The sequence below is a fragment of the Pseudomonas sp. MT3 genome, assembly GCF_054720805.1.
This window is the reverse complement of record NZ_JBTVPY010000034.1, coordinates 1-57,513: the sequence shown is the minus strand read 5'-3', so window position 1 is coordinate 57,513 and position 57,513 is coordinate 1. Positions and strand designations below refer to the sequence as shown.

Here is a 57,513-nt window from a genome sequence, read left to right as displayed (position 1 = left end):
ATACGCGGGCGTTTGTTGTTTTAGGCAGCCGCTAGCACATCATTTGGCGTGATCACTAAAGTTGCTAACGCATACAACTCGGAAAGAATCCAGCGGCCGTCAACAAAGTCGCCAAGCCCAGTCGCTCATCTCAGTAGCCAACTTGGCGATCTACGGTATGGAGGAGCTCGCTGCCGTCCAGATCGCGCAGGATGTTCTTCGCCACCGCCGCCGCGCCCCCTTCCACCTGCATGGTGCTGGCGATGTGCGGGGTGACCCAGACCTGAGGGTGCGACCACAGCGGATGGCCCTCGGGCAGCGGCTCTTCGTGGAACACATCGAGGATCGCCGCGCCGACCTGCCCGGCGCCCAGCGCCGCCACCAGATCCGCTTCCACCACGTGCTCGCCGCGGCCGACGTTGATCAGCCCGGCGCCCCTGGGCAATTGCGCCAGCGTCTCGCGGTTGAGGATGCCACGGGTGCTATCGGTCAGCGGCAGCAGGTTGACCAGAATGTCGCACTGCGCCAGGAAGCTCGCCAGTTCCTCGGGGCCGGTGTAGGTCTGCACCCCGTCGATCTGCCGCGCGGAGCGGTTCCAGCCCAGCAGCTGGAACTTCAGGTGGCGCAGTTGCGCGAGGCACGCCTGGCCCAGCTGGCCGAGGCCCATCACGCCGACGCGGCTGGTCGCCGCCGGCAGGATGCTCAGCGGCTCCCAGACCTGACTGGACTGCTGCACGCGGTAGGCCGGCATCTCGCGGTGCAGGGCCAGCGCCGACATCACCACGAACTCGGCCATGATATCCGCCAGGGAGTCATCGACCATACGCACCAGCGCAACCGATTCGGGAATCTTCGTCAGGTCGAACTGGTCCACCCCGGCGCCCGCCGCGAAGAGTACGCGCAGGCTGGTGTAGCGCTCGATATCGGCGACCGCCTTCCAAGTCAGCAGGTAGGTGACACGTGCCGGGTCGACCGCCTCGAAACCCTCGACGAATTCCAGGTCTGGCACCTGGGCAGTCAGCAGCGCCTTCCACTGGGCCGCGTGTTCGGGTTCGGCGTTGTAAAGAAAGATCACGTCCTGTTCCTCGCTATTGCTTTCGATGTTCTGCTTGATGACCCGAGTCTGGGTTGCACTAATTCCCCCGGTTTGCCGCCGACCGCCTTCGCAGCGCCCGGCAGCGACACTCAGCCCGATCGCAATGCCTGGGTTTCCTCCAGCAACCAGTCGCGCAACTGCTGGATCTGCCGGCCGTTGCTCAGGTCCCGCCGGCAGACGAAATAGTGTTTGCGCTCATCCGCCTTCCAGCTTTGCGGAACCGGGCGCACCAGCGTGCCGGCGTCCAGTTGGTGCTGCACGAGATGCCGCCACGCCAACCCCACGCCCTCCTCCTGATGCACCGCATCGATCAGCGTGGAGAAGTGGCTGAAGCTCATGGCCTCCCGCGCGGGCTTGCCTTCCACGTCCACGCGCTTGAGCCAGAAGGCCCAGTCCACCGGCTCCCACAGCCGCGCCTTCCAGTGACTGGCACTGAGGTTGAGCAGCGGCAGGCCAAGCAGGCCTTCGAGGTTTGCCGCCTGCGGATGTTGTTCGAGAAAACCCGGTGTGCAGACGGGGAAGACTTCTTCGGAGAACAGCTCTTGCGCCTGGTACTGCGGGTGCTCCTCCAGGCCCAGGGTCACGGCGGCCTGGAAGCCTTCGCGGTAATCCGGATTGCCTTCGCCGCTGATCAGGTGCAGCTGCATGTCCGGGTGCGCCAGGCGCAGGCGTCGCAGACGCGGCATCAGCCACAACTGAGCGAAGGCGCTGGTGGTGTGCAGCGGCAGGAAGTCGTCCCCGCTGCTGCGCAGCAGCTCCCGCGAGGCGCTGGCGATGTGTTGCAGCGCCGAGGTGGCGGCCTGGTACAGCGCCTGGCCTTCGCCGGTCAGTTCGACCCGGCGGTTGCCACGCAGGAACAGCTTCAGCCCATAGAACTCCTCCAACACCTGGATCTGCCGGCTGACCGCCGCCTGGGTCACGCACAACTCCTCGGCCGCCTGCTTGAAGCTGCCATGACGGGCGGCGGCCTCGAAGGTGCGCAGGGCGTTCAGCGGTGGCAGATCACGCAGGCCGGTCATGGGGTGGGCTCCCGCTCGGGTGTCGTCGGGACAGTTAACCAGCCGGCCGGGGTAGCGAACACCGCCGCTGATGAACTGCGGGCCCGCAGACAGCTTTCGCTTGAGCGCAGGTTAAGCGAAGACGGCGGATTTCTCGTTTGTCAGCCGAACCGGCGGCTATCGATCATCGACCTCGCAAGTCCCCCTCCCATTTCCGTTCCGAGGTAATGCCCGATGAGATTCCAGAACAAGGTGGTGGTAGTCACCGGAGGTGCCGGCGGCGTCGGCCAGGCTCTGGTGCGGCTGTTCGCGAAAGAAGGCGCGCAGTTGATGATTTCCGACCTCGACGCACAGGGCTGCGAGAGCATGGCGGCCGAGGCGCGGCGCCTGGGCGCGGAGGCCGAATACCTGGCCGGCAACCTGCGCGAGAAGGAGTACTGCGAGGCGCTGATCGCACGCGCGGTGGAGCGTTTCGGCGGCCTCGACATCCTGCTCAACAACGCCGGCATCATCCCCCGCGGCACCATCGAGGAGACCACCGACGAGATGTGGTTCACCGCGCTGGACGTCAACCTGACAGCGGTGTTCTTCCTCTGCCGCGCGGCCATCCCGCACATGAAGCAGCGCGGCGGCGGCGCCATCGTCAACACTTCTTCGGTGTGGGGCGTGTACCCCGGCCCCGGCCATGTCGCCTACTGCACCAGCAAGGGCGCGGTCGCCGCGCTGACCAAGAACATGGGCCGCGACGCTGCGCCGTTCGGCATCCGCGTCAACGCCGTGTGCCCGCACGAGATCAACACGCCGATGATTCGCAGCGGCTTCGCACGGCGGGGGCTCGACCCGGACAAGGCCATCGAGGAACTGAACCGGACCGTGCCGCTGGGGCGCATTGCCGAGCCGGAAGACATCGCCGATGTGATCGCCTTCCTGGCCTCCCACGAGGCGCGCTACATCGCCGCCGAAACCCTCGAAGTGACCGGCGCCAAGCCGGTATCGGGCTGAGGTGCATGATGAACCTGAAGAACAAGGTTGCCGTAGTCACCGGCGGCGGGCGCGGCATCGGTCGGGGCATCACCGAGAAACTGCTGCTGGCCGGCGCCCAGGTGTTGATCGCCCAGCGCCAGGGGCTGGATGAAGAACTGGGCAAGCACCCGCGCGTGGCCTGGTGCGAGGCCGACCTGGCCACACGTGAGGCGCCCTACCTGATCGCCCGCGCGGTGCAGCAACGCTTCGGCGGCACCGACATCCTGGTGAACAACGCCGGCTTCATGTTCGAGCAGTCGCTGGACGAAATGAGCGAGGACGACTGGGACCGCATGTTGGCGGTCAACATGCGCGCCCCGGTGTTCCTCGCCAAGGCGCTGCTGGTGCAGATGCGCGAGCGCGGCGGCGGCAGCATCGTCAACATCGGCTCCATCGAGGGTATCGGCGCCAACCCCTGGCACGCTGCCTACTGCGGCTCGAAGGCCGGCGTGCACGGTTTCACCCGCGCCCTGGCGGTGGACCTGGGCCGCGACGGCATCCGCTGCAACGCCATCGCACCGGGATGGATCAATTCCGACCTGAGCGATGCCTACATCGATGGCCAGGCCGACCCGGCGCAAGCTCGGCGTGATCTGCTCAGGCTGCACCCGGTGGGCCGTACCGGCGAGCCGCAGGATGTCGGCAACCTGACCGTATTCCTGGCCAGCGAAGAGTCGGCGTTCATCACCGGCCAGGTGATCGTCATCGATGGCGGGCGCACGGCGAAGCTGCCGCTGCCGTTCTGAACCGATAAAGCCTCCGGAAATGCTCTGAGTAGGGTGGTGTGAAGCGCAGCGATACCCATCGATTTCAGCGCGGCTGACCCGCATGGGAATCGCTGCACTCCACCGATCCTGCGGGGATGAACCGATAATCCTCACGGGAATCCGGCCCCCTATGCCGCCCCCCGTAGACGCTCAGGTTGCGGGGGGCTGCTTTGTTGCGGCCGCCGCCGGGTTCGCGAGCAAGCTCGCTCCTACAGGGAACACCGGTCTTGCTCTTCGTAGGACCGAGGGGACGCCTGGATCTTGCTCGCGAAGCGGAAACTAGAGCGGCACCGCCAACCCGCCCCGCGCCCGGAACTGCCCGGGCGTGACATTGAACAGCTCGCGAAAACACCGATGGAAATGCGGCAGGTTGCAGAAGCCGCTGGCCAGCACGACTTCGATCAGCGGTCGCTGGGTGTGCTGCAACAACTGACGGGCGTGGGTCAGGCGCAATTCCAGGTAATACCGCTCCGGCGTGGTGCCGACATGGCGACGGAACAGGCGCTCCATATGCCGACGGGAGATGCGCGCATAGCGGGCGATCTCCTCATGATCCATCGGATCCTCTATGTTGCTGCTCATCAACTCCAGAGCCAGACGCAGGGTGCGCGGCAGGCTCGGATTGGCCTCGGCGGAAGACACCGGCGCAGACGACGCATCCTGCACCTTGTCGCAGTTGAGCACCTCCTCCACCGCGCTCAGCAGCTCCTGCCCGCCGGTCTCGCGCACCACGTCGAGCATCATGCCCAGCGCACTGTTGGGGCCGGCACAAGTCAGGCGGCCATGGTCGGCGACACGGGCGCGCGAGGTGACCTTGACATTGGGAAAGACCTCCGCCAGCACTGCGCGACCATCGGGGTGGAAGGCGCATTCGTGACCGTCAAGCAGGCCAGCTTCGGCGAGGAAGTAGGCACCATTCCACAATCCGCCCAGCACCGCGCCAGCTGACGCGGCTTGGCGCAGCCGATTGCGCAATTGCGGATCGGGCAGCAACTGCACGCGAAAGCCGCCGCAGACGACGAGGATGTCCTGCGGCGCGGCATGCAGTTCGGCAAGGGTGAGATCGCAGTTGACGGCCAGCCCAAGGTCACTGGTAACACTGCGTTCGCTGCCCGCCACCTGTACCTGGAACAACGACGTGGCCGTCATGATGTTGGCAGTGAGCAGCGCGTCCATGGCGGCGGTGAACGCCAGCATGGAAAAGTGCTCGCGCAGCACGAAGAGCACTCGCCGCGCAGGCTGTGGCGCGGCGAGGCCCCGCTTGAGCGGCTCGAGATGCGCCAGGTTGCGGCTGCGCAGCACGCTCTCGAAGGAGGTTCTCACGGCGTCGCTCAGGCACTCTGCGGCGAGCTGAGGATCAGCCCGAACAGGTGCTCGCAGCTCGCACTGACCGGCAGCTCGGCGATGGCCGCGTCGATCTGGTCGCGCAGCGCCGGGCTCAGCGAGATGCCGGCCAGCAGGTCGAACTTGGCGCGGAATTCCGCGCGGCTCATGGCCGTCTGCGGGTCGCCCTTGGCCTGTGTGATGGGGCTGACGAAGCGGCTGCTGTCCTTGAGCAGGACCGTCACGCGGGAGAGGATTTCCTCGGGGAAGCGCGCCGACAGCTCATCGCTCTCGACGATCTCCACCCGCTCGCTGACGGCCAGGATATCCGCCGCGTGCACCGCCTCACCGGTGACCTCCAGTGGCCCCACCTGCCCTCGCACGACCAGCGCCGCCAGCGGGAAGGCCAGCGCGTACTGCGCCTCGTCGGCATTGGCCGGGCGATGGCCTTGCAGGCGTACCGATTCGTGGAAGGTCTCCACGCGAATCTGTTCGATGTTCTCGCCACGGATCGCCGGGTGCTCCACCATCAGCGCAGTCAGCGCGGTGAGCGCCGGCTGTGCCCAACGGCACACCGGCCAGGGCTTGAAGTATTGCGCATCGATCTCCCAGCGCGCGCCAAGGTCGCACCAGTGTTCGGCGACTTCGAGGAACTCCACGGTCTCCGCCGGCGCGCCGGTGACCCCGGATTCGGCCAGCAGCAGCGCATTGAGCCCGGCATGGGCGCCGGCGCCGTGTGCATCGCGCAGCATGCTGGGGTGATCCACCAGGCGCATCATCGGGCAGCGCGGGCCGAAATACTCGGCGATGCCCAGGGCATGGCGGAACTGCTCTTCGCCCAAGCCCAGCAGGCGCGCACCGCCGCACACCACGCCGATTCCGGAGAAGGCGCCGGAGGCATGGTATTCGTGGGCGGTTGCCATCAGCGCGGCGCCCGCACGCAGGGCGGTTTCGTAGCCGATGGTCAGCGCGGTCATCAGCTCGGCGCCGCTGATAGTGCGGCCCTGCTGGCGGCAGGCGTCGGCCAGGGCGAGCAGCGCCGGCACCACGGTCGCGCCGGCATGGCCCTTGGAGGTGAAATGGCCTTCATGGGCGTCCAGGCTGTCGACGCAGAATCCGCCGGCCCAGGCCGCGCCCAGCGGATGCACCGCGCGGCCATCGAACAGCAGGCGGCTGGACAGCACGCCGGCCGGATAGTGATTCAGAGCGTAACGCCGGACTGCCTGGCTGGTGGCGTTGTCCCGCGCGCCGGCGGCGACGCCGAGGATGTCCAGCAGGCAGGTCTGCATCAGCTCGCGGGTGCGCGCCGGGGCCTGCTCGAAGTGAAACTCGCGGACGAACGAATACAGCGACATCTGGGCACTCCACAGGCGAAGAAGGTTTGTCTGGAAGGAAAAGCAAGGGTGCCCTGGACCGGGCACCCTCCTGTGCGTCACTGCTTGGCAGCGTCGCGCGAGGCCTGCAGCCAGGCGTCCCACTGCTGGCGGTGGGCGGCGATCCACTCATCGGCATGGCGACGGATGTCGGCGGGCTTGTTCTCACCCTTCTGCATGCGCAGGTTCTGCTGGCTCTCGTCGTCCGCCTTGATCTGCAGCTGCGAGAGGAACTTCAGGGCCACCGGGTTCTTCTGCGCGAAGTCCTTGTTCAGCAGCGCCTCCACCTTGTCGATGGCAAAACCCAGATTCTTGCCTTCGTAGGTGGTGTTGACGCTGTTGTTGCCGTCGGGCAAGTCGGTCTTCGGCACTTCCAGCCAGACCACGTCGCGGCCTTCCACCAGCACGCCGGCGATCCACTGCGGCACCCAGGTGAAGTAGAGGATCGGCTGGCCCTGCTTGTAGCGAGTGATGGTGTCGGCCATCAGGGCGAAGTAGGAGCCCTGGTTGACGTTGACCGAGCCGTCCAGGTCATAGGCCTTCATGTGGTGCGAGATCACCAGCTCGCAGCCCCAGCCGGGGTTGCAGCCGGTCAGGTTGGCCTTGCCGTCACCATCGGTGTCGAACAGCTTGGCGATCTCCGGTTTCTTCAGGTCGGTGATGTACTTGATGTGGTACTGGTCGGCGGTCTTCTTGTCGATCAGGTAGCCCTGCAGCACGCCGGGGATGACGTCGCCGGCCTTGACCAGGGTATTGGGGCCGTCGACCTTCTGGTAGAAGGCGTCGTGCAGCTTGTCCCAGAAGTGCACGGTGAAGTCCGCGTCGCCGTAGGACAGCGCCACCATCATCGCCGCGTACTCGGTCTCCTTGGGCTCCTGCACGTCGTAGCCCAGCTCGCGCAGGCCAGCCATGGCCAGCTCGCCACGGAAGCGCTCCTCGGCAATCGGCGGGAAGATCGGCGTGACCTTCACGCCCTCCCCCGGCTTGTCCGGCGAGGCGGCCAGCACGTACAGCGACAGCAGGCTCAGGGACAGCACCGAAGCGCAGTGCAGGAGCTTGTTCTTGATCGACTCGAATTGCATCGTTGCGTACCTCTTGTTCTTTTCTTTGTGGGGTCGGCAGGGTGAGGAAGAACAGCGGAATCAGACGCTTTTCTGGGCCACCGGCTGGCTGCTGAACAGACGCAGGATCAGGCCGGCGGGGCCGCTGTGGTACCAGCGGCGGCTGGGGTCGGAACGGGTGCGCTCGCCCATGGCCTGGGTCAGGCGGTCGAGGAAGATCGCCAGCAGCACCAGGCCGACGCCACCGACGGTGGCCAGGCCCATGTCCAGCCGGCCAATGCCGCGCAGGACCATCTGGCCGAGGCCGCCGACGGAGATCATCGAGGCGATCACCACCATCGACAGGGACAGCATCAGGGTCTGGTTGACGCCGGCCATGATGGTCGGGGTGGCCAGCGGCAGTTGCACGCGGGTCAGCATCTGCCGCGGGGTGCAGCCGAAGGCGCGGGCGGCCTCGATCTTGTCCTCGGGCACCTGGCGGATGCCCAGGTTGGTCAGGCGCACCAGCGGCGGCACGGCGAAGACGATGGTGACCAGTACGCCGGGCACGTTGCCGATGCCGAACAGCATCACCACCGGCACCAGGTAGACGAACGCCGGCAGGGTCTGCATGGCGTCCAGCAACGGGCGCACCACGCGCTCGACGCGGTCGCTGCGGGCACAGAGGATGCCCAGCGGGATGCCGATCAGCGCGCAGAAGAACACCGAGGTGAGCACCAGCGACAGGGTGGTCATGGATTCCGACCACACGCCGATCAGGCCCAGCAGGGTCAGGGTCACAGCGCACATCACGCCCATGCGAGGGCCGGCGAGCTGCCAGCCGAACAGCGCGGCGATGAGGATGGCGATGGTTGGCGGCACGCTCTGCAGGACGTGCTCGGAGCCGTTGAGCACCTGGTCGATGGGCCAGCGGATGGCGTGGAAGACATCGCGGAAGTTGCGCACCAGGTAGTTCAGGCTGGTTTCGACCCACTCGCCCAGCGGGATGACCGCGCTCTGGAAGGGATCAAGGAAACTGGACTCGGACATGCTTGCGTACCTTTTCAAGCTGGGGACGCCCGGTGGCAGGCGTCAGGGACGGCCAGGACGGCGTGCGCTCAGTGGCGGCTCAGGGTCTGCAACAGCTGGTTCTTCGAGATGGTGCCCTTGAGCGCGCCACTGCGATCGAGCACCGGCACCGGGTACGGCAGCTCGGCGACGATATCCAGCACGTCGTGCAGCGGCGTGTCGGTGTACACCGGGTGATCCTCGTGGCGGGTGCAGGGCCCGGACGCCAGTTCGGCGAAGGCGGCGTCGGCCGACATCACGCCCATGAACTGGTCGCGCTCGTTGATCAGGTAGCTGAAGGGCACGCCGACCTTGGGCTGAGGCCCGCGGCCATTGACCCGGCAGAGCACTTCGGTATCCAGCTTCGCCACATCGCCGGCCTTGAGCACGCGGGAACTGTCGAAGCCGCGGAAGAAGGTCTCGACATACTCGTTGGCGGGGTTGTTGAGCAGCTCTTGCGGGGTACCGATCTGCACCACCCGGCCGCCTTCCATGATCGCGATGCGGTGGCCGATGCGGATGGCTTCCTCGATGTCGTGGGAGATGAAGATGATGGTGCGCTGCTGTTCGGCCTGCAGGCGCATCAGCTCGCCCTGCATCTCGTGGCGGATCAGCGGGTCGAGGGCGGAGAAGGCTTCGTCCATCAGCAGGATGGTCGGGTCGTTGGCCAGGGCGCGGGCCAGGCCGACACGCTGCTGCATGCCGCCGGACAGCTGGTGCGGATAGCTGTGCTCGTGGCCGGCCAGGCCGACCTGGGCCAGCGCCTCGCCGGCACGGCAGTGGCGCTCCTTCTCGGCGACGCCGGCGATCTCCAGACCGAAGGCGACGTTCTCCAGCACGCTCATGTGCGGCATCAGGGCGAAGGACTGGAAGACCATGCCCATCTCCTTGCGGCGCACATCGAGCAGGGCCTTGTCGGACAACCCGGTAATCTCCCGGCCGTTGAGGTGGATGCTGCCGGAGGTGGGTTCGATCAGCCGGTTGAACAGGCGGACCATGGTGGACTTGCCGGAGCCGGACAGGCCCATGATGACGAAGATCTCGCCGCGACGAACCGAGAAACTGGCGTCGAACACGCCGACGACGTGGCCGGTCCTGCGGAAGATCTCGTTCTTGTCAGCGCCCTTGCGCAGCATCTCCATCACCTCGTCCGGGCGCGGCCCGAAGACCTTGAAGATGTTGCTCACCGAAAGGATATCGTCGGTCTGGCTCATACTTTCCTCACCTTGTGCTTATTCTTGTGTTCAAGGTCATGCTGCCGCTGGCCCCATGGCCTCGTAGCATTGCGTATGCCGGAAGAAGATCGGCCCGGCGCGTCTCAGCACACGCTGTGCCCTTCCGGTTTGCAGAAGCTCCTGCAAGGCTTTGCGGCGGCCCTCTTGAGCGGCTCGCCGTCAGTCAAAATTAGGGTTCAAGCGGGTGAGCGTCCAACGACATTTGCTCGCTCAAAACCATAACTGCATGTTATCGATCAAGGCCCACGCCTTCTGCCACGGGGCTCGGTGCGGGGATTTCAGCTGCTGGCCGCGCCAGGCACACCGCCGCCAGCAGCACCATCAGGCCGCCGCCGAGCATGCCCAGGGTGAGCTGCTCGCCCATCAGCCAGACCGCTATCGCCACTGCTACCAGCGGCTCCACCGTGGACAACGTGGCCGCCGTCGACGGCCCCACCGCGGGCGAGCCGGCGAGAAAAGCCGCCACCGGGATCACTGTTGCGAACAGCGCCAGCCCTGCCGTCGCCAGCCACGCCTGCCCGCTGGCGGGAAAGCGCGCGTCCTGTGTCAACGCCGCCAGCGCGAAGGTCGCCGCGCAGCCCAGCAGCACCACGGCCGCCGAAGCCAGCGGATGGTCATGACGGATACGTCGGGTGCCGTAGATGATCGCCGAGCCATAGGACATGGCCGCGAACAATGCCCACAACGCGCCCACCGACAGGCCCTTGAAGCTCAAGCCGGTCGCTAATGTCACGCCGCCCAATGCCAGCAACAGCGCGATCAGTTTCAGCGTGCTGGTGCGCTCACCCAGCCAGGCTATCGACACCCCGGTGACAATCGCCGGGAAGCTGTACATGAGGATCACCGCCAGGCTCACCGAGCTGGCCCGCGCGGCGCTGTAGTAGCCCACGCCGAGTATCAGGTTCTGCCGGATCAGCCGCGCGCTGGGCAGGCGGATGCGGCGGTGCTGCAACCACATCAGCAGCAATGCCGAAGCAATGGCGAAGCGCGCCAGCAGCAGGCCCACCGGATTGGCGCCGCCGGCATAGGCGAAGCTGGCGAACAGTGGCTGCAGGCCGTAGCAGAAGGCGGCCAGCAGGACGAGGAAGAATCCCTGGGAATGCGGGTTGGCAAGGCGAAAACAGTTCAGGCGCATGGCGGCTCCGGGTGCAGGAAGGAGTTGCAAACAGCCACAAAAAACCCGCTTCACCGTGGCGGTGAGGCGGGCTTCATCGGTAGCGGGGTGCCGTCGGCGACGGCGCCGCGCCTCAGTCGCTGAGGCGGCGGGTCATGCGCTCGCAGTACCAGTCGACGAACTGGCAGACGCCATTCTCGGCGATGGAGGAGTACGGACCCGGCTCGTAGGCCGGCGAGTTCACTCCCATCTGCGCACCTTCCACCAGCCGGCGGTCCTGGTCGTTGGTGGCGATCCACACGCGGGTCAGGCGCTCCAGGTCGTAGTCGATGCCTTCCTGGGCATCCTTGGGCACCAGCCAGCGGGTGGTCACCAGGGTCTCGTTGGGGCCTTGCGGCAGGATGCGGAAACTCAGGGCGTGGTCGCCGAGGAAGTGGTTCCAGGTGGACGGGTAGTTGAAGTACAGCAGCGCGCCGATGTTCGGCTCGCCGCTGCGGTCCAGCCGCCGCGACACCGCCGGCTTGCCGTCCATGGTGTAGCTCACGGCGTTGGCCGACAGCGGGATGCGCGTCATGCGGTACTGGCCGTCCTCGTCCATCACCAGGCGGCTGGGCAGGCCGGCGGCCTCGCAACGGTCCCAGTGGGCGCTCAGCTCCGGATCGTCCGCGCCGCCCACGCCCGCCACCGAGAGGTTCTCGACGAAGGAGTTGAGCAATTCCGGGTGGGTGCCGTCGCAGTGGTAGCACTCGCGGTTGTTCTCGAACACCAGCTTCCAGTTGCCGCGCTCGACCAGGTTGGACTCGAAGGCGACCTTGCAGTCCTCAAGGTTGTGCGGGCCGATGAAAGGCGACACGGCATCGCGGAAGCGCGAGAAGTCCGGCGCGCGCTCGGCCACGCAGACGTAGATGTAGGTATTCACCACCTCGCAATGGGCGGGCTTCAGGCCATACTCGGCGGGGTTGAATTCGGGGCCCATGTTGCCGGCGAAGAGCAGCTTGCCGTCGAGGTCGAACACCCACTTGTGGTACAGGCAGACCAGCTTGGCGACCTTGCCGCTGCTCTCGGTGCAGACCTTGGAGCCGCGGTGCCGACAGGCGTTGTGGAAGGCGCGCACCTGGCCGTCGGCGCCGCGCACGATGGCGATCGGGTAGTCGCCGATCTGCAGGGTGAGGTACTGGCCGGGCTTTTCCAGCTCGAAGGTGTGGCCGGCGAAGATCCACTCCCGGTGCCACAGTTGCTCGAGGTCCTGGCGGTAGACATCGGGGTCGCTGTAGACGGCGCGGGGCAGCGCGTGGCGCGCTTTGCGCTGGCGGATCAGGTCGAGTACTGCAGCTTTCTTATCCATTGTTATAGGCACTCCAGAACAGGCGCGGTGTGGAACGGTGCGTGCGCAACCGGCGGCGCGGCGGAGGCTTTCTGTGGGGCAGCGCTTGGGCTACTCTCCACGCAAACAAGTCACCGCCAACCCTTTCCCGATCACAGCATGCGGGCAGTCTAGGACGGGGGCAGGCGCGGAAGAACCGACATTTTATCCAAGGTCTTGATTACCTGAAGTTATGGTCAAACACACCGAACCGGATCAGACGCTGATCAAGATGCCGTCGCTGCGCGCCGTGAAGTCCTTCGTCGCCGCCGCCAAGTACCAGAACTTCACCCGCGCCGCCGAGGCGCTGTGCGTCACCCAGGCGGCGATCAGCCGGCAGATCCGCGAGCTGGAAACCTACCTGGGCGCCGACCTGTTCAAGCGCGTGGGCCGCGCGGTGGAACTCACCCCCGCCGGCTCGATCTTCTTCGACGCGGTGCAGCTGTCCTTCGTCAACATCTCCCAGGCCGCCGAGCGCATCCGCAACAACAGCGTGTCCAAACGCATCGTCACCCTGTGCTGCTCGCCGGCCTTCTCCGCGTTGTGGCTGTCGCACCGGCTGCCGGGCTTCTTCGAAGCCAACCCGGACATCGAACTGAACCTGATCACCACGCAGAACTTCCTCTCCATGGAACCGGGCGTGCGGCCGGACATCTTCGTCACCAAGATGGCCCGCATCCGCGATGGCTACCGCAGCCATACACTGATGCACGACATCGTCTACCCGGTGTGTACGCCGCAGTACCTGGAGCAGCACCCGGAAATCGCCAGCCTCGAAGGGCTGCGCGAAGCCACCCTGCTGAACCTGACGCCCTACGGACGCTCGCAGGTCGCCGAACACGTGGACTGGAATGTCTGGATGGCCTTCCACGACATCGACATCGACAACGGCCCGGGCAAGCGCCCGCACTTCTTCAATGCCAACGACTACAACCTGCTGGTGCAGATGGTCCTCAGCCACCAGGGCGTGGCGCTGGGCTGGAACCACCTGGTCAACCATCTGGTGGCCAATGGTTCGCTGATCCGCCCGGTGGAACAGGAACTGGTGCTGCACGATACGCACCACTACCTGGCCTTCAACGAGGACAAGGAAGACGACGACGCCTGCTGCCGCCTGCGCGACTGGCTGACGGCGCAGTTCTGATCGGCACGGGCCGTTCAGCGGCCCGTGCGCCCTCCCCTCACTTGGCCGAGCGCACGCAGCCGAAGCGCACTTCCTTGGACGGCGAATAGCCGAAGAAGGACGTGTAGCACTTGCTGAAATGGCTCGGCGAGACGAAGCCGCAGGCCAGCGCCACTTCCACCAGCGACAGGTCGGAATGCTGCAGCAGGCGCCGGCTCTCGGTGATGCGCAGCTCCAGGTAATAGCGCACCGGCGAGGTGCCCAGTTGCTCCTGGAACAGCCGCTCCAGCTGGCGCTTGGAGCGCCCCACACACTCCGATAGCTGGTCCGGACTCAGCGGCTCCTCGATGTTCGCGCTCATCAGGTTGAGCACGTCGCGCAGCGGCTGGGTCATCTTCTCGTGCAGCGCCGGGCGGGTGCGGCGATAGCGCGACTCCTCGAAGGCGAGAATGTCGACTATGCCTTCCACCAGCTCGCGACCGTGCAGCTGGTGGACCCATTCCAGCACCAGGTTGAAGGCACCGGTGGGGCTGCCGGCAGTGAGGCGGTTGCGGTCGAGGATGTAGCTCTCGGCGGTGACCACGCTGTTGCGCGCGACCTCCGCCAGCGAGGCGCGGTTCTCCGGGTGTACCGCGCACTTGTGGCCGTCCAGCAGACCGGCCTTGCCCAGGAACCAGGCGCCGTTCCACAGGCCGGCCAGGGCGATGCCGCGCTCGTCGGCCAGGTGCAGCAGACGGCTCAGGCCGGGCATGTCCTTGAGCGGCGTACGCAGGCCACCGCAGACCACCAGCAGGTCCATGTCCAGGTACTTGGCTTCCAGCGCTGATGCGGGGCAGATCACCAGCCCGAGGTCGCTGGTGACCGACTCGCCGTCGAGGCTGTAGGTGCGCGTGGCGAAGGCCCCTTCGCGGATCAGATTGGCGGTGACCAGGGTGTCCAGCGCCTGGGTGAAGGCCGGCAGGGAGAAGTGTTCCAGCAGCACGAAACCGACCTTGCGCTGGCGCTGCGGGTCGCTCTTGCGATCGCCCACGAAGCGCAGGTTCTGCCCTCGCATCGACTCGCTGAACTGTCGTCTTTCCACTGCTGCATACCTCGGCGATTTCTTGTTGGCAAGCACTGGCGATCTGACGCGCGCCGGGCACGAAGCCGGGCCTGCCTCTTGTGGAAACGGATTATACAAACGCCTTCGCAGTCGGCTATTGCTGCGCTCGCGCCAGCGCTGCCGGCAACGGATTCGCGACGACGGAATCTGCGCCGATGGATCACCTGCAGGCATCAAGTCATTGCTGTGGTGAACGACCGAGGCGGTAGTGAAAACGCCCAGAATCTCTCGAAAAGAATAGTTAACTCATAACCTTACAGACCACTCACGTAGGGCCGAGCTACGCTCCAGGCACACCGCCCACAACCCCCGAAGCCCCCTGTAAGCGTATGAATTGATCCCAGAAAATGTAATTAGACGCTCCGTCGGAGCCGCTCCTATAGTCGTCACACCAACGGCGCGAACAGCGCTTCTCGAAAACCGGTGCCGCAAACAGCCCGGTCATCTCGACAGCCTCCACTGACCGCAAGCGTCAGCAATCCAAAACAAGAGTTCTCGCGTGAAGCTCCGGCTCCACGCAAGGGATAGCTATTGGCCGACAAAAGTAAGAACAGGTTCCTGCAATGACGAAGATCACCTATCTGCCCGCCGACGACAAACGCTGTGGCTGGTATCACCTGAGCCCCCCCAGGCAAGTGCGCCCGCGGCATTCGGGGCACAGCTCGGCGCGCTGGGTCATAGTCGGTGCGGGCTTCACCGGGCTGGCCGCCGCTCGCCAATTGGCGCTGCATTTCCCCCACGAGGAAATCATCCTGGTGGAGGCGCAGGAAGTCGGCTTCGGCACCTCCGGACGCAACGCCGGCTTTGCCATCGACCTGCCCCACGACATCGGCGCCGAGGACTACATCGGCGACATCGCCACGGCGAAGACCAGCCTCAAGCTCAATCTCATGGGCCAGGACCTGCTCAAGGAGCTGGTGCTCGAACACGGCATCGACTGCCAGATGAAGGCCTGCGGCAAGTACCAGGCGGCCGTCGAGGATCGCGGCATCGCCGTGCTCGAAGCCTACCGCCGCGGGCTCGACAAGCTCGGCCAGGACTACCGGATGATCGAGGCCGGCGAGCTGCCCGAGCACATCGGCACGCACTTCTACCGCAAGGCGCTGTTCACCCCCGGCACCGTGCTGATCCAGCCCGCCGCGCTGGTGAAAGGCCTGGCCGACTCGCTGCCGGCCAACGTCACGCTCTACGAAAACACGCCGATCACCGAAGTCGACTACGGCGCGCAGGTCGTGCTGCGCCACGCCCAGGGCAGCATCAGCGCGCAGCACCTGCTACTGACCAACAACGCCTTCGGCATGAGTTTCGGCTTCCTCAAGGGGCGCATGCTGCCAGTGTTCACCTACGCCAGCCTGACCCGCGCGCTGAGCGACGAAGAACAGGCGCGTCTGGGCGGCAAGCCGTACTGGGGCGTTATCCCCGCCGACCCCTTCGGCACTACCGTACGGCGCACCCCGGACAACCGCCTGCTGATCCGCAACAGCTTCAGTTTCAACCCCGATGGCCGCAGCAACCCGCGCTACCTGGAACGCATCGTCGGCCGCCACCGCGACTCCTTCGCCCGGCGCTTCCCGATGCTGCCGGAGGTGGACTTCGAGTTCACCTGGGGCGGCTCCCTGGCGCTGTCGCGCAACCACCTGGGCTACTTCGGCCAGCTCGCCCCCAACGTCTTCGGCGCGCTGTGCTGCAACGGCCTGGGCGTCACCCGCGGCACCGTCACCGGCAAGCTGCTGGCCGACTGGCTGGCCGGCGGAAAAAGCGAGCTGATCGACTACCTGCTCGCCTCCCCCGGCCCCAACGCCAACCCGCCCGAGCCCTTCCTCTCGGCCGGGGTGAACATGAACCTGAGCTGGGGCCAGTACCGCGCCGGCCGGGAAAGCTGAGCACCGATTTCAATGGTCGCGTCGCGGTAATCCAAGCCGCGCACGAGGCAACCCTTCCCCCACTGGAGAAAGCACCGTGAAGTTTGAAGGTATCTACACCCCGGCCATCACCCCCCTGAAGGACGACGGCTCGATCGACACCCAGGCCTTCGCCAATGTGCTGGAAAGCCTGATCGAGGCGAAGGTCCACGGCATCATCATCGGCGGCTCCACCGGCGAGTACTACGCCCACACCGCCCAGGAGCGCCTGGACCTCGCGGCCAAAGCAAAGGATGTGATCGGCGACCGCCTGCCGCTGATCGTCGGCACCGGTGCCATCCGCACCGAGGACTCGGTGGCCTACGCCCGCGCAGCCAAGGAGATCAAGGCCGACGCCCTGCTGGTCGGCTCGCCGCCCTATGCCCTGCCGACCCAGCAGGAGATCGCCGAGCACGTGATGGCGGTGGACGATGCCGCCGGCCTGCCGATCATGCTCTACAACTATCCCGGCCGCATGAGCGTTGAAATGGGCGAGGAGTTCTTCGCCGCCATCGCCGCGCGCAAGAACGTCTGCGCGATCAAGGAAAGCTCCGGCGACATGGGCCAGCTGCACCGCCTGGCCTGCCGCCACCCGAACATCCAACTGTCCTGCGGCTGGGACGACCAGGCCCTGGAGTTCTTCGCCTGGGGCGCGCGCAGCTGGGTCTGTGCCGGCTCCAACTTCATTCCTCGCGAGCACGTCGCGCTGTACGAGGCTTGCGTCCTTGAGCACGACTTCGCCAAGGGCCGGCGGATCATGGCGGCGATGATGCCGCTGATGGACTTCCTCGAAGGCGGCAAGTTCGTCCAGTCGATCAAGTACGGCTGCGAGATCAACGGCCTGCGCACCGGTGGCGTACGCGCCCCGCTCAAGGGCATGACCGAGGCCGAGAAGGCCGAGCTGAAGGAAGTCGTCGGCACGCTCAAGCGCACCGTCGCGCAGATCGTCCAGGCGTAAGCCCGCGCAAGCCAGACAACCAGATAGAGGGATAAGAACAATGGCAGACCTGCTCACCAAGGCCGACTACGCGGCCATCGCCGCCGAACTGCAGTTCCCCACCCGCGCCTTCATCAACGGGCGCTTCCAGGACGCAGCCTCCGGCAAGACCTTCGCCACCACCAACCCGGCCACCGGCGAATTGCTGGCGAATATCGCCGCGTGCGGCGCCGAGGACGTCGACGTCGCTGTCGCCGCCGCCCGCGAAGCCTTCGAGCAAGGCGTGTGGAGCAAGCGCTCGCCCGCCGAGCGCAAGGTGGTGCTGCTGGGCTTCGCCCAGTTGCTGGAAGAGCACTCCCACGAACTGGCGGTGATGGAGAGCCTCGACAGCGGCAAGCCCGTACGAGAGTGCGAGACCATCGACGTGCCCGAGACCATCAACACCCTGCGCTGGCACGCCGAGTTGATCGACAAGATCTACGACGCCACCGCGCCGGTGGGCAGCAACGCCGTGACCCTGGTGGTGCGCGAGCCGATCGGCGTGGTCGGCCTGGTGCTGCCGTGGAACTTCCCGCTGCTGATGTTGGCCTGGAAGATCGGCCCGTCGCTGGCCGCCGGTTGCTCCATCGTGGTCAAGCCGGCCAAGGAAACCACCCTCACCGCCCTGCGTGTCGCCCAACTGGCGCACCAGGCCGGCATCCCCGCCGGCGTGTTCAACGTGGTGCCCGGTGGTGGCAAGGACGCCGGCGAACCCATCGGCCGCCATCCGGATGTGGCCATGGTCAGTTTCACCGGTTCCACCGAAACCGGCCGGCTGTTCCTCAAATACGCAGCGGACTCCAACCTCAAGCGCGTGGTGCTGGAGTGCGGCGGCAAGAACCCGGCGGTGGTGATGAACGACGTCGAGGACATCGACCAGGTCGCCCAGCATGTAGTCAACGGCGCGTTCTGGAACATGGGCGAGAACTGCTCGGCGTCCTCACGCCTGATCGTCCACGAGGACGTGCGCGACGCCCTGCTCGAACGCATCGGCGTACACCTGCGCGACTGGAAGCTCGGCGACCCGATGGATCCGGACAACCGCCTGGGTGCGATGGTCAGCCAGGTGCACTTCGATAAGGTGCGCTCCTACCTGGAGTACGCCCAGGGCGAGAAGCTTTCTTTCGTCTACGGCGGCGACACCGACCAGGGCGTGTTCATCCGCCCCACCGTGGTCAACGACGTATCCCCACAGAGCCGGCTGTTCTGCGAGGAAATCTTCGGCCCGGTGCTGGCGGTCACCACCTTCCGTGGGATAGACGACGCCATCCGCCTGGCCAACGACACCGTCTACGGCCTCGCCGCCTCAGCCTATACCGGCAACTTGCGCAACGCCTTGCGTCTGTCACGGGAAATCCGCGCCGGCATCGTCACGGTGAACTGCTTCGGCGAAGGCGACGCTTCGACCCCCTTCGGCGGCTACAACGAATCGGGTTTCGGCGGCCGCGACAAGTCCGCCTGGGCCCATGACCAGTACACCGAGATTAAGACCATTTGGATCGATGCGTCCTAAGCAAAGCAGACGAACTGGTTTTCCGGCGTCTTCAACCCTATCCCTCCTTCTCCCCAGCCCGTTTACTGCTGGAGAGAGGGAGGCGCTATAGGGCGGGGCGTAATCTAAACTTCTACTTACACAGATAGCGCTCCCGTACATCCAACACCACCGGCAGCCCCTCTCTCTTCTCTTGCATATGTTTGGCAGAATTTGCCGAAGTAGAAGTCCTCGAATTGGAATTCTCCAGCCTCACCATGGAGGCTTTCCAATCCGCGCGGCATCTGGCCAAAGGCGGTTTGAGCCAGCCTTCCGTATGCTCTGTATTCTGTGCAACGGTACCGACAGCACGATTCCAAAAGTTGCCCCAAGGCATTGGATGCCGACTCTTCTAGCATCAATGTGCTTATGGGTTGTCAGGTCGCGTAGTCATCGCACGCATTGAGCTTTCTTCCAGACGCCATTGTTGCACGTAGGTCATCCCCGCCACGGATCAGGGGCAAATCCTCAGCATCTGCTTCGGGTCGGTAGCTGCCCTCGTTGACATTCCTATTAGCCGAAATGGAAGGATTGGGCTCGTGTCCCCCGCCCTCAGTGATCGAAGCAGAGGATTCTGCCCCCCGGTCAATGGGGGGGTGGCATTGGCGGCGTCTACTCAAAATCAGCTTACCCCCTAGCCACTGCGTTAGCCGCACGACAAGGAGTAAGCCATGCACTATGAAAATATCGACACCGCAGCCATCAATGACGAAGACCTGCCGTGGATTCCCTTCGCCCCGTACAGCAACGATGTCTTCCTGAAGTACATCAAGTGCGACCCGGTGCGCGGAGAGACCATCACGCTGCTCAAGGCGCCGGCCGGTACCGAGCTGCCCAAGCATCACCACTCCGGGACGGTGATCGTCTACACCATCAAGGGCGCCTGGAAGTACCTCGAGCATGACTGGGTTTCCAGGGAAGGCGGCGTGGTGTTCGAAACGGCCGGGACCAGCCACACCCCGATCGCCCTGGCGGAATACGGCGACGAAATCATCACCCTGAACATCACCCAGGGCGACCTGCTGTATTTCGACGAGAACGACACCCTCTTCGCCATCGAGAACTGGAAGACCGGTGTGGAACGCTACCTGGCCTTCTGCGAGGCCAATGGTATCGAGGCCAAGGACATCACCAGCTTCGCGGCCTGATCCCAGTCCCTCCCCCCGCCATCCGCCATGCAAGGGATGGCGGGTTCAATCCATAACAAAAACAAGCGTGCGCCCATGTCCCCCAAACCGTCCCCTACCCGAGAAGTGGCCCTGACACTGGGTGCGCTGCTCGGCAGCTCGATTGCCATGGCCCAGGAAAGCCTGCCGTTCCCCCCGGTGCCATCCGCCAGCGATGCCAAACCCACCCTGCAGGAGTCCAGGCACCAGAAGCGCCCGGCGGCGTCGCACCTGCCCGAGGACGCGCCCAATATCCTGGTGATCATGCTCGACGACGCCGGCTTCGCGCAGGCCGATACGGTGGGCGGAGCCATCCATACACCAACGCTCACCCGCATCGCCGACAGCGGCATCCGCTACAACGCGTTCCACACCACAGCGATCAGCTCGGCGACCCGTGCAGCCCTGCTCACCGGGCGCAATCACCATCGCGTCGGCAATGGCGTCATCGCCGAACTGGCCACCGACTGGGACGGCTACACCGGGGAAATCCCCAAGAGCTCGGCCACCCTGGCCGAAGTGCTCAAGCAGTATGGCTACAGCACGGCGGCCTTCGGTAAATGGCACAACACGCCGACCCGCGACACCACTGCGGCAGGCCCCTTCGATACCTGGCCCACCGGTTACGGGTTCGAATACTTCTACGGCTTCCTGGCCGGTGAAACCTCGCAGTACGAGCCTCGCCTGTACCGCAACACCACACCCATCGAACCGCCCCGCAACCCGCGCTACCACCTCAGCGAAGATCTCGCCGAGCAAGCGGTGAACTGGCTGCAGGACCAGCAGACCTACGCCCCTGGAAAACCCTTCTTCCTTTACTGGGTTCCCGGCGCCGTGCATGGCCCGCACCAGGTGAACGCCGAATGGGCCGACAAGTACAAAGGCAAATTCGACGCGGGCTGGGACAAGTACCGGGAAGACACCTTCGCCCGCCAGAAGGCCCTGGGCTTCATCCCGCAGAACGCCAGAATGACGCCACGGCCGGCGGAGCTTCCCGCCTGGGACAGCCTCAGCCCCGAGCAGAAGCGCTACCAGGCCAGGCTCATGGAGGTCTACGCCGGCTTCATGGAGCACGCCGATACCCAGGCGGGCAAGGTCCTCGACGAACTGGAGCGGCAGGGAAAACGCGACAACACCCTGGTCTTCTACGTGTTCGGCGACAACGGCGCCTCCGCCGAAGGCATGGAGGGAACGATCAACGAACTGCTCGCGCAGAACGGCATTCCGGTGCCCAAGGAGCAGCAGTTGAAGGTGCTCGACGCCCAGTACGGCGGCCTCCCGGCACTGGGTGGCGCCAAGCTGGAGAGCATGTACAACGCTGCCTGGGCCTGGGCGGGCTCCGGCCCCTTCCCCGGGACCAAGCTGGTCGCCGGCTACTTCGGCGGTACCCGCACCCCGCTGGCCATTTCCTGGCCCAAGCGGATCAAGGCGGATGGGCAGGTGCGCAACCAGTTCCATCACGTCAACGACATTGCGCCGACCGTCTATGACATCCTGGACATCGCGCCGCCGAAGGTGGTCAATGGCGTCGCCCAGGACCCGCTGGACGGCGTCAGCATGCGCTACACCTTCACCGACGCCCGCACGCCCTCGCGCAAACCGCCGCAGTATTTCGAAGTCCTGGGCAGCCGGGGCCTGTACAAGAACGGCTGGATGGCCTCGGTATTCGGCCCGCGCAAACCCTGGGTGCAAGGCTTCGCCCAGTTCATGGGCTGGCATCCGGAGTCCGATCACTGGGCCCTGTACGACCTGAGCAAGGACTACTCCCAGGCGACCGACCTGGCCGACCAATACCCCGAGAAGCTCGCCGAGCTGAAAGCGGAATTCGATGTACAGGCCAAGGCCAATCACGTTTACCCCATCGGCGCGGGGCTGTACCCCTTCCTCAATCCCTCGGTGCTGGCAGGCGATGGCCGCAAGGAATGGCGATTCAGCTCCCGGACCAAGCGCCTGCCGGAGTTCACCGCGCCCAATCTGCGCAGCCGCAACAGTAGCGTCCGGGCCAGCGTCGAGCTGAAGGACAACGCCAGTGGCGTGGTCTTCGCCCTGGGCGGCATCGGTGGTGGCGTCAGCCTGTATTTCGACCAGGGGCATGTGGTCTACGAGTACAACGACATGGCCATCGCCCGCGTGAAGCTGCGCTCGGAGCACCCGGTGGCTCCCGGTCCGGCGGAAATCGAGGTACGCACCCGGATGACCAGTGCCAAGCCGGGAGCACCGGCGAACCTGGCCCTGCTGATCAACGGTGAGGAAGTGGCCACCGGCACCACGCCGTTCACGCCGCCGCTGACCTTCACCGCCAGCGAGACCTTCGACGTCGCCGAGGATCTCGGCTCGCCGGTGTCCCTGGACTATTTCGAGCGAGCGCCATTTGCCTTCGACGGCCAGGTGCGCGACCTGCAAGTGACCTATACCCCCTGATATCCCGGCCACGGAGAGCGCCATGCCGATTACCGATCTCACGCACAAGAAAGTCCTGATCACCGGTGCCGCATCAGGCATCGGGCGAGCGGCCGCCCTGGCCTTTGCGCGCCGGAAAGCCACCTTGCTCCTCTGCGACATCGACTCAGCCGGCCTGGAGTCCCTGCGGCAGGAAGTCGTCGGCGCGGGGGGCGAATGCTTCACCTACAAGGTGGACGTCACGGATGCCAATGCCGTGGCCGAGCTGGCCACGCGCATCCATACCGCCCAGGGCGCCCTGGATGTGCTGATCAACAATGCCGGCGTCGGCTATCTCGGTCGCTTCCTCGACAGCGACCTGCCCCACTGGCGCAGGGTGCTGGACATCAACCTGATGGGCGTGGTGCACGGCTGCCACGCCTTCATTCCGCGCATGATCGAAGCGGGCGGCCCGCGCCGGGTGCTCAACGTGGCCTCGGCCGCCGCGCTGTTCCCATCCCCCAGCATGGCGGCCTACGCCGCCTCCAAGCACGCGGTCTACGGCCTCAGCGAAGTCCTCAAGATGGAGCTGAGCGACACCCGGGTCGGCGTGACGACGGTGTGCCCAGGCGTAATCAATACGCCGATCGTGGCCAATCGAAAGAATATCGCCGCCTCGGTGGCGCCGGAGCAGATCGACCGCCTGCAGGACTACTACCGGCGCAAGGGCTGCAGCCCGGAGCGGGTGGCGGAAGGCATGGTGCAGGCCGTTCTGAAAGGCAATGACCTGCTGCTGGTCGGCCCGTTCGCCCAATTGATCTTCCAGCTCCGGCGCCTGTCCGTCGGACTGCTGCGGCGCATCGTGCTCAACGATGCGCGCAAGATCGGCTATCTCTGACTCCATCCCCGGCATGGACGCCAGGCGCCATGTCCGCCGCCCGGAATGATGCCCCATGCCCGATACCGTCCCTCAAGGTCTGCACCTGATGGCCAAGCCCGTCGGGCCGATCTGCAACCTCGACTGTGACTACTGCTTCTACCTGGAAAAGGAGCAGCTCCATCCGCGCGACAGCCGCTTCCGCATGTCCGACGAGGTACTGCGGACCTATGTGCGGCGCTACATCGAGGCCCAGGGCAGTCCGGAAGTGGAGTTCACCTGGCAGGGCGGCGAACCCACCCTGCTGGGGCTGGAATTCTTTCAACGGGCCCGCGCCTATCAGCGCGAGTTCGCCGCCGGCAAGGTGATCCGCAACACCCTGCAGACCAACGGGACCCTGCTCGACGACACCTGGTGCGCCTTCCTCGCGCAGGAAAACTTCACCGTCGGCATCAGCCTGGACGGGCCCAAGACGTTGCACGACCTGCACCGCCCGGACAAGCGTGGCCGCTCCAGTTTCGATCAGGTCATGCGCGGCCTCGGCCTGCTGCAGAAACACGCCGTGCCCTATAACGTGCTGGTGACGGTAGCCCGCGAAACCGCCCGGCATCCTTTGGAGGTCTATCACTTCCTCAAGGACGCCGGCGTGCGCCATATCCAGTTCAATCCCGTGGTCGAGCGCTTGCCGACGCAATCCGACGCGGCGCGTGGCCAACACTTCGCGACGCCGCCGGAGCTGCGCCTGCGGGATCTGCAGGCGCCTCAAGCGGCCGGCGTGACCGAGCAGAGCGTCGAAGCGCAGGTCTACGGGAATTTCCTCTCCACGATCTTCGATGAATGGGTGCGCCATGACGTCGGCAGCGTCCATGTGATGAACTTCGAGTGGGCCCTGGCGGCGTGGTGCCAACTGCCCGCCAGCGTCTGTCTGTTCGCCCCGCGCTGCGGCAAGGCCGCGATCGTCGAGCACGATGGCAACCTGTACTCCTGCGACCACTACATGTACCCGGAGTACCGCCTCGGCAACATCCTCGAACAGGACCCGGCCGCCCTTCTCGACTCGCCCGCGCAGAAAGCCTTCGGCGCCGCCAAGGAAGAGTCGCTACCCAGCTACTGCCAGGGCTGCGACTACCTGTTCGCGTGCCACGGCGAGTGCCCGAAGAACCGCTTCATCGAGACGCCGGACGGCAAGCCGGGACTCAATTACCTGTGTGCGGGCTACAAGACCTATTTCCGCCACATCACGCCCTACATGAACGCCATGGCCAAGCTGCTCGCCCATGGCCAGCCTGCCGATCTGATCATGCAGGCGTTCAACGGCCCGTTGCTGATCAAGCTGTAACCCCGGTTCGAATGCCCTCGGCGATCGCCTGAGCCCGGCAGGGTCTCGGCTGGGGGTTCCTGCGCGCCAACCTGGAAGCAGCGCTTATACGCAACATCTGGCAACCCCGGTGTTGCGCCCCTCCCCTGGTGTTCGTGGTGTCCCCTCCGCCCCCGCCCGACGCTCCGAACGCGCCTCGAATCAGGCACCGTGACCATCGCGGCTCGCCAGGATGACTGACCAAAAATGCAAGACCGCCCCTCTGCCTCAGCAGAGGGGCGGTCCATTGCCGGCTCCGGCTCAGGGCGCCTTGCGCAGCAGGAAATGCGACAGCGCCGGGATCAGCACCAGCGCACCGACCATGTTCCAGATGAACATGAAGGTCAGCAGGATGCCCATGTCCGCCTGAAACTTGATGGGCGACCACACCCAGGTCACGACACCCGCGGCCAGGGTGACCCCGACCAGGGCGACGACCTTGCCGGTGAAGGCCACCGCATTGCGGTAGGCGACCGCCAGCGACGCGCCGGCCCGTTGCTGGGCGAGCTGCACGCTGAGCAGGTAGAGGGCATAGTCGACGCCGATGCCGACGCCGAGCGCGATCACCGGCAGCGTGGCGACCTTCACCCCCATGCCCAGCCAGACCATCAGCGCCTCGCAGAGTATCGAGGTGAGCATCAGCGGCAGCACCGCGACCAGCACCGCGCGCCAGCTGCGGAAGGTCACGAAGCACAGCAGGATCACGGCGGCATAGACGTAGAGCAGCATGGTCCGATTGGCCTCGCGCACCACGATGTTGGTGGCGGCCTCGATGCCGGCGCTGCCGGCGACCAACAGGAACTGGCGCTGCTCGGTGCTGTGCTCGCGCACGAAGCCCTCGGCCACCTCGACCATATGGGCCAGGGTCTCGGCCTTGTGATCCGACAGGTAGGCCACCACCGGCATCATCGAGCAATCGGTGTTGAACAGCTCCGGATTGTTCACCGAGGCTTGCTGGGCGCCGTAGTTCAGCACGTTCTGGTTACGCGCGATGGTCAGCCACTTGGGGTTGCCCTCGTACGAACCCGCGGTGACCTGGCGCACCGCGTCCACCAGCGAAACGCTGGTCTGCACGCCCGTCTGCTGCTGCAGGAGCCAGCCCAGCCGGTCCGCCTCGATCAGGCTCTGGTATTTCAGGCAGCCTTCCTTGGGCGTCTTCAGCATCACCGCGAACAGGTCGCTGGACAGCGAATAGTTGGACGTGATGTAGGCATTGTCGAGGTTGTAGCGCGAGTCCGCGCGCAACTCGGGCGCGCCCGGGTCGAGATCGCCGATCTTGAGATGCAGGCTGACGGCGAAGCCGACCACGGCGAGCGTGCCGGCCACGAGCAGGGCACCAGTCGCCCAGCGTCGCTCGGTGAAACGGTCGAGCCCCGTCCAGAATGCCCCCAGGCCATGCCCCCCCTCCTCCTCCCGCTCATGCCGCAGGCTACGGGCAGCGGCGCGCTGGCTGACGCCCAGGTAGGACAGCAACACCGGCAGCAACAGCAGGTTGGTGAAGATCAGCACCGCCACACCGACGCTGGCGGTGATCGCCAGGTCCTGGATGACCGGGATGTCGATCACCATCAACACCGCGAAGCCCACCGCATCGGCCAGCAGCGCGGTGAGCCCGGCGAGGAACAGGCGGCGGAAGGTGTAGCGCGCGGCTACCAGCTGATGGGTGCCACGTCCCACGTCCTGCATGATCCCGTTCATCTTCTGCGCGCCGTGGGACACGCCGATGGCGAACACCAGGAACGGCACCAGAATCGAGAACGGGTCCAGTGCATAGCCCAGCAGCGCGATCAGCCCCAGTTGCCAGACCACCGCGATCAGCGAGCAGCAGATCACCATCGCGGTGCTGCGCACGCAACGGGTATAGGCATAGATGATGAGCGTGGCGATCAGCGCCGCGGCGGCGAAGTACGCCATGACCTGCAGCAGGCCATCGAGCAGGTCGCCGATCAGCTTGGCGAACCCGATGACGTGGATCTTGATCATCCCGCCGTCCCGGGCTTCGTAGCGGGCCCTGAGCTTGTCCTCCAGCACCTTGGAGAAGGCATGGTAGTCGATGGCCTGGCCGGTGACGGGGTCCTTCTCCAGCAGCGGCACGAAGATCATGCTGGAGCGGAAGTTGTTGCCCACCAGGCTGCCGACGATACCGGAACGGGCGATGTTCAGGCGCAGCTGCTCGACGCTCGCCGGCGAGCCATCGTAGGAGTCCGGCATCACCGGGCCGCCCTGGAAGCCCTGCTCGGTCACCTCCGTCCAGCGCACCGCCGGGGTCCACAGCGACTTCATCCAGGCCCGATCGACGCCGGAAGTCACGAACAGCTCGTCGTTGACCTCCTTGAGCACCTGCAGATAAGCGGGGTCGAAGATGTCCGCGCCGGTGTTCTCCACCACCACCCGCACGGCGTTGCCCAGGCCGCGCAGCGAATCGCGATTCTCCAGGTAGTTGCGGATGAAGGGCTGGCTTTGCGGCAGCATCTTCTCGAAGCTGGCGGTCAGGCTCAGGCGAGTCGCCGCCGCATAGCCCAGCACCAGCGTAATGAGCGCGCAAGTCAGTACGACCAGCAGGCGGTTGTTGAAAACGATGCGCTCCAGCAGGCTGCCGGAGCTCGTCTCGAAGCCCTCCAGCTCGCGCACCACCGGGCGGCCGTCGTGCTCGTAATTACCCATGTCGGTGTCTCTCCGGTTTCGCAGTCATTGGACGAGCAACTGGCGCGCGCCACGCGTGCCGACCAGCGCCAGGGCGCCCGGCCCCGCTCCCACGGCGGCGGCGACCGGCGCCAGGGAGGGCTGTGCCTGCAACTGGAAGCTGGCGCCATCGTCGCTGCTGATGAGCAGGTGCCCAGCCTGGCTGAGCAGCGCGAGACGGCCGTCGGCAAGCTGGGTACCCGCGGTGATGCTCAGCGGCAGGCCGGTCTCGACCTGGCTCCAGCTTTCGCCACCGTCGACGCTGCGGAAGACGTTGCCGCGCAGGCCGAAGACCAGCGCCACGCCCGGCTTGCCGAGGATGCCGAAGAAGCTGCCGGCATAAGCCGTCGGGCGGGGCTCGAAGCGGCCGCTGGCGCGGTCGAGCTTCAGCAGCAGCCCCTGCTCCCCAGCGATGTACAACTCGCCGCCGGCCGGCCGGATGGCATACAGATTGAGCGCGCTGGGGTTGTCCGCGTGCTCCATCCAGGGCGTCCAGGTACGTCCACCATCCTCGGTGCGGAAGAGCAGATTGAAGGCCCCGACTATGTAGCCGACCTGCTCGTTCTCGAACCACACATCGAGGAACGGCTTGTCCGCGCCCTCGTCCGTCATGCGCCGGGCTTCGTCCACCAGCGCCATCAAGCGCTCGTCGCCTGGCGCCTTTTGCACCAGCGCCTGGTAGTGCTCGAGCATGCGCGGCCCGACCTGGCGGCCATCGAACTGACGCTCCCAGGTCTCGCCGCCATCGGCGCTGTGCAGCACGACACCGTCGTGGCCCACGGCCCAACCGTGACGGGCCGAGGGGAAATGCACCGCGACCAGGTCGGAACTGACCGGGACGCGCGCCTGCTGCCAGTGCTTACCCGCATCGTCGGAATAAAGAATGTGCCCCCGCTGCCCAACCGCCACCAGGCGCTGGCCGGCACTCGCCAGCCCGACCAGCAGGCTGTGCTCGGCCAGGGGGCTGACCTGCGAGGGGGTATCCAGCACATCGACGAATTCCTGCGCCACGACCGGACGACAGAAAGGCGCGACGACCGCCGCTGCCAGCACGGCCAGCAGGGTCCACTTGAAAATGCTCATGAGTCGATCTCGCTCGAAAGCCGCCGGGTGCCCTTGCGGAACCGGCGGCGTTTTTCCTGTCGTCAACGGATACCGGCGCCGGCCAACGCGTCGGGCACCCACTGGGCTTTCGAGAGCGGCTTGATGTACTTCACGCCGCCATGCGGACCGTAGATGCCGGTGATGTTGTAGCTGCCGGAAACGAAGTCGTAGAACATGTGGTTGTCCGAGTTCGGCGCCTGCGCGTCGTAGCTGTAGGCCATGTGGGCGAACGCGCCGCGATAGAGCTGGCCACGCGCATCGAACTCATCGGAGGCGAGAGCGATCCAGCTGTCCTCGTCGAGGTAGAAAGTGCGCTTGCTGTAGATATGCCGCTTGCCGGGCTTGAGCGTCGCCTCGACCACCCAGACACGATGCAGCTCCCAGCGCACCAGGTCGGGATTGACGTGGTTCGGCGTGGTGATGTCGGCCGCTTTCTCGTGGTAGTTCAGCTTGTAGGTGTTGTACGGAACGTACATTTCCTTCTTGCCGACCAGCTTGAAGTCGAAGCGGTCCATGGCGCCGTTGAAGACCCAGGCATCATCGTAGGTCGAGCTGCCCGCGGAGCCGGGGTTGGGCGTGTCATAGGCGATATCGGGGGCCAGCTTCACCCGGCGCTGGCCGGGCAGGTACTGCCAGGCGTGGCGCGGCTTGCTCAACGGATCGACCGCGTCGTTGATGAGAATGGCCTCGCCAGCGCGGCGGGCCGGCCCCTGGTAGTAGAGCTTGGTCTTGAAGTACAGGTCCTCGGGCCGCGCCTGGACGTCATTGCGCTCGGGATCGAACAGAGGGTACTCGAGGTACGCGTCTCCCGTGGTGGCCAGCGAGGCGTTGCCGGAAGCATCGACGTTCCAGGAATCGTACTTGGAGTTGATCGCGTACCCCTGGTACCGCAACAGGTGGTTCCACATCGCCTCGTAACCATCCTTGGGGATCGGGAACGGCACGCCCGGCAGCACGTTCTCCAGTGCCAGCCCCGCGTTGGTCGTACGCGCCGCCTCAGCGTTCTTGCGCGTGTTGTCCAGCAGGCGCTGCGGTAGCGCGACCGTCCGATGGGTGGGGTAGACATCCAGGCGGAACGACGGGAAACGCTTGAGCAGCTCCCGCGAGGTGGCGGTGAGCTTGTCCGCCTGGTCGGCGGCGTTCTTGCCGTCGATCACCAGACGCGGCTTCTCGTCGGCGAACGGGTCGGTACGCATGGAACTGCCAGCCTGGTAGCCGCTCGGCGGCGTGGTCAGGCCGCCGTTGTAGGCCGGGATATTGCCGTCCGCATTGCCAGCCTTCTCGGCGCCAACGGGAGTGAGCGTCTGGCCCAGCTGGGCTGCCTGTTCCGGCGAAACGGCCGCCTGTGCGGCCGAGACCATGGCGCAGGCCAGGGCGCTGGCCATCAACGACTTGATGAGAGCCATGTGTAATCTCCTACGTGGGTTGCTCAGAAGGTTGTCTTGAAGGTGAAGGTGACCATGCCGCGGTCCTTGAGCTGGGCCGGGGTTCCCGCGAACGCGGTGGTTTGTCCCAGCGCGCAGTTGTACTGGCCGTTGGCGCCGGGCGTGGCGCCATCCACCGCGGACTCGCAGGTATCGAACGGCCCGAAGTTGTCCACGTACTTCAGGTCGAAGCGGTATTGGTTGCGCAGATCGACACCTACGCCGACGGAGTAGCTGCCCGAGTCTTCGTTGCCGCCCAGTTGCACGGCGGACTGGCCGTCCAGGCCGACGTTGTAGGTCAGCGGCAACTGGACATCGACGCCGGGGAAGACCTGGTACCAGGTCGGCGTGAAGTTGACGCCCATGACGTAGTTGTCGCGGGTCACCTTGTCGACGCCGCGGTACCAGTCCTCGCCCTTGAACAGCTGCTGGTTGTCGGTCACGTCCAGCCAGCGGCTGTAGGCCAGTTCGACCAGCAGCGAGGCGCCATCCCACACCGGGGTGTCGGCGAAGGTGGTCAGGCCGTTGACCACCGCATGCACGGTCTTGCCGCGCGCCACGCCGTCGTTGCCATCGAAGCTGCTGACGAAGCCAGGCGTCCCCGCGGGCGCGAGCGGATTGACGTTGGCCGGAACGCTGGCCAGCGGCATGTTCTCGCGGTAGTTCAGATCAACGCCCACGCTGACGCCGGCGATGTTCTTGGACAGGCTGATCCCGTAGATGTCGATATCGTCGACGTAGAACTGATTGTAGCTGCCGACGACACCGGACATCAGTTGCGGCATGCCGACCGCCGAAGGCTGCAGGGCAATGTTCGGCAGGATGTCGGAGGTCTTGCGGTAATACAGGCCGAGGGAGCCGTCGAGCCATTCCGGGGTCCACCTGAGCATCAGGCCGAAATCACCATGCTTGTCCGGCGTGAAGGTATGCCCGCCCGTCAGGCGCAGAAACTGCGGCGCACCGGGCACCAGCCCGAAGATGGGGTTGGGCTGGGCGATCAGCGACAGGTCGTCACTGCCGTGCTGGATGGCATCGTTGAAGCCCAGGTAGGTGCCCGACTCGGGCAGACGCGAGGCGTCCCAGTCGAGGAAATACTGGGCGCCGAAGGACAGCTCCGGATTGAGGGTGAAGCTCATCGAGATCTGGTTGCGCGGGATGAACAGCTCCTTGGCCTCGGTGCCCGGCACCGCCAGGGCCTTGGCGATGTCCAGGCCGGACTGGCCATAGCTGTTGCCATGAGCGAACGCCAGGATGCTTTCCCCCCAGTACTGGGTATGGCTGCCCACCTTCATGCTGAGCATCGACTCATCGCCGATCTCAGTGCTGCCGAAGACGAACGCATCGAGGAACTCCGACGATGACCCGTTGTAATAACGCTCCGCATAGCCGCTCAACTTCCGCGAGTCGGCCACGCCGTCCTGAAACTGGTTGGTCGATGGGTTGGCGCTGCCGACCTTGTCGTAGGCATGGTCGTACCAACTGTTGCCGCTGACCCGGAAGCCGAACTGCTTGCGGTAGACCACGTCGAGCTCGTGCAGCACATCGATGCGCTGAGACACCGCGCTGCCCGCCGAGAAGTTGCGGTCACCGTCGTTGTTGTTCCAGGTGTTGGCCAGCTTGGAGTTGGCGCTCTCCACGCGCTGCGCGTAATTGAGCTTGACCGTGTTGTCGAAGCGCACCTGCAGGTCCTCGACGCCGGTATCCAGCTCGAGCGCCTGGGCCGGCACGCTTCCCAGACCGAGCATCAGCGCCGAAGCCCAGACGCTCGGTTGCACGCAATGGCAGATCTTATTGTTCTTGTTCTTCATCGAGTTACTCACTGTGTTGTGTTGAATGCCGTCCCGGCGATGCCCTCAATCCCTCTGGAGAATCGTGATCGAGACCGAACGCCCGACAGCGGCGCTGTGCTGAAGCCCTATCCGTGAGCCGGGAACCTGCCGCCCCCCCGCTTCCCCACGCAGTTGGCGAACCAGTTCCGCCAGTTGCGCCAGGGCGCTGACTCCAGGCACCAGGCCGCCGCCCAGCAGCCCTCCCGAAGGACAAACCATCGGTTTGCTCCTCTGCCTGAACGTGAAATCACTCATCTGCGTCTCCTCGCACAGGCCGATGGCCGAGGCGAAGACCAGGAAATCGCCGACGCTCTGGTCATGCAGCTCGACCACGTCGAGCTCCTCGACGCCGATGCCCGCCTGGGCGTAGGCCTGGGCGGCGGCGCGACGCGTCGCCGCCCGGCCCAGCACGTCCAGGACATTGCCCGCCGCCAGCTCACAGAGCAGGTCGTTGCTGCGGGTACTGGCCAGGATGGCCACCCCGCGGCGCATGCCGTAACGATCCGCGAAGCTCTCCGAACACAGCAGGATCGCGGCGGCGCCGGAGGCTGGCGGGCACAGGTAGGGCGGTAGCCAACCCTCCCGCGCAGGTGCGTCGGGCAGGCCGCCGGGAACGAGCCTGGCGCGGGTCCTGGCCTGCTCCAGCACACGCTCGAAGCAGCGCTCGGTGACGCCCATCCGGGCCTGCAGCCATTGCACCTGCGCGGCATACAAGGCGGCGGGATGATCGCGCCGAGCGACCATCGCCAGTGGGTCATCACGGCGCAGCAGGTCGCTCCAGTCATCGTCGGGAAACGCGTCGAGGCCGAAGAGCATCCGGCTGGAGATACCGTCGTGCATGTCCTCGAACCCCAGGACCAGGACCGCCTCGGCGTCACCGCCCAGGATGCTGTTGCGCGCCAGATGCACTGCCGTGCTGGGCGACACCCCGCCATCGCGTATGCAGAAGGTCGGGATACCGGACAGGCCGATCTGCAGCAGCACCTGCTCGCCGATACCGACCCGGGTGTTCACGCTGGAGACGAAGACCTGGTCGATCAGGTCGTTGTCGATACGTGCATCCTCCAGCGCGGCCCGTACCGCCTGCCCCGCCAGCCCATGCAAAGGACGTCGAACGCTCAACGGAACAAAGGGTGTTACCCCTACCCCAGCGATCAGCACGCGTTCCGCCATACCCGTTCTCCCAGCCCCGGACAGCCCCGGGCACTCAATCATTGGGGAAACGGTATTGGCCTGAAGGCGAGCGCACCCCCCCATCGCCTGGGGGGACGGCACGGTTTTGCTGTCGGAGGGGGGGCGCTGGACCGTGGGCGAATCAGGGGGGAACGCCGCCAGCACGACTCTCGACCGGGCGCCGACGCGGAGGGAGAACTAGCGGCTCGCTTCCAGGATTCCCAGCATGTAGGCGCGATCCACCACATGCCGACGCGTGCCCGCCTGGAATTTGCCGAAGAGGTTCTTCAAGTGCCACTTGACGGTCTCCTCGCCGACATTGAGGGCGAGCGCAATCTGCTTATTGGAGAGCTTCTGAGCCAGCAGCTGCAGGACCTCCTGCTCCTTGGGCGTCAACAGCCGACTGGGTGCCACTTTCGTCACCGGCCCGCAGGTGGCGGGCTCGGCCTCGGGCGCTCTCGGCGTCGAAGCGGCCGTTTCCACCGACGGGGTCCAGCGCACCAGTGCCGGGTGGGTGTCCAGCAGCACACGGCGCAGGCCGTATTCCTCCGCCAGGCTGTGGGCCTCGCGCAGGCTCGCCTGGCCACCCCCCTCCAACTCCTGAAGGGCCAGGGCCTTGAACAGCAGGGCCTGGACCCGCTCACGGCCACGCCACATCCTGCTCGCAAGTTCGTGGAGTTCGGCGGCGCAGGCCAGCAGTTCCGGCCAGGCGCGTTGAGCCTGCAATACATAGGCCCGAGCGACACCGGTATGCAGGCGCAGCTCCGGCGCCAACAGGCTCCCAGGATCATCAAAGCATCGAGGAATCACCTCCTCGAGCCGCCGCCAGAGCATCTGGCAGGTATCCGCCCGACCCAGCAACGCGTGCATGCGTATCTGCTCGCCCAGCGAGACGATGCGGAATCGCGGCACGTCCCGCTCATCCCCGAGCGCGTACAGTGCCTCGAGCAGATCATGGCTGCGGCGAGCCTGCCCCTGTATGCCGGCCAGTCGGGCCGCCGTGAGAAAACCGAAGACGATCGCATCGGGGCTGGCCAGCCGCTCGATCACGTCCAGTCGGTTCGCCAGCACGGTGGTTGCCTCGTCGAGTTCGTCGCGCTCCAGCAGCACCGCCGCCAGCGAGCAGGCGAGCAGCGTGGCCACCGAGCTGCGCCGCCCTATGTCCTGTTCGGCACGCAGCAGGGTACTGCCCAGCGACTCCGCCGCCGGCAACATGCGCCCCTCCCACAGGTAAGTAACGCCTATCACCCATTCGGCGAAGCCGCGGATGGCATCCAGGCCTTCCGTCCAGCTGAACTGCGGTGCCTTGCGGCAAATGCGTCGCGCCACTTCCGGCTGGCCACGGAACAGCGCCAGACGAGCCTGGCTGTTGGCGACGATGGCCTGCACCTTGACCGAGCTCTTGGGCGGAGACTCGATCCAGCGTCCGATGATCGCTTGTGACTCATCCGGCCTATCGCAGAAATAGGCCGCCGCGCAAGCGATAGCCGCAGCTTCGCAGCTGGCCTCCTCATCGATCGACGGGTCCGACTGCAGCTTGGCGATCAGGCACCTGGCCTGCTCCGCGCGGTCACTCATCGCCAGAGCCCAGGCCGCTGCCAGGCACATGCGCGGGCGCGACTCCAGCTCTTTCGAAGGAATCTCGCTTATCCATTCGATGACACGACCGAACTGGCCACGCAGCATGATCTCGTAAAGGCACTGCTCGACCATGTCGTAGGCCTGTGCCGGCATGTCCGCACTCAGGTAGTGACGCGCGGACTCCTCGAAGAAACCATTCGCTTGCAGCCATGCGCCAGCCCGCCGGTTCAGTTCGTAGCGCTGCGCAGGTGCAAGCAGGGCCACTCTCTGCTGGAGAAACTCGCGGGCCAACGGATGGATGCGCACCCAGTCGCTGCCCAACCCCTCGGAGAAGATCGGCGTGCTGGCACACAGCTCCGCCAGCATCTCCCCTGCTCGTGGATTGTCAGTCAGCGCGATGCACAAGTCCGGGTGCAGGGTTTCCGGCAAGGCGATGCAGGTGAGAAAGTCGACCTGATCCGGCTGCAGCCTCTCCACCAGGCTATCGACGAAGTAGCGTTGGACATCTCCGGTACAGGCCCGGAGTTCACGGATGGCATGCTCAGGCCCGGAGCCCCTCTCGATGGCCGCCACCGCAAGCTGCAGCCCCAGCGGCCAGCCTTCGGTCAGTTCATGCAGGAGGACCTTGAGGTCGATATCGAGGCCCTCGCCGAAACGACTGCCGAGTACCGCCACGGTTTCATCCACGCGAAAACGCAGGGTCTCCAGGCCCAGCCCGAGGTAGATGCCCCGGGCCTGCAGCTCGGAGGCCTGCAGGTTGAGGCGACGGCGCGAGGCCATCAGCACCCGCAGGTTCGCAGGCGCGTTGTGCAGGAGATAGCTCAAGGCGCCCCGGATAGTGGCGTCAGGCAGTACGTCGACTTCATCGAGCAGAAGCGCCACCTCGCCCCCCAGATCGGCCACCTCCGCCAGCCACTCCGTCAAGTCGCCGAAGGCATCGCGCAGGCTCATGGCCTGATTGGCAGAGCAGGCGAAGACCTGTCGGCCGCTGGCCACCAGCATGGCCGCCGCCAACCCACGGACGAAGCGCACGCTGTCGTCGCGGCCATCCAGCGTCAGCCAGGCGACCACGGCGCCGCGAGAAAGGAGTTCCCGGCGCCACTGGGCCAGCAGCCAGGTCTTGCCGAACCCGGCCGGAGCATGCACCGATATCGCCCTGCGCAAGGCCAGCTCTTGCGCCTCCAGACTCAGGCGCCGGCGGCAAAAGGCGGTCCTCTGGTGCCTCGGTGGCGTGGTCTTGAGTACCAGCTCGGGCTCCATTCTCTCCACGTGCAGCACCTCCGTAAGGGAAAGCCAGGCGCCTTCCGGCATCGTCGCTTGTATCGACAGTCCGCCAGGCGGGAAACATTGCCTTGGTTTCCGGCGAGGACAGGGTGGCGAATTGCTCACGGCATCGGCTTGCGCAGCTGCGAGTCGTGATGTGCGGCAGCTCGCGGCACTCTCCGCCCTGATCGTGGGGCCCCGTTCACCACGGGACAGGCTCGGAGTCGTGCTCCCAGGCTCAGTCCGCCCGGCGGTGGTGCGGAGAGATCGTGCCGGACGACCCGGCAAGTCTGGCCAGGCTACCGGTCAGCATAAACTGTCCCGCCCGCCTAACGGAAACTCCCCCCCCCGCAAGACCGTCCCGCGCGCCGAGGGTCAGTCCGGAGACGCGGGTGATGGCGGCTATCGTCTTATGACCGGGTGTGCGGCAGGCCTCTCGGGATGGGGCCGCCGTTGGCGTCACCCAACCCACTGCGCCGGGCTCATCAACCCAGCCAGCGAAGAATGGCCGGATAGGCGTTAGGCAGCAGCCGTACCAGCCAGAACGTGGTACGCGACAGATGACCGGTGAGAATGCGCTTCTTCCCTTTGCGCAACCCCACAATGATGTCCGTCGCGCATTGCTCCGGAGGCGTCACCAGGAGCTTGTGCGCCTTGTCCGCAAATATTCCTTCCAGCTCCCCGGCCAATTTCACTCGCCGCCCCGCGCGCTCGATATTGGTTCTGATACCGCCCGGGTGTACGCAGACTGCACGAACGCCCGTCCCCCTGAGCTCCTGCCAGAGGCACTCGGTCAGGCCACGCACCGCGAACTTGGACATGTTGTAAGCGCTTTGGCAGGGGTAGGCGAACAGGCCGAAAATACTGGAAATATTGACGATGCAGCCTTCAGCCTGCCGCAGCAGCATCGGCAGAAACGCCTTGGTCCCGTAGAGCACACCGTAGAGGTTGATGTTCAACTGCCATTCGTACTCATCGATACCGGTATTGGCCACGGATCCCACAACGGTCGCGCCGGCATTGTTGATCACGTAATGGACTGCGCCAAAATCGCGCAGTACCTCATCGGCATGGGCGAATACCGCGTCCCGGGCAGAGACGTCCAGCAGGTAGGCGCGCGCATCGGCGCCCGGCGCCAGTTGCGTCAGGGTTTCCTCCAGACCCGCGGCATTGATGTCGGATAGCGCGAGCCGGGCGCCGACCTCGGCGAACTGCACCGCCAGTGCCCGGCCTATTCCGGAGCCGGCTCCGGTGATCACTACAACCTTGTTCTCGAACATGCTCGTCACTCCAGGACTGGACTGTGCGCAGACAGGCCGTATGGCCACCCGCGATCTCAGGGGCACCGCGCCCCCGCACGAATCACCGCTGACGCAGCGGCCACCAGTGCAGGAAGCCGAACAACAGCGTCAGCAGCAGGCTCACCGGCAATGCTCCCGGGTAACGTCGCACATGGCGGAACATGACCAGAGCTTCCAGCAGATGGGCACCGAGCAGAATGACGGCTGCGTAGCGCAACGGCGCTTCGGCCCCGAACGGCAATGGCGTGAACAGACCGATGAGCGCCAGCAGGTACACGGCCAAACAGCCGGTTTTCAAGAGCTTGTTCATAGACTCCCCTTCCTCTACCTGCTCAGAATGTGAATGGCCAGCGCTGCTTCCTCGATACCCTGCAGGCCGCCGCCGTTTTCCTGGATCGCATGGCGCGCACCCTCTACCTGGCGCCCGCCCGCCTCCCCGCGCAATTGCGTCACCAGTTCGTACAACTGGCCGATGCCGGTGGCGCCCAGCGGATGCCCCTTGGACTCCAGGCCACCGGAGGTATTGATGGGAATGCGCCCACCCAGGGTGAAGTCGCCGCGTTCCGCCGCCGGCCCTCCCTCGCCCAGGGGCGCCAGGCCCAGGTTTTCCGCCTGGATGATCTCGCCCATGGCGGAGGCGTCGTGGACCTCGGCCACGTGCATGTCCTCCGGCCCCAGGCCGGCCATCTCGTAGGCGAGATCGGCGGCCCGCCGCCCCACATGCAGCTCTGGCCTTTCCAACGGCCGATGGCTGAAGCTCTGGATCACGCTGGCGGCCACCTTGACGCAACGGCTGCGATCGGCACCGATGCGCTTGAGCCCCTCTTCCGAGCACAGGATCACCGCGGCTGCGCCGTCGGATAGCGGCGCACACATGGGCAACGTGATGGGATAGGTAATGGAGGGAGCTGAGAGGACTTCCTCGATGCTCAACGGCTTACGGAACTGGGAGTGGGGATTGTGCACCGAGTGGCCGTGGTTCTTGGCGGACACGGCAGCTATCTGCCGCTGGGTCGTGCCGAAGGTCTTCATGTGGAAGCGGCACATGGCGGCATAGATGGCCATGAACTTGCTGTAGGGCCTGTCCGACTCCGAACCCTCCGGGATCGCCACGCCCTCCCCCATCTGCACCAGGGTCCGGTAGTTTTCCTCCACCCGCGACACATCCCAGCCACCCTCGAAGATGGCGAAGGCTTTCGCCTTGTCAGGGATATTCATCTTCTCCGCCCCCAGCGCCAGGACCACGTCCGCGGCACCGGCCTTCAGGCTCTGTACGGCCAGGTTGACCGCGGAGCTTGCGGAGGCACAGGCATTTTCCACATTGAAGATGGGGATACTGTGGAGGCCGATCTTGCTGAAGATCACCTGGCCGGGAATGGAGATCTGCCCCTGCAACAGACCGTTGGTCATGCCCGAGTAATAGGCCATCTCCATGTCCCTGGCGCTGCAGCCGGCATCCTTCAGCGCGCCCCGTAGAGCCTCGCCGGCCAGATCTTCGAGGCTGCGCTCCAGGTGCCGGCCGAACACCGTCATGGCGATCCCGGCGATATAGATTGTGCTCATGGCGTTTTCCTAGATCTTGCGTTGGTTGGCGGTCCAGTAGCGGGCGCGCAGGTCTTTCTTCAGCACCTTGCCCACCGGACTACGCGGCAGGGCATCGACGAAGTCCACGCTCTTGGGCGTCTTCACCGAGCCGAGTTTTTCCTTGCACAGGGCGATAAGCGCTTGCGCGCTGATCTCCTGGCCGGCATTGAGCTCCACCACGGCCTTCACCGCCTCGCCCCACTGCTCGTCGGGCACACCGATCACTGCGCAGTCCTGTACCGCCGGGTGGCTCCACAGCACCTGCTCCACCTCGCTCGGATAGACGTTGAATCCGCCCGAGATGATCATGTCCTTCTTGCGGTCGGTGATATGCAGGTAGCCTTCTGCGTCGATATGACCGATGTCGCCGGTGTGCAGCCAACCGTTGACGACAGTCTCGGCGGTCTTCTCCGGGGCGAAGTAGTAGCCCTTCATCACCAGGTCGCCACGCACGCAAATTTCGCCCGTCTCGCCCTGGGCCAGGATTTCGTGGTTGTCGTCCATGATTTCGCAGCGGATCAGCGGGCTCGGTCGGCCCACCGACGACAGGCGCTCGTCGGAAGCGATCCGGCCTTCGCTGTCAAAGTGCTCGTCCGGACGCAGGAAGGCGATGGATGCAGGCGCTTCGGTCTGGCCATAGCCGCCCATCATCACCGGGCCGAACGTCTCGATGGCCAGCTTGAGCTTTTCCACCGACATGGGCGCAGCGCCATACATGAAGTACTTGAGGGATGAGAAATCCACGCTTTCCTTCAAACCCGGGATGTCCAGCAGGCGATAGATCACAGTGGGAGGCAGGAACAGCTCGGTAACCCGGTGGCAGGGAATGGCACCGAGCAGCAACGCAGGATCCGGTTTGGTCACCACCACCACGGTGCCCCCCAGCGCAGTGCAGGGCAACGACAGCAGGCCGGCGGTATGGGTCATGGGGGCCGCCGCCAGGTTGACCGGACGCTCGTTGCCGACGTAACCGCAGCTCATCATGAAATGCGCGCAGAAGGTCTGCGCGCTGCGGTGAGTGTTCATCACTCCCTTGGGGACGCCGGTGGTGCCGCCGGTGGCGGAGAGCATGATCACGTCGTCCGGATCCACCGGCACTGCTGGCTTGCTGGCGGGATGGCGCTCCACCCAAAGGTTCAGTGAAATGCTGCCGGCCACTTCCGGCGCCTCGCCGTCGATACAGATCCAGCGCACCACTTTCGGCAAGCTCGCCTGCAGCCTGGCGATGGTGCTGGCGAAAGCCTGCTGGAAAAACAGCACCTCGCAATCGAAGGCGTCCAGCACATACTGGTTTTCCGCCGCCGAGTTGCGCGCGCCCACCGGAATCCAGCACAGGTTGGCACGCCACAGCCCCAGAGTGCAGGTCCAGGCGGTGACATCATTGCCCGCCCATACGGCGCCCTTGGCCTCCTTGGGAAAGCCCTCCGCCAGCAGGGCGTTGGCAATGCGGCAGGACAGTTCCCCCACCTCGTTGAAGCTGTAACGGCGGTCGTCCTGCACATAGGCGCAGCCCTGCGGGTTGACACGCCAGCCGCGGTCAAAGAAATCGATGATGGCCATGGGGCTCCTCGGAACAGGCATGGCTCCCGCTGGCGAGAGCCAAGTCCCTGACGGATGGTTACAACTGGGTGATGGTGGCGCGGGCCAGGCCGCGCTCTTCCAGGAAACCCAGCAGGTAGCGGTGGCCGAAGGCCTTGGAGCCGGAGGCGAAGCCCACCTTGCGGGTGTCGTTATCCAGCAGCCTGATCGCCGCCGCAGCCTGCAGTGCACCGGTCGCGATGTAAGGCGTGACGCCGTGCAACGTGGCGCGTACTGCGGCCATCTGGCCCCGGCCGATGGCGAAGTCCACGGTGCGCTGCAAGGTCGTGCGCTCACGCGGCGGCATCGCCGGGGTGGTGGAGTCGACGATCTGCTTGATCACCGCGTCCTGCTGCTCCCTGGGCAGGTGCTTGTATTCGGCATCCCATTTCGAGCCCAGCGCGTGCACGGTACGCATCACATCGTTGTCGTAAAAACCAACGCAGGAGGTGCAGGCGCGTACCCGCGGATCCTGCTGGAAATAGATCGGCAGGGAGGTGCCGCCCCAGGGCAGCGCAAACACCGGCTGCATGAGGTCCGGCGAGACGATGTTGAACGACGCGTCCCTGGCATGAGGCACCAGCTGGTTTTCCCAGAGGAAGCACTGCTCCTGGCGATACAGCTCGAAGATCGACGCGGTGGAGCCCACGGTCACACCGGCCGCCGCACGCGGACCACGAGCCAGGGCCGCGGTCTCCAGGGTATCGATACCCGGGGTTTCCAGCGCCAGCTCGGCAGCGATCTCCGAGAAGGTGTACATGTAGGCGATGGAGGGCGATACCAGCAGGCCCGCCTGGCGGTATAGCTCGCCGAACTCGTCGCGCACGGCGCGGATATAGCCCTGCTCGCCCGAGGTATCGATGTGGTGACAGCCCGCCCTGAGCGCGGCTTCCACGCTGACCAGGCCGAAGTTCACGAACGGCCCCACGGTGTTGCATACCACCTTGGCGCCGGTAAAGGCTTTGGTGAGTGCCTCCACACTGTGTTCGCACTCAATGATCTCGAAGGTGGCCGACTCCAGGCGCACGACCCTCTGGGCCATCATTTCCTTCACCCGAGCGGCATTGCGAGCCACGGCAGTGAAAGGAATATTCTGGTCGATCAACCAATCCATGATCAGCATGCCGGTGTAGCCACTGGCGCCATAAACAACTACGGGATACTTGGCCATTGCTTTCGCCTCTTGTGTTTATTCGGGTCCGAAATCAGTTCTGCGCCCAGCCTTCGGCGTAGAGTTGCTGGGCCAGCAACCCCAGCCGCATGGTGAGCACCCGGTTTTCGCCGTCTTCGATCAGTGCGGCGCGGGCGTCGCGGAACAGTTTTTCGATGGGGTACTCACGCGAAGTGCCGGCACCGCCGAACAGTTGCAGGGCCTCGTCGGCCACGCGCATGGCCTCCTCGGTGACCGTGACCTTGGCCGATGCGGTGGCGTAGGGATGGCTGCTGGGAGAAAGGCGTGCGTAAGCCAGCGAGCGGCGCGCCGTGGCGCGCGCCAGCTCCACCCGCCGCAGCATGTCGCCGAGGCGGTAGCGAGTCAGTTGATGATCGATCAGCAGGCGGCCGCCCTGCTTGCGCTCATGACAGTACTGCAACGCCATCTCGAAGGCGGCGCGCGCCAGCCCGGTGAACACCTGGGACATATGGGTCCCGGCATAGGACCAGGCGGAGGCCATATTGCCGTAGTACTCGTCCTGCAAGGCCACCGCGTAGCGCTTGGGCACCCGCACGTTGTCGAAGTAGATCTCGCCCTGCGGCAGAGCGCGCTGGCCAATCTTGTCCAACGGTCTGCCACGGGCCACACCCGGCAGATCCAGGGGAACGATCACGGCCATGCCATGGGGACGCCCATCCCGGGCGAAGAAGCCGTCACCGTAGTCGGCGCCGATGTAGCAGAGGGCGACCTGGGCCACGGCACCGTTGGACACCCACGCGGAGCACTGGCCGTTGATCAGGATATCGTCGCCGTGCAGCTGCCCCCACAGATTGCCCTTGTTGCCAGGCTGACCGGGGGCCCACTCGCGCGCCATGTCGAACACCTGCACGTCGCTGCCTTTGTCCGGCTGAGTGATCACCCAGCAGCCGATCTTGCCGCTGCACAGCCCCACCAACTCCTGGTTGCCAGTTGCCACCGCCATCTGCAACGGAAAGCCGGCCGCGCCGAGAGAAACGCCCAGACCGGCATCGCCCCAACCCAGCTCTTCGCCGATCAGGGACTCCACGCGAACGGCCATTTCCGGCGGCATTTCCGTGAGCAGTTCCGGGCTCAGCCCCAGCTTGGCGTACTCGGAGAAAACGCTGTAATAGGGAGAGCCGGGAGCAACCACCTCGTCAGTGCCCATCCTGTCCAGTTCGGCGCCCACGGGTCGTAGCACGTCACGGGCAAATCGGTGCACCGATGCCTGGATAGCAGCCTCCTCTTCGCTGAGCAGGGTCTCGAAGCCGGTGAGGCCAACGTGGGGCAGGGTCAATTGAGTTTTTAGCTGCATGCTGTTCGGCGCCTCGCGCTCATTGTTTTCACGGCAGCCATATTGGCCCCGCGTCGCGCTGGTGCCTTTCAGTAAATGCGCTTATCTTTATCAAAATCCGCTCATCGAGGAGGACAGGGATTTGCAACGACCTTACTGGCTGGCCGTACGCGAGGAGCTAGGGCAATCGCCCATCCTCGAGGGGTACATTCACGGTGAAGCGCCCCTGTTCGCGGAGCGCTACATGTACCAGACCATCGAGCGCACCGTTTCCGGGATCGAATGCACGGCGCTGATCAACCAGTTCGGTGGCGGCCCAGTCCATGAGGGCCAACAGGGTCACTGGCGCACCCAGAATCTGCCAACCCAGTCCATCCTGGTACCACGAGGCGTACCTACCCATTGGCACTACTCCGGCCCGGTGGACTTCGTGGTTTTCTATTTCCTGGACGGCAGCAGCGGCACCATGGCCAACCTGGAGCTTCTGGCCGAATCGCGCGGGCAACCGCTATCGTTCAGCGATCAACTGACAGGCGCAGCGGCGCAACAACTGGTGAGCGAACTCTATAAAGGCTCTGGTGCGGACCAAGTCTTCATGGGGCGACTGGCCAGCGTGATGCTGGAGCAAAGCTACCGGCTGCTGACCACCCCCGCCAGCGTCAACATCAGCCCACGCTACGCACACTTTTCGCGTCTGCAGGCCGTGCTGAATCATATCCACCAGAACCTGGCGAACGCCTTGTCGGTCGATGTCCTGGCCAGCTGTGCAGGTGTCAGCCAAGCGCATTTCCGACGCTTGTTTCAAGAGGCAGTGGGCATGCCCGTTCACCGCTATGTGCTAACGACGCGGCTCGAACAGGCCCGACGGCTGTTGACCCTATCGGAAATGCCCATCGCACACATTGCCCAGGAGTGCGGTTTCAGCAGCCAAAGTCATCTGACCGCCTGCTTCCGTTCGACTCATGCGGTAACGCCGGCACAGTTCCGTGCCCGACTCGCGGGTCGACGGCAGTAAGGCCCCCGCAGTGCGCCCCTGGCGCCCAGACGGCCGCGTAATTCGGAATTGACCCGATGCAGCTCAGGCTCACTACCGACACCGCGGGTACAGGTAAAGACTCGACCGCCGTCACCCGCCCTGCGTATTCAGGAAGACGGCTATCAGCCTGGCTTTGTCACCTCTTCGATTTCGCCAAGGCGCCAGGTTTGATCAAACCAAGGCTGGAGCGGACCGTAGAGTCGGAACAGTGTGTACCAAGCCTTTCCGGATACGGTCTGGATCCAGTTCGCTTCCTTGCCCTCCGGCGCCTGCGGGCCGAAATACAGGTCGACGGAGCCGTCTTCGTTGACTGACAGGTTGTCGCGCTTGTTGTTCTTGCTGGGGAACGTTTGTCCTGTTTGCAGCTCGGAACGGGTTTGCGGATCGTAGACAACGATGGACCAGAAGTCCTTGGCTGGGGCATTGGCAGGGATGCGCAGCCGGTAGGTCTTGCTGCCATCGAGGTAGCCCCCCTTGCTGTCAGCCACCGCATAGGCATACTGCGAGCCCTTCCCGAGCATCTTCAAAACCATGGCCGGTGTGTTCACCGTGGCCTGGTAGAAGAACAGCGTCCGCGCATCCAGGTTACGACCGCCCAGACCCTTGTCTGCCAGCCACCGGTAGTCACCCCCGATGAACGCATGGGTCCATGCGCTCCCCGGATAGAGCGGGGCATCCTTGAAACGTGGCCGGAAGCTGATCGCTCGGGCAGTCGCGTTGCCGATGGCGACCGCCTCGGTGAGGATCTTCTTCATCCGCTCATCCGGCGTGAAAGGCTTGCCCTTCTCGATGCCAATGGCAGCGAACAGACCACGGAGCTCAGGATCGAGCATCGACACCGGTTCGCGATCAATCACCGTATGAAGCTCTTCGTAGAACTTGAAATTGTTGGCGTGGATGGTGTTGATGAAGTGCCGTGAAGCACTGACGAACTCCATCTTCGGCGGGCTTTTCTTGCTGGACAGCGGGTAGACCTTTACACCGCTCTCGAACATCCCGGTTGCAGCATCGGGTTTGCCGTCCACCAAAAAGCCCCGCAGGATCAGCCAGTTAACATAACTCGTGGACTTGGAGACGAAGTACTTCTCACCTTCGACAACAGCCTCCATACCCCCAACCGGCGGATCCAGATCGCCCTCGTAATCGGGTGGCAGAATCAGGTATTTCCCTCCCTTGCCACGGTCGGGGCCAGGCGCCCCCATGTCGGTAACGAAGCGGAAGTAAGCATCGTTGACAGTACCGGGCCCCGATCCCGAAGGAATCTCGACCACTGTTGGCCCGTCCTTCTTGAGGTCGAGAAATACCGAGCAATACACCGTGTCGGTGTTGCCCGTCAGCATCAACGGCGCCGAATCCAGTAACTTGTCCATGATGAGTGCTTTGTTCGAAGCGTCCACTCCCATACTGAGGTGGCCAAGGCGCAGCGCTTCGACAGAGGTGGCCGGGATGCCGTTGAGGAAGGTTTCCACGCCACGCAGCAGGTCAAGGTTGTCGTACAGTTTCTCGACCGTCGACGCATCGGGCATTCCGTCGAAGAACCGCAAGGTGCCGAGCCGGGTCTCGACGCTGTCGGGTGTCATGACCTCATCGGGAATCCGATAGTTGTAACCCGGTGTCTTGTCCGGCGCCGCATCAGTTGACCCACCACTCAGCAGCACCAGCGCGGCCAAGCACATCCTATGTTTGGGCTTCATCGGGACTTGCTCCTTTTTTTTATTCTCTAGGTTGTTTGGCACGAGTTGCAAAGCCGATCCGGCATCACTGGCCAAGAAGATGTGGCGCGCCAGATACATCGCCGCATTGGCCGCCCCCACCCGCCATCACGAATATAGAACACCGTGGGTACCCGACACGCGCTACTGCGCCGGCACGGGTGTCCACGCCGTACACGACGCCCCGTCGGATCAGGCCGCAGTCGATACGCGTCGCCTTGAGCGGCGCCCACATCGCCGGGCATGCAATCAATGAAGAAACGGTATTGGCTTGAGGGCCTGAATACCCCCCCAAAGCCTGGGGGGACGGATTGATGTTGGTCGCGAAGGAACAGGACGGAGGAGCATCGGTAGGCACTGCCGCATCCGGCAAATGTGCGAGGGAAAACTAGCGGCCCGCCTCCAGGATTCCCAGCATGTAGGCGCGATCCACGACATGTCGGCGCGTTCCCGCCTGAAACTTGCCGAACAGATTCTTCAGGTGCCACTTCACGGTCTCTTCCCCAACGTGCAGCGCCAGAGCGATCTGCTTGTTGGAGAGGTTGCGGGCCAGCAGCTCCAGCACCTCCTGTTCCTTGGGTGTCAACAGCCCGCTCGGCGCGACTTTCGCTACCGCCACCGGACGCGGGACGGCCTCCGCCGGCAGCGCCTGCGGCGCTGCCCGGGACGGCTCGCCGCTCTCCAGCATTCGCAGCCAGCGGGCCAACAGCGGATGGGTGTCCAGCAGTACGCGGCGCATACCGAACTCTTGCGCCAGGCTCCTGGCCTCCAGCAGGCTCGCTTCGCCATCGAGTCCCATCTCGCGCAGCGCCAGTGCCTTGAGCAGCAGCGCCTGGACCCGCTCGCGCCCGCAGCGCATCCGGCCGGCCAACTCATGGATATCGGCCGTTACGCTCAACACCCCCTCCCAGTTCCCCTGCGCCAGCAGCGTATAGGCCCGCGCGATGCCGGCGTACAGGCGCAGCTCCGGTCCGAGGAGGCTGTCCGGATCATGGAAACAGGGTGGAATCGCGTCCTCCAGCCGCCGCCAGAGCAACTGGCAGGTATCGGCGCGCCCCTGTACCGCGTGCAAGCGGATCTGCTCGCCGAGCGAGACCATGCAGAAGCGTGGTATCTCCCGCTCCTCGCCGAGCGCATGCAGGGCTTCGAGCAGATCCTGGCAGCGATGGGGCTGACCTTGCAGGGTTGCCAGCCGGGCCGCCGTAACGAAACCGGCAACGATGGCATCGGGAGTGGCCAGGCATTCGACCCTGTCCATCCGATTGGCCAGCACAGTGGCCGCCTCGTCGGGCTCGTCCCGCTCCAGCAACACCGTCGCCAGGCTGCAGGCCAGCAGGATGGCCACCGAGCTGCGCCGACCGATGTCCCGCTCGGCGTGCAGCAAGGTGCCACGCAAGGCGTTCTCGGCCGGCACCAGGCGCCCTTCCCAAACGTAGGTCGTGGCCACCAGCCACTCGGCAAAGCCGCGAATGGCATCCAGCCCCACCGTCCAGTCGTATTGCGGCGCGCGCTGGCAGATGCGCCGTGCCACTTCCGGCTGGCCACGGAACAACGCCAGGCGTGCCTGCTGGTTCGCCACGATGGCCTGGACCTTGACCGAGCCCGCCGGCGGGCGCTCAGCCCAGGGACCGATGATGGCTTGCGACTCGTCCGGACGGTCGGCGAAGTAGGCCGCTGCGGAGGCGATGGCCGCGGCCTCGCAACTGTCGGCCTCACCGATCGACGGATCGCTCTGGAGCCTGGCAACCAGGTGCCCGGCCTGCGCCGAGCGATCGCTCATGGCCAGCGCCCAGGCTGCCGCCAGGCACAGGCGCGGACGCATCTCCACTTCCTCCGGGGGAAGCTCCGCGACCCACTCGATGACGCGGTTGAACTGACCGCGCAACATGATTTCGTACAGACATGGCTCGATCATGTCGTAGGCCTGCGCGGACCGCTCGGCACAGAGGTAATGGCGCGCGGCTTCCTCGAACAGGCCGTTGGCCTCCAGCCACGAGGCGGCCCGATGATGAAGTTCCTGTCGACGCTCCGGCGACAGCATCGCCACGCGCTGCTGGAGAAATTCACGGGCCAGCGGATGGACACGCACCCAGTCACTGCCCTGCCCTTCGACGAAGATCGGCGTGCTGGCGCATAGCTCAGCCAGCAGCTCTCCCGCACGCGGGTTGTCGGTCAGGACGATGCACAAGTCGGGGTGCAGGGTTTCCGGGACGGCGATGTTGATGAGGAAATCCACCTGTTCCGGCGCCAGGCGCGCCACCAGGCTATCGACGAAATACCGCTGGATATCACCTGTGCAGGCCTTCAGCTCCTGAACGGCGTGGGACGGACTGGTACTTCTTTCGATGGCCGCGATGGCGAGTTGCACGCCCAGGGGCCACCCTTCGGTGAGTTCATGCAGGATGACCTTGAGGTCGATGTCGAGGCCGTCGCCGAAGCGGCTGCCGAGCACCGCCACGGTTTCATCGACGCGAAAGCGCAAGGCCTCCAGGTTCAGCGCCAGAAACGCTCCCCGCGCCTGCATCTCGGCCGCCTGAAGATTGGGGCGGCGGCGAGAGGCCATCAGGACACGCAGGTTCGCGGGCGCGTTGTGCAGCAGGTAGGTCAGCGCATTGCGAATGACCTCATCGGGCAGCGCATCGACCTCATCGAGCATGAGGGTGACTTCGCATCCCAGGTCAGCCACTTCCGCCAGCCATTCGGTCAGGCAGCCCAGCGCATCGCGCCGGCTCATGGCCTGGCTGGCGGAGCTGGCGAAAGCCTGCCGTCCGCTGGCCACCAGCATCGCCGCAGCCAGTCCCTGGACGAAGCGTACGTCGTCGTCGCGCGCATCCAGGGTCAGCCAGGCGACCACGGCGCCCCTCGAGAGCAGTTCCCGGCGCCATTGGGCCAGCAGCCAGGTCTTGCCGAAGCCGGCTGGCGCATGGACGGAAATGGCCACTCGGGAGGCCATCTCCTCCATTTCAAGGCTCAGGCGCTCGCGTCGATAAGCCGTTTTCTGGCTCCTCGGCGGAGTCGTCTTGAGTACCAGTTCGGGCTCCATTCTTTCCACTGTGCTGCGCCTCAGGCAGGGGGAAGGGTTACATCGCACCTCGAAGTATCGTTCGAAGAGCCACCCATCCGCCAGCGAAGAAAAGCAGCCCCTCCCGCCGACCGCCAGCGCAAGCCACGAGCCACCCGCAGCCGGGGAAGACGCTGCAGGCTTATCGACAGGGCGGGGTTTCAGGTTGCAGGCGGGGGCTTGCGACAGGCGTGTCCGATCGGCTCAGGGGCGGGCACTTACCCCCTCTGCATTGGCACTCGCCACCAACGCGACCAGTTGGCTCAGGTTGGCCTGATACGCCACCAGCCCCTCCACACTGTTGTTCGAGGGGGGCTGCAGACGGCCGTGGCAGGACAGCGGCTTGGCCGCACCGGGTAGTTGCAGTTGCCAGCGGGCGTCCAGTAACGCGTATTGCCCCGGTACCGAATCGAAGCGCTGGACATCGATTTGCAACGACGAAATGGCGTGACCGCCCGCGGGCGAGCCCGGCTGGTCCTCCAGTGCGCTGCTGAATTCATCCGTCAGGTTGGCTCCCCGCCATTCGGTGTCGAGGATCGCCAGCCCACTGCTTCCCTGCCGGATGACGAGCTGCAAGCGGTCAACCCGGGGCGGCATCGACACACGTTCGACCCGTACCTGGCTGCCGGGGGAGGCGACTGGTTTGACGGGAACCAGGGTGTGGTAATGAATCGGCGCACTGCTGCATCCCCACAGCAGGGGGAACAAGCCTGCCAACAACCGCAAGGGCAACCTGGGCATCTGAACCTTCTCCTTAACCCAGCGCCATCTCAGGGCAGCAGGTTTTCCACATCCGCACTCCTGGAGCGACCACGGATGAGCGACTCGGGGTGTCGCCCAAGGTAGTCGGACAGATCGCGCAACGAACGCGACGTGCGGTCCAGCTCATCCAGCGTATCGCTGAGTTGCTGCCGTTGCGGCGAGTCTGCCGCCAGCGCCGAGTTGGCCGTGGCCAGTGTCTTGCGCACCTCGTCCAGCGTGCTGTTCACCCCGGGCAGGGTCTGACGGTTGAACTGCTTCAGGCTGCCTTGCAGCTCCCGGAGGTTGCCGTCGAGATTGTTGGCAATCCTCTCCAGCGGCAGCTTGCGAATGCGCTCCACGATTTCCTGCAACTGCTCCTGGAGCTTGTCGAGACTGCCCGCAATGGTCGGAATACGGATCGGGCGCGCAGTGGTATCGACGACGGCCGGCGTGGCATCGGGATAGAAGTCCAGGGAGATATAGAGCTGACCGGTCAGGAGGTTGCCGTTGCGAGCCTGGGCGCGCAGCCCGTGCTCGACGAAGCGGGCGACCAGACGGCTGGTGCCGGCGTCATCCTCCGGGGAGTGGTCGAGGGCCCTGAGTGTCTTCTGGTAGGCCGGCCCCAATCGTTGCGGGTAGATCACAGCATCGACCATGACCGGGAAACTCTGCTTCTTCTCGTCATAGTCCAACTGCACGGACGTGACCTTGCCGAACGCCATCCCCATGAACTCGACTGGTGCGCCAACCGCCAACCCGCGCATCGACTGGTCGAAGCGAAAACGCAGGTACTGCGCCTTGCCCGACGGCGGAGCGAGCGCACTGTCGCGATCGGCATACAGGTCGAACTCCTGGCACTGGGTCGCCACTGCCACGCCCTCGCTGCTCTCCGCCCCCTGCAGCACACCGAAGGCCAGGCCGCCTACCAGCAGGGCCGACAGGGACTCGGTATTGACCTTCAGGCCATTGGCATCGACGTTCACGTCCAGCCCGCTGGCATTCCAGAACCGGGTGTTGCGGGTGACGTAGCCATCGTTGGGCGCCTCGATGAAAATGCCGACATCCACCCCCTCGCCATCGGCACGCAGCGCATAGGAGACGACCTGTCCGACCGGGATCTTGCGGTAATAGATCGGTGAACCGATGTCCAGCGAGCCGAGATCGTCGGCATGCAGGATGAAGCTCGTCCCCTTGGCGCCGTAAGTGAGAGGCGGCGGCGCCTCCAGTCCCACGAAGCGCTTCGCCGGTACGCTCGACTGTCCGGAGTCGGCGCCGATGAAGCTGCCGGACAACAAGGTATCGACCCCGCTGACACCGCCCGCACCGATCCGCGGACGCACGACCCAGAACCTGGCATCGCGGGTCGCGAAGGCTTCCGCTTCCTTGTTGAGCCTTATAGTCGCGGTGACGCTGTTCCTGTCCTTGGCCAACTCCACCGCCTCGACCTCGCCAATCATGACGCTGCGGTATTTCACCTGGGTCTTGTGGGCGACCAGGCCTTCGCCGGTCCGGAAGGAAATTTCGATGGTCAGGCCCTGCCCCATCCAGTTGCGCACCACCAGCGACGCACCGACCAGCAGGGCGATCATGGGGACGATCCAGACCAGGGAAATGCTCCAGCGCCGGGTGACGACCTGCCCCGCCCCAGGGGGACCGAGCTCAGGAAACGGCTGTTGCATCGACAGGACCTCCGCTGTCCCAGATCAGTCGTGGATCGAAACTCATGGCGGACAGCATGGTGAGCACCACCACCAGGCCGAAGAACAGGATGCCGGCCCGCGGCTCGATGGTGCCCAGTTCGCGCAACCGCACCAGGGCCGCCACCAGCGCGACCACCAGTACATCAAGCATCGACCAGTAGCCGATCAGCTCGACCATCCGGTACAGCTGCGAGCGCTGCCGACGTGCCCAGGCGCTACGGCGCTGGGCCGTCACCAGCAGGGTGACTCACTCGTTCTGCGGCACCACCCGCGCACCCGCACCCTGTCCTTCGATGTACACCCGTTCGCCCTGGCGGAGCTCCGCGTTCACCGGCTGCGTAACCGAGACCAGCACGCCGCTCTTCATCCGCACGATCACCTGCTGGGCCTCTTGCGGCTTGTCGTAATGACGCCGCTCGGCATAGTTGCCACCCACACCACCGGCCAACGCTCCGGCGATCATCGCCACGTCACGCCCGGTGCCCCCTCCGACCAGGCTGCCCAGGGCCGCGCCGCCGATACCACCGAGGATCGCGCCCACACCGGTGTCATGGTTGGTCTGAACCTGGGTTTCGGTGAGCTGCTCCACCACCCCGGTGCGGATTTCCACTTCCCCGGGACCGCCATTGGCGCCGCCCGTATCCACGGAGGCGCAGCCACTCAGCGCACTGGCGAGGAGCCAGGCAAAGAATCCGTACTGGATGTGCTTCATCACAATCTCCTTGAAAGCCTGGGGTTCTCATGGGCCATCGGCAGGCGACGGCCGGTGGCACTACGCAACAGCGAAAGGTCGCTGGTTTCGGCGGGTGTAGCGGGACGCCCTCGGAAGTCCCGCCGCGCCATTACCTGGAGGCCAGCGTCTTGGGGTGGGCGATAACGCTCGGCACGCTGTCCTCGCGGTCACATCAGCGTCGGCCCGACTCTCAGCTCGTACCACTCCCGCGCGGCCTTGACCTCGACAGGCAAGCTGCCAGGGCCAAGGCTCCAGGGACTTACTCGGCACGCACGATCTGCGGAGGGGTCCAGCTACCGTCCAGAATCGAGGGGTTCTGCACTTTCGGCCAGTACATCCGCAGCATCGGCAGGAAGTCCCCCTTCGGGGCCGGCAGCCAGTTGGCTTCCTTGTCCTTGCCGGGCGACTCGTGTTGGAAGTACAGGGTCAGGGAACCATCGGCGTTGTACTTCAGGTCGTTGCGCGGGCTGACGGTGAACTTGTCCAGCGGGTTTGGCACGAACCACCAGCCTTGATCGATTTCATACATGGTGATGGACCAGAAACCATTCGCCGGCGGCGTCTTCCCCTTGGCGAAGGTCAGGGTATAACGGTTGGCGCCGTTGAGCTTCTGGCCGGCGCTGTCGATCGTGGTGTAGGGGTAGACGGCATCCTGCTCCACGTTCGCCGGCCATCCGAAGGCGGCCACCACGGCGCGTTTCATGTAGTGGGTGTCGTAGACGCCGAGACCCTTGGTGAAGGTCCAGCCATTGACCTTGCTGCCCAGGGTCGGCTGCCCCTCGCCGATTTCCTGCAGGGCGACCTTCGGCAGGTCGGCGAGTTTCGCCTGTAGCTCCGACGGCAAGGCACTGAGCTTGAACGGCTTGCAAGGAGCGATCCCCAGCTTGGCCATGCGCGCCAGGATCGGAGCATCTCCGGCCGCAGGCGGCGCGTCCTCGCACATCAGGTCTGCGAGCTTGTTGAAGTAGACCTCTGTGCTCATACCGAGAATCACATCCTGCGGCTTGGCAGTCATGCTGAAGCCCGGATTTGGGTCGACGGCCGGTGTCTTGGGCGTATAAGGCTTGCCCCAGGCCGACAGCGGGGTGATCTTCAATTTCGTCTGCAGGACATTGACCGCTGCGTAGTCCTTGTCGGTGCCATCGGCATAAGTCCGCCCCAGGATCAGCATCTTGCGTGTGGCCGATTTTATCTGGGTCATGCCCTCGGGCACCTTGCCCTCCCAACCCGGCCCGGTCAGCAGGTAATTGGCCGCGGCGCCACCGGTGGTGCGCGCGCCCGGTGAATGGAAGATGGTCATCCACAGGTCGTACATCGGCATCAGGTAGTAGCGCTTGCCCATGTCCGGCTGACTGAACACCTGCGGCTCGCTCAGGTCCACCCAGGCCATCGAATAGAGCGTGTCGGCGTTGGGCGCAGACACACCGCGAAAATCGGCCGGCGGATAACGCTGGATGTTGGCGAACTGTCCCATGGGCGCATGGGTGTTGCTCACTTTGTCCACGTTGGTCCGCTGCACACGCGTGACCTCGGTGGTCATCAGCGAATAACCGTAGACGTAGGCATCCTTGGCAATCTGCAGAAGCTCATCCGTTTCGGCGGCCGACGCCTGACCCAGTGACCCCAGGCCGATGGCAGCTGCCAGCAGGGTGGTTGAGGCAACTCTCATGTGCATTCTCCTTGGCTATGAGATGACTTTTCTTGTGCGCCCGGACTCCGGCGCGGATTGGATATCGACTCTCGATGCAAACTGGGCAGCGCCACTGCTTCGCACACGACGCGCGCCCTCGCCGAGCTAGCGGAACTTCATGACGTCGGTGGTGAGCTCATCGATGACCGGCTTGAGGTCGGCAAAATCAACGGCCTGCTTGTCATTGCTCAGCGTCTTCCCGAAGCCCTTGCGTACGACCCGGAGCACGGGCTTTCCGGTACTGGTGTCGATCAACTCCCCTTCCAGGAACAGCTCGGTGTTCTGGTCACGCTCGCCCGTTGCCGCCATCGCACCGGCCACCACCAGCGCCACCGGGATGACTTCGTAGGGCTTGAGTCCCTCGTTACTGGCGCTGACACCGGTAATCGCACCGCGGAATTCGAGTGTCCGAGGCCCGCTGGAGAAACCGACCAACTGGAACCGCTGCGACAGGGCCTCGCCCAGGCGGGCATTGGCGTACTCCAGCAGATCGTCGTAGGTCTGCTGCCCGATGCGGTCCGTCGTTTGTGGCGTGGGATAGAAGCGCAGCGGCTGGAAGATCAGCTTGTCGTAGTTGGCAACATTGAATGCGGGGTCCACCCAGCGCAGGGCCTTCTGGCCGCTCGCGGTATCGACGGATTCCAGGCCGTCGTAACTGGGCAGGAACCCTGAATATTGCGCCTGATCGACCGTTTTGCTGGTGCAGCCAGCCGTGAGCAGTACAACGGCAGCCGCGCCGCATGCGAACAGTGCCTTGGCCTTCTTCATACAATCTCCTTGTTGGACGCCAGGGTCCGGGACATCCCTGAATATGAATGCTTCAGTCAGTAGGTTGCGGCGGGCTCAGCGGCCGCCGGGTGTTGGGTACAGGCCCTGCCGGACAACCGGGCCCTTGCACGGCCGGAAGATCAGAACTTCCAGGTAGCGCTTGCGCTCAATGCCTGGATCCAGGCGTTATCGAACTCTCCGGATACGCGCTTGGGGTCGTTCAGCGGCAGTGACTTTTCCTGACTGACCGACATGTCCCCGAGCCAGACCAGCTCATAGCTCAGGTTTACATCGGTCTGCTTGTCCACGGCATAGGTCAGGCCCGTGCCCAGGCGCCGGTTCTCCGCCATCGGCACGGTGAGCGAACGCTTGTCGTCATCCACCGACGAGCTGTCGTAGGCGACGCCGGCACTCCACAGCCAGCGTGGATCGAAGCGGTACTGAGTGCCCACCGAGAGATGCCAGGTGTCCTTGTAATCCGCTTCGAGCGTCGCGGAGCGGGGAGTGTCGCTATCCAGGTCGACCCCCACCTCGCCAAACCGGGACCAGTCCTGCCAGTTGACGCTGGCCAGAAGCGCCCACTGCTCATCGAGCTGGTGGTAGAGGCTGAAGGTCAAAGTCTGCGGCACATTCATGTCGATGCGGGTGCTGGCGTCGAGAACCCCGCGATCGCGCAGCAACTGTGTCGTCAGCGGGCCAACGCCCTGGAGATCCAGGCCATCTTCGAATTCGACATCGATCTCGCTGGTATAACTCAGGCCCAGTCGGGTTCCCGAACGGGGTTCGTAGATCACGCCCAGATTGGCGCCGTACCCCCAGTCATGGTCCCGGTATTTCATTTGGCCGTCGGGGCGCTGGAGCCTTTCGAAAGGCGCGTTGTCCACCGCCATCTGACTGTCGAGCGTCGCGTAGAACGCGCGCAGGCCGATGCCGAACGCCCACTGCTCATCGAGGCGATAAGCCAGTGCCGGCATCAGCGTCATGCCGGTCAGCTCACCGTTCTGCAGGAAGTAGCGGCCGCTCCAGTCGTTGTCGTAGTTGAGGTTTAGACCGAAATCGCCATAGCTGGCGAATCCCACAGACCAGCCATTGCCGAGCTCCCGAGTGACAAACAGGCTCCCGCCCGGCGCCCAGTCCATCGCGTTGCCGCTGTTTCCGCCCGCGATATTGGTGCCGTCGTCCGTTTCAAAGTCCAGGTTGCCATGCAGCACCTGGGCACCCGCCGTGATCTGCGTACCGGACAGCCAGGCCATGCCGGCCACGTTGCTGGCCAGGGTGGACGGGCCCTGGGCGCGGGCAGCGGCACCCGCGTTCGCCAACCCAACGTTGTCCGTACCGATCTCGTAAAGCATCAGCCCACCCGCCAGCAACTGCTCAGGCACTGCCAGCAGAGCGACCGACACAGCCATGTAAACGCGTGAGTTCATCTCGTAATCCCTGACAAGGTTGGCATCCTCGGTCGCCACACGTACGAATCTACGGAGTCGTGGGCAGTCCTGCCCGGAGTACAGGTGGTATAGGCCTGCGGGTGACAAGTTGCCACCTCACTCTAGGGTTTCCTCCTACAAGGCACCTTGCAATTTCGGACAGCTCTGGAGAATTTTCTGGTCTAAGGTTTACCTTCATCACAAAAACAAACTACGGCAGGTAACGGTCACCCATGGCTGAGCGTGCGTTGGCCCCTTCCCCACTGATATTCAGCAATTCCGGCGAGGTGCGGACAGGCCCGGTGAAAAGCCTTCCTTACGTCATCAGCGCTCTGGGCGGAAACCCTGTTGGCGTCTTCGAGTCGGCCGACATCGACCTGGACAGGTTTGTCAACGACCGAGAACAGCGACTCGACTACAACCTGACCACCCAGCTGTTCTGCACGGCCATCCGGCAGACGGAGTGCCCCCATCTTGGGATACTGGTGGGCCGACGCTCCAGCCTCGACGACCTGGGGCCGGTGGGACAGCTCATGCGCTGTGCCGCCACGGCGGAAGAGGCTCTGCACGATCTGGTCGCGCATTCAAAGCTGCATGACCGCGGCGCCGCGCCGCTGTTCTTTCCATTGACTGGGCAACTCAGCCTGCTCGGCTATGTGATCCACCGCCACGATCTCGTCACTCCGAGGCCGCTCATCGATACAGCGATGATGGTCGGCGTCCGCGCCCTGCGGGAGCTCCTCGGCCCCGGCTGGACGCCCGTCCGCGCGCAACTGGCCTACCGCAAGCCCGAGGACTTTTCGGCCTATTCCCGTATGTTCCGCTGCCCGGTGCAGTTCAATGCGAACGTCTCTGGTCTGGTCATCCTCAATCAGCAACTGCGCCAGAAGCTCAAAACGGCCAACCCACGTCGCCATCAGCAACTGCGGGGCGCCATTGTTGCAGCCACCGCCGGCCTGACGACGTCGGAGCTGATCAGGCATCAACTGCATTCCCTACTGTTGGCCGGCGAGGCCCGGGCCGAGCAGATCGCTGAGCGTGTAGGGCTGCACATCCGAACCCTGCATCGACGTCTAGATGCCGAAGGGACCCATGTCCAACAACTCATTACCGAGACCAGGCGGAGTTTGGCGATGCAATTGCTCGCTCACACCAACCTGCCAGTATCCACGGTTGCGCAGTCGCTCCAGTACCAGGATCCCAACGCTTTCTCAAGGGCCTTCAAGCTATGGACCGGGATATCTCCACAACTATGGAGGAACACCTCGTCCCCGATATCAAACTCAGCAGCCCCCTTGATAACACCAGGCTGATCGGTGTCAGACGGGCGCCCGCAGAGATCGCCTTTGTTTTGGTGGCCACCGCTTATCAGAGGCAACAACCGGCCAACAGCGGACATTGTCGATGACTCGGAAACGCTATAGTCGCTGCTTACGCAAGGAGGCGTAACGTCATGCTCAATCCCTACTGCACTCCAGAAAGCACACAGAGAAACCCCGAGCAGCCAATGGGGAAACGGTCGTTGGGTAGGGCCTTCTGGCTGGTATTCATACCAGCGGCCGTTGCAGGGAACGCTCTCAGTGTTCTCGCCCTTATGGTGCTGAAGGCGATTGCAATCGAGTTGTCCATTCCCGCAACGACAGGCATCCGCATCCTCTCTTGGCTAGCTCTGTCGATCCCCTACCTGGGCACAGCTCTACTTGGCTTCCATGCAGTCCGGAAGTCAGCGCAGCCAAAGCGTCTTCCCTGGATGCGACCTATCGCGCTCAGCGTCGTAGGTATTTACGCACTTTGGGCGGCGTATATCACCGCCAGAGCATTTTTCGTGGCAAAGCTCGTCTAAGCCGGCCCGGAGGAAATGTCCGCCATG

The 57,513-nt window shown here is 64.8% G+C and carries 43 protein-coding genes and 1 pseudogene; 13 read left to right on the top strand and 31 right to left on the bottom strand.

The genetic code is table 11. The features are described 5' to 3' along the window. Positions 1-130 precede the first annotated feature (130 nt). Together ACYCAX_RS25260 and ACYCAX_RS25255 are read right to left on the bottom strand one after the other, a co-directional pair. Positions 131-1,054, bottom strand: a complete 924-nt coding sequence (locus ACYCAX_RS25260; RefSeq protein WP_294971751.1) for a 2-hydroxyacid dehydrogenase — start codon at positions 1,052-1,054, stop codon at positions 131-133. Positions 1,055-1,164: 110 nt separating this feature from the next. Beyond that, on the bottom strand, positions 1,165-2,094 hold the full coding sequence (locus ACYCAX_RS25255) for a LysR substrate-binding domain-containing protein (protein WP_294971754.1): 930 nt from the start codon (positions 2,092-2,094) through the stop codon (positions 1,165-1,167). A gap of 213 nt (positions 2,095-2,307) precedes the next feature. Here ACYCAX_RS25255 and ACYCAX_RS25250 point away from each other — a divergent pair, with 213 nt between their 5' ends. After that, positions 2,308-3,075 (top strand): SDR family NAD(P)-dependent oxidoreductase, encoded by a 768-nt coding sequence (locus tag ACYCAX_RS25250; RefSeq protein WP_294971757.1) that lies wholly within the window; start codon positions 2,308-2,310, stop codon positions 3,073-3,075. A gap of 8 nt (positions 3,076-3,083) precedes the next feature. Then, positions 3,084-3,842 (top strand): SDR family NAD(P)-dependent oxidoreductase, encoded by a 759-nt coding sequence (locus ACYCAX_RS25245; RefSeq protein WP_294971761.1) that lies wholly within the window; start codon positions 3,084-3,086, stop codon positions 3,840-3,842. 300 nt (positions 3,843-4,142) lie between these two features. Here ACYCAX_RS25245 and ACYCAX_RS25240 read toward each other — a convergent pair whose 3' ends face one another. The 7 genes from ACYCAX_RS25240 to ACYCAX_RS25210 all read right to left on the bottom strand — a co-directional run bounded on the left by ACYCAX_RS25240 (position 4,143) and on the right by ACYCAX_RS25210 (position 12,361). After that, complete coding sequence (locus ACYCAX_RS25240) at positions 4,143-5,186, bottom strand: GlxA family transcriptional regulator (protein ID WP_460249110.1); 1,044 nt, start codon at positions 5,184-5,186, stop codon at positions 4,143-4,145. 8 nt (positions 5,187-5,194) lie between these two features. After that, on the bottom strand, positions 5,195-6,541 hold the full coding sequence (locus ACYCAX_RS25235; protein ID WP_294971767.1) for an MmgE/PrpD family protein: 1,347 nt from the start codon (positions 6,539-6,541) through the stop codon (positions 5,195-5,197). Positions 6,542-6,618: 77 nt separating this feature from the next. Next, positions 6,619-7,641 carry a glycine betaine/L-proline ABC transporter substrate-binding protein ProX gene (gene proX / locus ACYCAX_RS25230; protein ID WP_294971771.1) on the bottom strand — a complete coding sequence of 341 codons (1,023 nt, stop codon included), beginning with the start codon at positions 7,639-7,641 and terminating at the stop codon, positions 6,619-6,621. 60 nt (positions 7,642-7,701) lie between these two features. Further along, positions 7,702-8,649: a glycine betaine/L-proline ABC transporter permease ProW gene (gene proW, locus ACYCAX_RS25225; protein ID WP_294971774.1), complete on the bottom strand. Its 948-nt coding sequence runs from the start codon at positions 8,647-8,649 to the stop codon at positions 7,702-7,704. A gap of 68 nt (positions 8,650-8,717) precedes the next feature. Further along, positions 8,718-9,881, bottom strand: coding sequence for a quaternary amine ABC transporter ATP-binding protein (locus ACYCAX_RS25220; protein ID WP_294971777.1), 1,164 nt, complete (start codon positions 9,879-9,881; stop codon positions 8,718-8,720). A gap of 250 nt (positions 9,882-10,131) precedes the next feature. After that, positions 10,132-11,037 (bottom strand): DMT family transporter, encoded by a 906-nt coding sequence (locus ACYCAX_RS25215; RefSeq protein WP_460249109.1) that lies wholly within the window; start codon positions 11,035-11,037, stop codon positions 10,132-10,134. A 112-nt stretch (positions 11,038-11,149) separates the two neighbouring features. Continuing rightward, positions 11,150-12,361 (bottom strand): aromatic ring-hydroxylating oxygenase subunit alpha, encoded by a 1,212-nt coding sequence (locus tag ACYCAX_RS25210; protein WP_460249108.1) that lies wholly within the window; start codon positions 12,359-12,361, stop codon positions 11,150-11,152. 211 nt (positions 12,362-12,572) lie between these two features. Between ACYCAX_RS25210 and ACYCAX_RS25205 the strand changes: the two genes are divergently transcribed. Then, the gene (locus ACYCAX_RS25205) at positions 12,573-13,523 is read left to right on the top strand and encodes a LysR family transcriptional regulator (protein WP_294971787.1); all 951 of its coding nucleotides are present in this window, start codon (positions 12,573-12,575) and stop codon (positions 13,521-13,523) included. Positions 13,524-13,560: 37 nt separating this feature from the next. On the opposite strand, the gene ACYCAX_RS25200 is transcribed toward ACYCAX_RS25205, so the two are convergent. Next, positions 13,561-14,583 carry a GlxA family transcriptional regulator gene (locus ACYCAX_RS25200; protein WP_294971790.1) on the bottom strand — a complete coding sequence of 341 codons (1,023 nt, stop codon included), beginning with the start codon at positions 14,581-14,583 and terminating at the stop codon, positions 13,561-13,563. Positions 14,584-15,167: 584 nt separating this feature from the next. Here ACYCAX_RS25200 and ACYCAX_RS25195 point away from each other — a divergent pair. The 7 genes from ACYCAX_RS25195 (at position 15,168) to ACYCAX_RS25165 (ending at position 24,773) form a co-directional block, all read left to right on the top strand. Next, positions 15,168-16,487 carry an NAD(P)/FAD-dependent oxidoreductase gene (locus tag ACYCAX_RS25195; RefSeq protein ID WP_294971793.1) on the top strand — a complete coding sequence of 440 codons (1,320 nt, stop codon included), beginning with the start codon at positions 15,168-15,170 and terminating at the stop codon, positions 16,485-16,487. A gap of 76 nt (positions 16,488-16,563) precedes the next feature. Beyond that, entirely contained in the window at positions 16,564-17,463 is a 900-nt protein-coding gene (locus ACYCAX_RS25190) for a dihydrodipicolinate synthase family protein (RefSeq protein WP_294971796.1), read from the top strand. A 40-nt stretch (positions 17,464-17,503) separates the two neighbouring features. Continuing rightward, complete coding sequence (locus tag ACYCAX_RS25185; protein WP_294971799.1) at positions 17,504-18,994, top strand: aldehyde dehydrogenase; 1,491 nt, start codon at positions 17,504-17,506, stop codon at positions 18,992-18,994. Between the two features lie 689 nt (positions 18,995-19,683). Further along, on the top strand, positions 19,684-20,160 hold the full coding sequence (locus ACYCAX_RS25180; protein ID WP_015477668.1) for a 2,4'-dihydroxyacetophenone dioxygenase family protein: 477 nt from the start codon (positions 19,684-19,686) through the stop codon (positions 20,158-20,160). A 75-nt stretch (positions 20,161-20,235) separates the two neighbouring features. Continuing rightward, positions 20,236-22,599 carry an arylsulfatase gene (locus ACYCAX_RS25175; protein WP_294971803.1) on the top strand — a complete coding sequence of 788 codons (2,364 nt, stop codon included), beginning with the start codon at positions 20,236-20,238 and terminating at the stop codon, positions 22,597-22,599. A 22-nt stretch (positions 22,600-22,621) separates the two neighbouring features. Then, positions 22,622-23,455, top strand: a complete 834-nt coding sequence (locus ACYCAX_RS25170; RefSeq protein ID WP_015477670.1) for an SDR family NAD(P)-dependent oxidoreductase — start codon at positions 22,622-22,624, stop codon at positions 23,453-23,455. Between the two features lie 55 nt (positions 23,456-23,510). Further along, positions 23,511-24,773: an anaerobic sulfatase maturase gene (locus ACYCAX_RS25165; protein WP_294971808.1), complete on the top strand. Its 1,263-nt coding sequence runs from the start codon at positions 23,511-23,513 to the stop codon at positions 24,771-24,773. A 279-nt stretch (positions 24,774-25,052) separates the two neighbouring features. Here the strand turns inward: ACYCAX_RS25165 and ACYCAX_RS25160 are convergent, their stop codons facing one another. The 12 genes from ACYCAX_RS25160 to ACYCAX_RS25105 all read right to left on the bottom strand — a co-directional run bounded on the left by ACYCAX_RS25160 (position 25,053) and on the right by ACYCAX_RS25105 (position 42,796). Beyond that, a complete protein-coding gene (locus ACYCAX_RS25160) occupies positions 25,053-27,455 on the bottom strand; it encodes an efflux RND transporter permease subunit (RefSeq protein WP_294971811.1) in 2,403 nt (800 codons plus the stop codon). 24 nt (positions 27,456-27,479) lie between these two features. Further along, positions 27,480-28,556: a WD40/YVTN/BNR-like repeat-containing protein gene (locus ACYCAX_RS25155; protein WP_294971814.1), complete on the bottom strand. Its 1,077-nt coding sequence runs from the start codon at positions 28,554-28,556 to the stop codon at positions 27,480-27,482. A gap of 62 nt (positions 28,557-28,618) precedes the next feature. Further along, positions 28,619-29,983 carry a DUF1329 domain-containing protein gene (locus ACYCAX_RS25150; RefSeq protein ID WP_015477674.1) on the bottom strand — a complete coding sequence of 455 codons (1,365 nt, stop codon included), beginning with the start codon at positions 29,981-29,983 and terminating at the stop codon, positions 28,619-28,621. Between the two features lie 23 nt (positions 29,984-30,006). Next, a complete protein-coding gene (locus ACYCAX_RS25145; protein WP_294971819.1) occupies positions 30,007-31,809 on the bottom strand; it encodes a DUF1302 domain-containing protein in 1,803 nt (600 codons plus the stop codon). A gap of 45 nt (positions 31,810-31,854) precedes the next feature. Further along, positions 31,855-33,003 carry a thiolase C-terminal domain-containing protein gene (locus ACYCAX_RS25140; protein WP_460249107.1) on the bottom strand — a complete coding sequence of 383 codons (1,149 nt, stop codon included), beginning with the start codon at positions 33,001-33,003 and terminating at the stop codon, positions 31,855-31,857. 198 nt (positions 33,004-33,201) lie between these two features. Next, positions 33,202-35,844 carry a helix-turn-helix transcriptional regulator gene (locus tag ACYCAX_RS25135; RefSeq protein ID WP_460249106.1) on the bottom strand — a complete coding sequence of 881 codons (2,643 nt, stop codon included), beginning with the start codon at positions 35,842-35,844 and terminating at the stop codon, positions 33,202-33,204. Positions 35,845-36,332: 488 nt separating this feature from the next. Continuing rightward, complete coding sequence (locus ACYCAX_RS25130) at positions 36,333-37,127, bottom strand: SDR family NAD(P)-dependent oxidoreductase (RefSeq protein WP_294971829.1); 795 nt, start codon at positions 37,125-37,127, stop codon at positions 36,333-36,335. A gap of 82 nt (positions 37,128-37,209) precedes the next feature. Next, positions 37,210-37,458, bottom strand: a complete 249-nt coding sequence (locus tag ACYCAX_RS25125; protein WP_294971832.1) for a hypothetical protein — start codon at positions 37,456-37,458, stop codon at positions 37,210-37,212. A gap of 14 nt (positions 37,459-37,472) precedes the next feature. Beyond that, entirely contained in the window at positions 37,473-38,711 is a 1,239-nt protein-coding gene (locus ACYCAX_RS25120) for a thiolase family protein (protein WP_294971835.1), read from the bottom strand. Positions 38,712-38,720: 9 nt separating this feature from the next. After that, positions 38,721-40,292: an AMP-binding protein gene (locus ACYCAX_RS25115; RefSeq protein WP_460249105.1), complete on the bottom strand. Its 1,572-nt coding sequence runs from the start codon at positions 40,290-40,292 to the stop codon at positions 38,721-38,723. A gap of 58 nt (positions 40,293-40,350) precedes the next feature. Next, entirely contained in the window at positions 40,351-41,481 is a 1,131-nt protein-coding gene (locus ACYCAX_RS25110) for a saccharopine dehydrogenase family protein (protein ID WP_294971841.1), read from the bottom strand. Positions 41,482-41,515: 34 nt separating this feature from the next. After that, the gene (locus ACYCAX_RS25105; RefSeq protein ID WP_294971843.1) at positions 41,516-42,796 is read right to left on the bottom strand and encodes an acyl-CoA dehydrogenase family protein; all 1,281 of its coding nucleotides are present in this window, start codon (positions 42,794-42,796) and stop codon (positions 41,516-41,518) included. Here ACYCAX_RS25105 and ACYCAX_RS25100 point away from each other — a divergent pair. Next, entirely contained in the window at positions 42,795-43,790 is a 996-nt protein-coding gene (locus ACYCAX_RS25100) for a helix-turn-helix domain-containing protein (RefSeq protein ID WP_294971847.1), read from the top strand. The genes ACYCAX_RS25105 and ACYCAX_RS25100 overlap by 2 nt on opposite strands. Positions 43,791-43,933: 143 nt before the next feature. On the opposite strand, the gene ACYCAX_RS25095 is transcribed toward ACYCAX_RS25100, so the two are convergent. The 9 genes and pseudogenes from ACYCAX_RS25095 to ACYCAX_RS25055 all read right to left on the bottom strand — a co-directional run bounded on the left by ACYCAX_RS25095 (position 43,934) and on the right by ACYCAX_RS25055 (position 55,643). After that, a complete protein-coding gene (locus tag ACYCAX_RS25095; protein WP_294971851.1) occupies positions 43,934-45,505 on the bottom strand; it encodes a DUF1254 domain-containing protein in 1,572 nt (523 codons plus the stop codon). A 406-nt stretch (positions 45,506-45,911) separates the two neighbouring features. Then, positions 45,912-48,464: a LuxR C-terminal-related transcriptional regulator gene (locus ACYCAX_RS25090; protein ID WP_460249104.1), complete on the bottom strand. Its 2,553-nt coding sequence runs from the start codon at positions 48,462-48,464 to the stop codon at positions 45,912-45,914. Positions 48,465-48,788: 324 nt separating this feature from the next. Continuing rightward, positions 48,789-49,325: a PqiC family protein gene (locus tag ACYCAX_RS25085; protein WP_294971857.1), complete on the bottom strand. Its 537-nt coding sequence runs from the start codon at positions 49,323-49,325 to the stop codon at positions 48,789-48,791. Between the two features lie 29 nt (positions 49,326-49,354). Beyond that, positions 49,355-51,004, bottom strand: a complete 1,650-nt coding sequence (locus tag ACYCAX_RS25080) for a PqiB family protein (RefSeq protein ID WP_460249103.1) — start codon at positions 51,002-51,004, stop codon at positions 49,355-49,357. Beyond that, positions 50,985-51,266: pseudogene (locus tag ACYCAX_RS25075) on the bottom strand (paraquat-inducible protein A); the annotation flags it as partial. The gene ACYCAX_RS25080 and the pseudogene ACYCAX_RS25075, both read right to left, overlap by 20 nt. Before the next feature lie 6 nt (positions 51,267-51,272). Continuing rightward, positions 51,273-51,737: a glycine zipper 2TM domain-containing protein gene (locus ACYCAX_RS25070; protein WP_294971865.1), complete on the bottom strand. Its 465-nt coding sequence runs from the start codon at positions 51,735-51,737 to the stop codon at positions 51,273-51,275. Positions 51,738-52,017: 280 nt separating this feature from the next. Then, the gene (locus ACYCAX_RS25065) at positions 52,018-53,427 is read right to left on the bottom strand and encodes a DUF1254 domain-containing protein (RefSeq protein WP_015477682.1); all 1,410 of its coding nucleotides are present in this window, start codon (positions 53,425-53,427) and stop codon (positions 52,018-52,020) included. A gap of 126 nt (positions 53,428-53,553) precedes the next feature. Further along, entirely contained in the window at positions 53,554-54,216 is a 663-nt protein-coding gene (locus tag ACYCAX_RS25060) for a DUF3313 domain-containing protein (protein ID WP_015477683.1), read from the bottom strand. Positions 54,217-54,356: 140 nt separating this feature from the next. Continuing rightward, positions 54,357-55,643 (bottom strand): OmpP1/FadL family transporter, encoded by a 1,287-nt coding sequence (locus tag ACYCAX_RS25055; RefSeq protein ID WP_460249102.1) that lies wholly within the window; start codon positions 55,641-55,643, stop codon positions 54,357-54,359. A 233-nt stretch (positions 55,644-55,876) separates the two neighbouring features. Between ACYCAX_RS25055 and ACYCAX_RS25050 the strand changes: the two genes are divergently transcribed. Both ACYCAX_RS25050 and ACYCAX_RS25045 read left to right on the top strand, forming a co-directional pair. Next, a complete protein-coding gene (locus tag ACYCAX_RS25050; RefSeq protein WP_015477685.1) occupies positions 55,877-56,956 on the top strand; it encodes an AraC family transcriptional regulator in 1,080 nt (359 codons plus the stop codon). A 140-nt stretch (positions 56,957-57,096) separates the two neighbouring features. Next, positions 57,097-57,486, top strand: a complete 390-nt coding sequence (locus tag ACYCAX_RS25045) for a hypothetical protein (protein ID WP_460249101.1) — start codon at positions 57,097-57,099, stop codon at positions 57,484-57,486. Positions 57,487-57,513 lie beyond the last annotated feature (27 nt).

What these genes read in the sequence shown, in the direction of transcription:
- ACYCAX_RS25210 (WP_460249108.1), bottom strand. Translation starts at nt 12,361, where the DNA reads ATGGATAAGAAAGCTGCAGTACTCGACCTGATCCGCCAGCGCAAAGCG.
- ACYCAX_RS25250 (WP_294971757.1), top strand. Translation starts at nt 2,308, where the DNA reads ATGAGATTCCAGAACAAGGTGGTGGTAGTCACCGGAGGTGCCGGCGGC.
- ACYCAX_RS25080 (WP_460249103.1), bottom strand. Translation starts at nt 51,004, where the DNA reads ATGCAACAGCCGTTTCCTGAGCTCGGTCCCCCTGGGGCGGGGCAGGTC.
- ACYCAX_RS25095 (WP_294971851.1), bottom strand. Translation starts at nt 45,505, where the DNA reads ATGAAGCCCAAACATAGGATGTGCTTGGCCGCGCTGGTGCTGCTGAGT.
- ACYCAX_RS25065 (WP_015477682.1), bottom strand. Translation starts at nt 53,427, where the DNA reads ATGAGAGTTGCCTCAACCACCCTGCTGGCAGCTGCCATCGGCCTGGGG.
- proW (WP_294971774.1), bottom strand. Translation starts at nt 8,649, where the DNA reads ATGTCCGAGTCCAGTTTCCTTGATCCCTTCCAGAGCGCGGTCATCCCG.
- ACYCAX_RS25125 (WP_294971832.1), bottom strand. Translation starts at nt 37,458, where the DNA reads ATGAACAAGCTCTTGAAAACCGGCTGTTTGGCCGTGTACCTGCTGGCG.
- ACYCAX_RS25060 (WP_015477683.1), bottom strand. Translation starts at nt 54,216, where the DNA reads ATGAAGAAGGCCAAGGCACTGTTCGCATGCGGCGCGGCTGCCGTTGTA.
- ACYCAX_RS25255 (WP_294971754.1), bottom strand. Translation starts at nt 2,094, where the DNA reads ATGACCGGCCTGCGTGATCTGCCACCGCTGAACGCCCTGCGCACCTTC.
- ACYCAX_RS25205 (WP_294971787.1), top strand. Translation starts at nt 12,573, where the DNA reads ATGGTCAAACACACCGAACCGGATCAGACGCTGATCAAGATGCCGTCG.
- ACYCAX_RS25165 (WP_294971808.1), top strand. Translation starts at nt 23,511, where the DNA reads ATGCCCGATACCGTCCCTCAAGGTCTGCACCTGATGGCCAAGCCCGTC.
- ACYCAX_RS25050 (WP_015477685.1), top strand. Translation starts at nt 55,877, where the DNA reads ATGGCTGAGCGTGCGTTGGCCCCTTCCCCACTGATATTCAGCAATTCC.
- ACYCAX_RS25070 (WP_294971865.1), bottom strand. Translation starts at nt 51,737, where the DNA reads ATGAAGCACATCCAGTACGGATTCTTTGCCTGGCTCCTCGCCAGTGCG.
- ACYCAX_RS25170 (WP_015477670.1), top strand. Translation starts at nt 22,622, where the DNA reads ATGCCGATTACCGATCTCACGCACAAGAAAGTCCTGATCACCGGTGCC.
- proX (WP_294971771.1), bottom strand. Translation starts at nt 7,641, where the DNA reads ATGCAATTCGAGTCGATCAAGAACAAGCTCCTGCACTGCGCTTCGGTG.
- ACYCAX_RS25155 (WP_294971814.1), bottom strand. Translation starts at nt 28,556, where the DNA reads ATGAGCATTTTCAAGTGGACCCTGCTGGCCGTGCTGGCAGCGGCGGTC.
- ACYCAX_RS25150 (WP_015477674.1), bottom strand. Translation starts at nt 29,983, where the DNA reads ATGGCTCTCATCAAGTCGTTGATGGCCAGCGCCCTGGCCTGCGCCATG.
- ACYCAX_RS25110 (WP_294971841.1), bottom strand. Translation starts at nt 41,481, where the DNA reads ATGGCCAAGTATCCCGTAGTTGTTTATGGCGCCAGTGGCTACACCGGC.
- ACYCAX_RS25185 (WP_294971799.1), top strand. Translation starts at nt 17,504, where the DNA reads ATGGCAGACCTGCTCACCAAGGCCGACTACGCGGCCATCGCCGCCGAA.
- ACYCAX_RS25130 (WP_294971829.1), bottom strand. Translation starts at nt 37,127, where the DNA reads ATGTTCGAGAACAAGGTTGTAGTGATCACCGGAGCCGGCTCCGGAATA.
- ACYCAX_RS25120 (WP_294971835.1), bottom strand. Translation starts at nt 38,711, where the DNA reads ATGAGCACAATCTATATCGCCGGGATCGCCATGACGGTGTTCGGCCGG.
- ACYCAX_RS25160 (WP_294971811.1), bottom strand. Translation starts at nt 27,455, where the DNA reads ATGGGTAATTACGAGCACGACGGCCGCCCGGTGGTGCGCGAGCTGGAG.
- ACYCAX_RS25180 (WP_015477668.1), top strand. Translation starts at nt 19,684, where the DNA reads ATGCACTATGAAAATATCGACACCGCAGCCATCAATGACGAAGACCTG.
- ACYCAX_RS25045 (WP_460249101.1), top strand. Translation starts at nt 57,097, where the DNA reads ATGCTCAATCCCTACTGCACTCCAGAAAGCACACAGAGAAACCCCGAG.
- ACYCAX_RS25220 (WP_294971777.1), bottom strand. Translation starts at nt 9,881, where the DNA reads ATGAGCCAGACCGACGATATCCTTTCGGTGAGCAACATCTTCAAGGTC.
- ACYCAX_RS25055 (WP_460249102.1), bottom strand. Translation starts at nt 55,643, where the DNA reads ATGAACTCACGCGTTTACATGGCTGTGTCGGTCGCTCTGCTGGCAGTG.
- ACYCAX_RS25115 (WP_460249105.1), bottom strand. Translation starts at nt 40,292, where the DNA reads ATGGCCATCATCGATTTCTTTGACCGCGGCTGGCGTGTCAACCCGCAG.
- ACYCAX_RS25215 (WP_460249109.1), bottom strand. Translation starts at nt 11,037, where the DNA reads ATGCGCCTGAACTGTTTTCGCCTTGCCAACCCGCATTCCCAGGGATTC.
- ACYCAX_RS25235 (WP_294971767.1), bottom strand. Translation starts at nt 6,541, where the DNA reads ATGTCGCTGTATTCGTTCGTCCGCGAGTTTCACTTCGAGCAGGCCCCG.
- ACYCAX_RS25105 (WP_294971843.1), bottom strand. Translation starts at nt 42,796, where the DNA reads ATGCAGCTAAAAACTCAATTGACCCTGCCCCACGTTGGCCTCACCGGC.
- ACYCAX_RS25100 (WP_294971847.1), top strand. Translation starts at nt 42,795, where the DNA reads ATGCTGTTCGGCGCCTCGCGCTCATTGTTTTCACGGCAGCCATATTGG.
- ACYCAX_RS25175 (WP_294971803.1), top strand. Translation starts at nt 20,236, where the DNA reads ATGTCCCCCAAACCGTCCCCTACCCGAGAAGTGGCCCTGACACTGGGT.
- ACYCAX_RS25140 (WP_460249107.1), bottom strand. Translation starts at nt 33,003, where the DNA reads ATGGCGGAACGCGTGCTGATCGCTGGGGTAGGGGTAACACCCTTTGTT.
- ACYCAX_RS25145 (WP_294971819.1), bottom strand. Translation starts at nt 31,809, where the DNA reads ATGAAGAACAAGAACAATAAGATCTGCCATTGCGTGCAACCGAGCGTC.
- ACYCAX_RS25245 (WP_294971761.1), top strand. Translation starts at nt 3,084, where the DNA reads ATGAACCTGAAGAACAAGGTTGCCGTAGTCACCGGCGGCGGGCGCGGC.
- ACYCAX_RS25195 (WP_294971793.1), top strand. Translation starts at nt 15,168, where the DNA reads ATGACGAAGATCACCTATCTGCCCGCCGACGACAAACGCTGTGGCTGG.
- ACYCAX_RS25085 (WP_294971857.1), bottom strand. Translation starts at nt 49,325, where the DNA reads ATGCCCAGGTTGCCCTTGCGGTTGTTGGCAGGCTTGTTCCCCCTGCTG.
- ACYCAX_RS25135 (WP_460249106.1), bottom strand. Translation starts at nt 35,844, where the DNA reads ATGGAGCCCGAGCTGGTACTCAAGACCACGCCACCGAGGCACCAGAGG.